We start from the raw sequence: 56,861 nt of genomic DNA, 5'->3' as shown, positions 1-56,861 counted from the left end.
CGCCGGACCGACGTCGAGAATCTTGAGCGCCGCAAGCAGGAACATCCGAAGAAGCGCTTCCTGCTTGCGCGAGAGGTCGCTCAGTTGGCGAAGACGCTGCTCTATTTCCAGTCCGACCACATCACCGGTGTGGTTATCCGCATGCACGGCGGGCTGCGGTAGCCGGAGACGACCAGGATGAAAGTCAGGGTCTGTTCCCTTATGTGGGGAACGGCATGGGAACGCTATGGCCGGCGGTTCGCAGGCTCGTTTGCCGATTTCTGGCCAGCTGGCGTCGAGCTCGTGGTCGTCGCTGACCGTGATCTGCCGCTTCGCCGCGGCCGCACCATCAGACTGCAGTGGTTTCAAGGGTATCAGGAGTTCCTGCTTCGCTGGGGAACGGACTCCGCAGCGAGGGGGATGAAGCCGCCGGAGCGCGCGAAACGCGATGCCAACGGCTATGCGTGGCGCTTCGATGCAGTGAAGTGGATGCCTCAGGCCTTGGCTCCAGTCGCCGCCCTTTCGGGGATGCAGGACGGCGACATCTTCGTCTGGTTCGATGCCGATACCGAGACGAAGAAACCGGTGCCGGCGGGCTGGATCGAGGACCTGCTCGCCGGCACCGATGTGGCGTGCCTGCAGCGGCCCGGCACGCATTCGGAAATCGGTTTCTACGCGATGCGTCTCGGACCTGAGACCCGGGCCGTCCTCCGGATCTTCGCCGATCTCTACATCAACGACTCTGTCTTCAAGCTGAGGGAATGGCATTCCGCCTTCGCCTGGGATCACGCGCTCGCGACCCAACCGCAGTTGAAGGTGCGGAATCTCAACTCGACCGGCGCGAAGGGCCATGTCTGGCCGCTGTCGCCGCTGCTCGCCGATTACACCTTGCACCACAAGGGCAAAAGGAAAGACCAGTGAAGCATTCTGTGTGGATCGGTTTCGATCCTCGCGAGGCGTCGGCGTTTGCCGTCGCCAAGCACTCGATTCTGAGAAGGCTCATCACGCCGATCCCGGTACATGGAATCGTCCTTTCTGAGATGCGCGCGCGCGGACTGTACACTCGCCCAACGAGCGTTAAAGACGGCCGCCTGTGTGACGTCATCTCGGCGGCTCCTATGGCGACCGAGTTCGCCGTGAGCCGCTTCCTTGTGCCCCATCTGGCCGGCAGCGGCTGGGGGCTATTCATGGACTGCGACATGCTGGTCCGCACCAACCTGGAGCGGCTGTTCAAGCTTTGCGATCCGTCCAAGGCGGTAATGGTGGTCAAGCACCATCACAACCCGCCGGAGGGGATCAAGATGGACGGGCAGGTGCAGACCCGCTACGCGCGCAAGAACTGGTCCAGCGTCATGGCCTTCAACATCGACCACCCGGCCAATCGTGCACTGACGTTGGAGTTGATCAACACAGTGCCTGGCCGAGATCTGCACGCGTTCTGCTGGCTCGACGACAGCCTCATCGGCGAACTGGATGCCTCATGGAACTGGCTCGTCGGCCATTCTGATCCCGAGATCGAACCGGACATCGTACACTTCACCGAGGGCACCCCGGCGATGTCTGGATACGAAAACTGCGCCTATGCCGAGGAATGGCGCGCCGAGCTCGAGCGCTGGGCGGCGTAGCCGTGGCGCAAGTCATCTCCCTGGCGGACCGCGCCGCGGCGATGCAGATGCAGCAGCAGGAGCGCATCCGCCAAGCCAGCCACTGCACCTGCCTCGTGTCACCGGCACCGAAGGCGCCGCCGCGGCTGGAGCGGACCGAGGCAGGGTGGAAGTGCTCCGAGTGCGGCGTGATCGTCGCCGGCCCAGAAAGGAATCTATGAGATCGCCACTGAACCTTTCCCGATCGGTCGACTACGAGGCGATCAAGCGCAACGCACTTCATGACCAGAAAGTCCTTGTCGTTTCGGTCGACGACCATCGCTTGAGCTGGCCCGAGAAGGAGCTCCTGCGCCAGATCGGAGAGAAATTGTACGGCCGCCCGCGGTCGGCGGAGAACAGCAATGGGCGGCAAGGGAAGCGGCGGGCATAACCGCCTGACGGATACAGAAAAGAAGCGTCGTGGCACGTTCCGAGCGGCTGAGTCTGAGGCTGTTTTCAATGCCCGCGCCGCCGAAAAGATCATCACCGGCGTCTTCCTGCCAAGGGTGCCGGATCCGAGCCTGCCGCTCAACGAAATTGGAAAGGCGAAGTATGTCGAGTTCGCAACGCTTCTCCTGGAGTCGGGCAAGCTAACGAAGATCGTCGCAGAGGATTGCGAGCGCTATGCGGTCATGCATCAGCAGATGCACGCGAAGCTCGAGGCCGGGAAGATGGTTCCCCAGCAGCTCCTCAATGCGATGGACTCGCTGAGCCGCCGCCTGAAGATTGCCGAAGATGCGCCGCCGATCGCGAACCCCAACGAGAAAAAGCGGTTCAACGGGGTCGGGTTCTCCAATAACCGGGCTTCACCGATCCGACTGCGGCCACATCGGCCAACTGGAACTGGAGAACTCTGAAACCGGCGAGATCGAGCTCGTCCCCGACTATCCAGCCATCGCCAGGCTGTATGCCGAGGTGGTTGCCTCGGGGCGACTGCCGACGAATCGGCTCCTGGTCAAGGCTGCCCAGCGTTATCTCGACATGCTCGAGATGGCCGAGGATCCGAAATGCGAGTTCTACTACTCGCCGGTCCACCTGGTCGACTATTGCCGATTCGGCGAGAAGCTGAAGCATTTCGAATCTGGCAACTGGGAACTGAACCAGATCGACGAGGACGGCAATCCGGATCCCCGGATCATCCTTGAGCCGTTTGAGATCTGGATGGAGTCGGCCATCCATGGTTTCCGGGTCAGGCTGAACGGCACCCGTTTGGTGAAGACTGCCCTGGAGTTGATTCCCAGGAAGAACGCCAAAAGTCTCCGCGCCACGCGCGCGGCGCTGTTCGAGCTGTGCTGCTCCGGGTCGGTAGCGCCGGAAATCCCGATCGCCGCGCACTCATCGCGGCAGGCTGACGATACGCTCTACGGCGACATCGTCAAAATGCTTAACAACGACGAGGAGCTGAAGGAAGAGTTCGGGATCCGCGTCACCCAGGACGAGATCACTCGAGGCGGCGGCCGCATCTTCAAACTGACCCAGCAGGGCGACCGGATCGACGGTCTCAACCCGTCGCTGGCGCTCTTCGAAGAAGGCCACGCCGGCGCCGCGCTGGTCTACAAGGTCGTCGACTCGGCCTTCGGGGCCCGCCCGAACGCACTCCGGAGGATGATCACTACCGCCGGCCACACTGCCGACGGTCCGGCGTTCGATCTGCTCAGCCAAGCGCAGATGATCCTGGAGGGGATGGTCGAGGACTACACGTTCTTCGCCGCGATCTACACCCTCGACAAGGAGGACTACACAAACCCCGAAACCAACGCGATCAACTGGGAAAAACTTCTCACGGACGAGAGTTTGATCGGGCGGGCCAACCCGATGTACGGGGTCGGCCTCGACAAGTCGATTGTGAGGGCCGCGGTCACCGAGGCATATCGGCTTCGGCCGGACAAGCGCGGCGAGGTGGCGCGCACCCGGTTCAATATCTGGACGAATGCCGGTCTGGCATTGATCGAGCCGGCGGCGTGGGCGGCATGCAAGCGGAAGCTCGATCTTTCCGACTTCTTCAGGATGAAGTGCTGGATCGGCGTCGACTTGGCCCAGGTTCTGGACATGTGCGCGGTGGTTCTTCTGTTCGAACTGCCGACCGGACAGCTGGTCGCGTTCGCACAGTTCTATCTGCCGCAAGAGTCGCCGACAGCGCTCAACCCTGAGCTGGTCGACCATCTCTCTGTTTGGGAAGATCAGGGTTTCCTCTTTCTGACCCCGGGCCCGCTGGCCGACCACGATCGAGTCAGGAATGACATCGAAGTGTTCTGCGAGATGTTCGACGTCCAGGTCATCGCCTGCGATCCGGCACAGGCGCACAACACCGTGAAACACCTTTGGGACGGCAACAAGCCGGTCATGGTGTATCCGAACAACGCGAAGACGATGACGGCGCCGACGGACGACATCATCGGCCGCATCGCCGCGCAGACGATCTGGCATGACGGCAACCCGGTGCTGGCCTGGAACGCCCAGAACGTGCACGGCGAGCGCAAGGGCAACGGCTCGATCATGCCGCGCAAGGAAAAGGACGCCTCGCTTCGGAAGATCGACGGGTTTGTCGCTCTCTGCTTCGCGAATGGCTGCCGCATGCAGCCGACCGAAGCCAAGCCCGCAGGCGAAGTCGCCGAGGCGTCAACGGACCCGTATGTCCACCGCGGGATCATCGGTTACGACAAGATAGTGGGTGCAGAAAATGTCGGAACAGGATGACACCCCACAGACTGACATCGTGGTGCGCGATCACAGCGAACCGATGACGATGGCGGAGTTCGCGTCGTGGCTCGACAAGAACATCGCATCGAACGACGTCCAGAACGCGATCAAGCAGGCAGCGTTTCTCCTGTGCTGCGACGTCATTGCCCAGGACATCTCGAAGGCGACGCTCCGGCTTCGTGAACGGCTGCCGAACGGGACTTCCAGGGTGGTCATGCCGGAGAGGCACGAGATCGCGGCGATGCTCGCGATGGAACCAAACCGCCGGCACACCTGGCCCGAATTCTCGGAAATGATGGTGTTGTGGGAGTGCTACACCTCCAACGCATATGCCGGCGTGCTGCGCAACAACTTCGGGGATCCGCTGGAGCTGATTCCTTTCCAGACCGGCCGAGTCCGTGCGTACATCGAAGGCCGTGACGTCTTCTATGAGGTGACCGCCTCGACAATGCAGGAGCAGGCGTTGCTCGGCATGGCGCAGAAGCGCTTTGCTGAAGCCGACATGATCCATGTGCGCGGCCGCATGATCGACGGCATGGACGGTTACTCGACGCTCACGGCCGGCAAGGATGTGCTTGAGACCGGCGAGGCGCTGGACGACTTCCGCAACTCGCTCTTCAGCGAGGAGGGCCAGATACGCGGCGTGTTTCGCAAGAAGGGCGCCGGCGCAGTCGATGAACTCGCTTTCCAGCGCCTGCGGATGCAGCTGAAAGAGCTGATGCGGCGCTTCAAAGCAGGAACCGACCCGATCGTTATCGAAGACGACATGGAGTTCCAGCCGACCTCGTCCAATCCGGAAGAGATGGAACTGTCGAAGCAGTTCGCCGAGCAGATCAACCAGACCTGCCGGCTTCTCCGCGTCCCGCCGCATAAGGTCTTCCATTTCGACGGATCGAAGTACGAGAACCTCGAGACGGCCGAGAAGATGTATGTCGGCGACACGCTGGTGCCGCGCGCCGAGAGGTTCGAGCATCGGTTCGCCAAAGTGCTTCTCAGCCGCAAGGACCGGCTGCGGTATTTCTTCGAGTTCGATCGCGAGGAGATGACGCTACGCGACTCCCAGCGCGAGACCGAGCGCATCAAGGTTCTGTTGGAGCGCGGTGCCATCACCTTTGACGAGGCACGTGCGACACAGGGCTTCAATCCGCTGCCGCACGGCCAGGGCGAACATCGACTGATTCCGGTGAACATGAACGTGGTCGACAGCGACGGAACCGTCGTGATCGGCGGGTCTGCAGCGTCGTCTGGTGAGCCAAAGGCGGACGAGACGGAATCCGACAACACCCCCGCGGACAAGTCGAAGTCAATTCGGCTGGTGTCCAGCAACTGAGGAGAACGAGATGGCGAAGTTCAAAAAAATCTCCGCCGACGAGGCGAGGTCACTTCGCAAAGATCATGTCCGCGACACCGGGCGCGGTTCGGCCGTGGCGAAGGCCTTCAAGGCGCCTCCGTCGTGGGATGGTGAGCGCCGTTCTGCGCGTTTCATCATGACGTCGCAGAGTGTCGATCGCTACGGCGACATCGTCGTGACGTCCGGCCTCGACACGACAGAGTTCGAGCGTAATCCTGTTGGGCTGCTGTTTCACAACTCCCGCACCTGGCCTGTCGCTAAGTGGGACAACCTGGAGAAGATCCTGAAAGGTCGGCCGCCGCGGCTGGAGGGCGACTTCGTCATGCTGCCGCCTGGTGGGCCGGTCAAGGAAATCGACGAGTGCGCCTGGATGATCGAGAACGGCGGCATCCGTGCGAACTCGATCGGTTTCATCCCGGACTGGGATGAGATCGAGATGATCCTCGACGATGAGGGCCAGTGGACCTACGGGCTGAAGTTCAACAAGAGCGAGCTCATCGAATGCTCGGTCTGTGCAGTGCCTGCCAATGCCGATGCATTGGCCCGTTCTGCCGACGGCGATATGCGGCTCGCCAAGGAACTTCTCGAGGACATCCTCGACAACTGGGCGAAGACCCCAGAAGGTCTGCTCATCCCGATGGATGAGTATCGGGCCAAGCATCTCGATCTCGGCGTGAATCGCTCGACTTTCATCGTCGACAAGTCGCTGGCCCCGGCCGCTCCGAAGTTCGTGCCGGTCGCCGAGATGACACTGAAGGCGGCCACGAATGCTGAAGCGGAGAAGTTCGTCGGCGCCAAGGTGACGCCCAATCCCGATCATCCTGAAAACAAGGACTGGCCGTTCGATGTCCTGGCAAAGGCAACTGGTGAGATCATCGCCAGTTGGATTGTCGCCGACGGCGAGTTCAAGGGCGTTCATGCGCTCGCCGTCGAATTCCTGACTGATGAATGGCAGGGCATGTTCCGCGGCATCAAGGCCGAACGCTTTCTCCTGACCACGAAGGCGGAGGACGAGGATGAGCCGGATGACGAATCTGGCGAGGAGTCGGCCGATAGCGAAGGCATGGACGATCCGGAAGACGAGGGTAAGACGGCTGCTCCCGCGTCTGAAAAGAGAGCCGAAGCCGAAAAGACCGTCTCCGCTGGGTCCATCACTGTCGAAGTCAACACCAAAGGCATCGATGAGGCCAAGGAAAAAGTCAGCGCACTCGACGCGCTGATTGACACTGTTTCCACCAAACTGGCGAAGCTGTTCGGTCGAAAATCGATCGAACAGGAACTGCCGGTGCCGCCAACACCGCCCTCGGCGGACGTCATCGCCGCCGCGAAGTCAAAAGCGGAAAGCACCCGTCAGCGACTCATCGAGAAGGGCCTGATCAAGGCCTAACGCCACCACCCATCACGCATTCCCTACCGGGTCTCCGGGGGACAACCAGGCTGCCGAAAAGGCGGCCTTTTTTTATGCCAGCGATAGGAGATTGCTATGAATCTGGCACAACTGCAGGCCCGGTTGAAGGAACTCGCCGGGGAACTCGACGAGCTCCTGAAGAAGGACAATGTTCCGGATGCGGAGCAGGCCGCCCATCTCGAGTCCATCGAAGCGAAGACCGCCGAGATGGAGAAACTCGAGAAGCAGATCGAGGCGCTCAAGAAGGCCGAGGACGTCCGCGCCCGCGCTGCCCAGCCGGCTCATCAGCCGGTCGGCCAGACCACCCCGGCCGCCCCGGAAGTCAAGCTCACCACCTCGGAAAAGGTGGGTCTGATGGTCGCGGCGATGGCCAAGGCCTGGCTCGAGGAGAAGGCCGGCGGCCACAAGAGCGTCATGCGCTATCTCGACGAATCTGGGTACGGCCCGGTAGCGAGGGAATTCGATCTCGCCCGTACCCGCACCCTGAATTCCGGCTCGGCGGCTGCCGGCGGCGTGCTCGTTCCCGAGAACATGGCGAACGAGATCGTCGACGTCCTGCGCCCGATGACCACGTTCATCCAGGGTGGCCCGCGCATGGTCCCGATGATCGGCGGCAACTACAAGCTGCCCGCCGCGGCGTCTTCGTCGACGGCCGGCTGGCGCGGTGAGGGGCAGGCAATTGCGAAGTCGCAGCCGACCTTCAAGGAAATCAACATGTCGTCGAAGTTCGTCGATGCGTTGGTTCCGATCACCAACCAGCTCATCCGCTTCTCGCTGCCGGATGTCCGTGCCTGGGTCGAGATGGACATGGCGAACGTCGTGTCGGTCGAGGTCGATCGTGCGGCCTATGTCGGCGAGGGCACCGTGCACACCCCGCTCGGCATCACCAAGATCAACGGCGTCACGAGCAATGCTGCCACGGGCGGCACCGCGCCGACGGTGGCGCAGGTCGAAGCCGATGCGGCCGCGGCCGAACTGGGCATGATGAATGCCAACCTGCCGATGCTGGGTGCCAAGTGGGTGATGAACCCGCGCGTGTTCATCTTCCTGCAGAACATGCGCGACGGCAACGGCAACCGGTACTATCCGGAGCTGCAGAACGCCAACCCGACCTGGCGCAACAAGCCGGTTCTCGTTACCACGCAGAACCCGGCCAACGGCGGCGCCACGACCGACGAGACCGAGATCTGGCTCGTCGCTTTCGGCCACGTCCTCTTCGGCCAGGGCCTCGGCATCACCTTCAACGTCTCCACCGAGGCGACCGTTGTCACCAATGGCACCGCGGTGTCGGCCTTCCAGAACGACTTGACCTACATCAAGGCGTCCATGGAAGCCGACTTCGACATGCGCTATCTGCAGGCCGTGTCGAAGATCACCGCTTGCCGCTGGGGCGCGTAAGCGTCCCGGTGATCTGAGGAGATCTCCATGAAGGTCGTGAAGAAGACCGGGCTTGTCCCGGTTCTTTCCCTTCAAACCGGCGGCATCTTCGGGGTGCCGCCGGAGAAGGCACGCGAGCTCCTTCGTGCCAAGCAGGCCGAGCTCGTTCCCATCCCCGAGGACATCGAGACATTAGATGTCCCAAATGCGCCGGCGGCGCCAAAGCAGAAACAGGCGGCGCCGGTCGAGCATGACATCGCAATCCCGGACAACTGGGAGGAGATGCACTTCCTGCAGCAGATCAAGTTGGCAAAGACCCTGAGGCCGGAATACGCGCCGGCGGAGGGAATGAAGCCGCTCGAGTACGCTCAGGCGGTCATCCGCGAAGAAGTTCAGCGGCGCGCCGCTGCTGAGACCCCGTCGGAATAATCCGGCGGGGACCGAAACGCACGAGATAAGGAGTTACCCCGATGCGTGCACGCATGCATGACGGCGGCGCATTCAGCCGCAGTGTCTTCCAGGCGATCAACAAGACCGCCACTGCCGGAGGCTCCGGCGACGCGACCGAAGTCAATGGCGACTGGGTCGATCGTGAACTGGCGAGCGTCGGCCGCGCCCTCTCGGCAAAGCTGGTCATCGCCTTCACGGCGGCCCTCGGCCAGGACGAGACCCTGACCTTCGCCATGAATTTCCAGGACGCAACGTCCTTGGCTGGCGCCGGCGCCGCCGATTTCAGCGATGCCGTCACCGCAACGACCGTGGCCACCGGTGATTCCGGTGGCTCGACCGAGACCGGCACCTTCGAGGTCGACATCGATCTTTCCGGCGCCAAGCAGTTCATCCGGACCCAGGTCACGCCGAACCTCTCGGCGAGCGGCACGGATACCTGCGAGTGGTCGGCCATCCTGATGTTCTATGGCGATCATCGCCAGCCGAGCACGCAGGCGGTCGCCAAGCTCGGCGACGCGGACGGCATCTGATGAAGGCGGGGGCGGCCTCGTGCCGCCCCCTCCCAATCCAGCGAGGAATCATGATTCGCGATCAGTATGTGCCCATCGCTCCGGAGAAGAGTGAAAAGGGACTCAAGCCCAAAGTCGTCAAGCGGCCAGCTGGCAAGAAAGACGTCGAGCGTCTGACGCGCGACATGCAGGCCGTCAAGGGCGGCCGCGGCGGCTACAAGACACGGTGAAATCATGCTCGACATCGACGTCATCGTTGAGCCGACTGCCGTCGCCACTGACGTCGTGTCGCGCGCCGATCTCAGGAAGCATCTTCGGATCTCGTCGACCAACACTGCGCTCGACGATGTGATTGACGCTGCGATCGCCGAGGCTGTCGACAAGCTCGACGGGCCCGGCGGCGAATTGAACCGCACGATCCTGCCGCGCACCTACAAGCGGTATATGAAGAATTTCCCAGGCAACGATGAGAACGGCGATCCGAAGCCGATCCTATTGCCTTTCGCGCCGTTGCTGTCGGTGCTCGCCGTCACGATCGAGGACGGCTCGAGCCCTGACAACAATCTTGTCGTCAACACCGACTACATCGTGAAAACCGGCACACTGGTGCCGGAAATCCATCCGGTCACCGCTTGGCCCTCTGTCGAGGACGTGGTGCGCGGCGTCTCGGTCACCTATCAGGCCGGCTACACCACGTTCCCTGACAAGCTGAAGCGCATGGTGAAGATCCTGGCGGCCCATTACGTCGAGAATTCCGAGGCGACGATCAACGAACCGCGTCAGATGATGATCAACAGGCGCGTCGAATTCGGCATGGATGATCTTCGCGCGGCGCTCAAAATCCCGAACTCTTTCGACGACTGGAACGAGTGATGCGCTCGGGGGCACTGCGCAACGTCCTGACCATCCAACGGAAGATCCAGGTCGGCGTCACCGATCTCAATGCGCCGAACTTCCTCTGGCAGGACTGGCGCACGCCCTTCTGTGAAGTCACGGTGCGCCGCGGCCGCGAGCATTTCGATCCGCAGACAAAGCAGCGCTACAGCGAGGACGTCTGGCACTTCCGGGTGCGCTACACCGAAGTGATCGGTGCCGACGCGACGATGCGGATCAGCTTCGAAGGCATGCTGTTCGATATCAAGTCGGTCCGGCCGGATGCGCAATATCGTCAGGACTGCATCGTCGAGTGCACGATCCAGGATTTCTTCCTCGAGAGCCGGGCGCTGTCGATCGCCATCAAGGAAGCGATTCCTGCCGGAACTGTCGGCGTCGCCTACGGCGGGTTCACTGTCACGGCCGTTGGCGGCACGGCGCCATACACCTTCGTCGAGGAGTCGGGAACGCTTCCGCCAGGGCTGTCGATCGATCCGTCAACGGGCGCGGTGTCTGGCACGCCGCTCACGGCAGGGGCGTACTCTGTCGACATCCAGGTCACCGACGCCGACGGCACGATAGCGACGCTGCCGGCCTTCACGATCACCATCAGTTGAGGCGCCCATGTCCTCTTTGGGAATCGTGATCACCAAACTCGGACAGACGGGCGCGGTGACTGCAATCACGGGATCCGCCGGCATCTATCCGGTCGATTTCCCGCAAGGCGCGTCGCCGCCGTGCGTCGTGGCGAACATCGTCTCCGGCGTCGACGAGCCGTTCCTCGAGGGTGCAGCGAAGTTCTGGCGCGGCGTGGTGACGGTCGAGTGCTTGGCGTCAACGGCAGACGTAATGGTGTCACTCGCAGAAGCGGTGATCGAAGCGCTGAACGGGACCAAGAACGCGACGATCGCCGGCCACACGGATGTCTCAATCCTGAAGGGCGGCACGGACTTTACGGACAAAAGCGATGACCGAAGCACCTATCGGCGCACGGTCGATTTCAAGGTGAGGTGGCGATAATGGCTGCGGTTGATCCCTGGGACAAGACTCCCGACGAACAGACATTTGGCCGCGCCGGCGCGACGATCACGCCGAACGACAATGAAGACCTCGAGACCGTGTCGAAGGGACTCTATGTCTTGGCCGAGGGGACCGTTGCCTACATCCCTGCCAACAATGAGGGGAACTCCGGCGCGGCCATCCTCACTACGGGGTCGCTCACGGCCGGAAGCGTGATCCCATACTTTGTGCGCCGCGTGATGTCCACGGGCACCTCCGCGACGGTCGCGTCGATCGACAAGTGATCCACCATGATGCTCGGCCTGGGCTTGCGCCTTCCGGCGACGGCGATGAAGTCGGCCGGCGGCGCTCCTCAGGCAGCCGAGGAAACGATCTTCGATCACTCGACGACGACCTATGCCGGGTCGAATGCGGACTCCGCCGTCTCCTTGGGCATCGAGGTCATGCCGCTTCGACCTGGCGAGTTCACTAAGGTCTATTTCTGGAAGACTGCGGCGGACGTGGCGACAAGTCGCAGCGTCGCGCTCTACAGCACTTCCGGTACGTTATTGGGCTCAGGCGAGACCGTCGACGAGGCGGCGGGGCCCGGTTGGGTGGAATGTGAACTATCGTCTCCGGTATGGCGCGACACCGCGGAGTCGGTAGTCGCAGTCGTTCACTTCCCCGAGGGTGATTATGCGGCGCAGGCTGGCGTATTCAGTTCTGCCGGCATCTATTCAGGAGACTATGGCATATATGCGCAGCCGACAGGTGACGCAGCGAACGGCAACAACGCATTCAACTATGGTCCGACAATAGAGTTCGCCAACAGCACAGGTAATGGAGCGTCGTATGGCATCGACGCAGGCTTCGTCGCCGACGCCCTGCCTGCATATAGCAACCTGTCGGTCTACCCGAACGCAGGGAATACAGGAACGTTGGCCGGGGCGTCTCTCGATGCTTGGACCGGCCCGACGATCATCGGCGTCGATCATTTCGTCATCTACAACAAGACGATCACGACTCCTCTGGAAATAACTGGGGACGATTTCCAGATCATCAATTGCTTGATCGATGTGTCGAGCGGATATGCCGTCAGTGCCGAGAATGCCGGTCCGGTGATCGTTCGCAGCTGCACCATCGTCGGTCCTGGCGCAAGTGGGTTGGGTAGTGCTGGGATTCTGGCATCAGGCACTGTGCTGCGTAACGACATTTCAGGATTTGAGAACGGCATCATTGTTGCCGCCGGCGCGACCTCTGCAACGATCAAGGATAACTATGTCCATGATTTGGACAATGGCGGCGTCGACCCACACTACGACGGCATTTCACTTCATGGCCTGCAGAGCAACGTCACCATCCAGAACAATACGGTAATCGGTCGCGACACTTCCGACATCTTCATCCAGAACAATGTCGGGGCGATCGACAACGTGGACGTCAACGGCAACTTCCTCGGCGGAGATCCCGGCTTCAACATCTATGTCGAAGGCCCGGATGTGACCAACGTCACCATTCGCAACAACCGCATGGTGCAGGGTGGCTCCGGGTATTTTGCAGTGACTGATGCATCGCCGACAGTCGAGGCCAATAACATCGATGACTCGACCGGAAATGTGATCCCGTATCCATAAAAGACTGAAGGTCGATTTCGAGCAATGGCCATCCGTCGTCGAACTCTCGCCGGGGACGTTGCTCTCCGGAACAATCTCAAGAAGTTGGGAAAAATCTACGACGGCAAAACGCTCGACATCGACATCGAGCACGCCCTTGAGCCACTCGCCAAGCAAACCGAGACCAACGCAGTCAAACTGCGTGACTTCGTAGGGAAGTATCCTGGCTTTCCGCAGCCGCAGACGCCGCGCAAGGGCGGTCATCTCGACGAAGGCGTCGTCTCGAAGCGGGTCTACGCCAAGGGGAACACAGTTCGCACCTGGTGGGTCTCTTTCCGCAAGCGGGCACGCAAGCTTGCCCACCTTGTCGAGTTTGGAACGGCACCGCACTTCCAGCCAAACTTCCGCGGCGGCTTTAGCCATCCGGGCGCGCGCCCGCGACCATTTTTCCGATCGGCCTTCAGATCAAAGAAGGACGAAGTGATGGACCGATTTACCCGGCGCGCGGCGACTCGCCTCTCATCTGTCGCCATCCGGATGCGCTCAAGAACTCGCTGAAACTGATTCAGGGATCTCGCTATGCCCCGAGGTGTCTATCCACGCCGCCGGCGGGCGGCGAAACCTGTTGAGGCGGTGCCGCCGCCCGTACCAAAGATCGAAGAGATAGCCGAAGTCGAGGGCGCCCCAGCGGCGCCCTCTTCCATTTCGGCCACCCCTTCCTGCGCCATGGTCGAACGTAAGTGGCGGGGGAAATACCCGGTCTGGCAGTGCGCGACATGCCGGGTCGATACGCTCGATCCCGCGCTGGCGAAGTGCCCGAAGGGCCTACCAAGCAACCCAAAACATCTTTGAGGAGATAACCGATGACCGTTTCTACGGGTAAGGTCGGCCTTGGCACGTTGTTCAAGGTCGGCGACGGGCAGTCGCCCGAAGTCTTCACTGCCGTTGTCAACGTCGTGTCGATCAACCTGTCCGGCCGCTCGGTCGAAGAGGTTGACTTCACGCACCTGGCATCGTCCGGCGGCTTCCGTGAGTTCCGCGCCGGCTTCAAGGATCCGGGCGAGGTCCAGCTCACCTGCCACTACGATCCTTCGAACGCCACGCTCAACGGCACGGCCGGTCTCGAATACCTTCTCAACCAGGGCACCCAGTTCAACTGGGAGATCGACATGTCCGGTACCGGCTTCGCCTACAAGCTCACCGGCAACGGCTACGTCTCGGGCGGCGACTTCACCTTCACCGGTGAGGATCCGATCACCTACGAGGTGACGATCCGCGTCTCCGGCCAGATCTCCGAGTCGGCGGCCTGAGGATAGCCGATGAGCAATCAGCCCCATATGCGTGGCGAGCTCCCCTTCCCGGAAGCCGGGGAGGGGGTTGTTCTGCGTTTCACCAATCCGGACTGCGATCATCTTCACAAGAAGTTTGGTGATCAGTGGTTCGGCGACGCGGTCGCGCGCTGCAACCGGGCCGACATGACCTATCTCAGGGAGTGCGTTGCGGTCGGCGGCAAGAAGGACGGCAAGGGTCATCGGATCGCGTTCGATGAACTGGACTGCCCGGTCTTCGTCATCTGCGAGAAGGTTCTCGACGCTCTCTTCTTGGCCATGCACGGCCGGACGTTCGAGGCCCACCTCAACCATCTCGACTCCGTGGCGATCGCGAACGCCGGAAAGAATGACGACGAGGGAAACGCGTCGAGCCCGGAGAAGTCCTGACCAAGCTTCAGGACGAGGCCTATGCGGCCGGCATGAGGCCGCATGAGTTCTTCGACCTCACTCCGGGCGAGGTCGCGCGATGGCTGGGCCCGAACTGGCGCGGCCATATCGAGAAGGCCTATTGGACCGAGACTATCCGCAGAAGAAAGAGACTGCCGTCGAAGGTGGCGGAGCTCTTCCCGCGGGAGCGTGAGGTTCTCACGGACGATCAGATGCTGGCGAGGATGAAGTCCGTAGTCGCCGAATTCAATCGGCGCCAGGCGGCCACCAGTTCTCCATCGCCATCTCCATCAAAAAAGAAGTCAGGGAAGTAAGGCATGGCCCAGAACATCGGCTCGCTTTATGCCGACCTGACAGTCAATTCCGGGCAATTCGTATCCGGCATGGCGCTTGCCGAACGCGTTGTTGCGCGCACGGCACGCACCATCCGGACCGAGACAGGGATTGCACAAGCTTCAGTCGAGCGGTTCACTCGCTCGACTTCATCTTCGGCCATTCGGCCATACGGTCTCATCGCCGTTTCGCGCGCCTTCGAGCGCGTCAATGACCGCGTATCGCTTCTGCGCGGCACGATGCTGGCGACCACAGCCGTCTTCGGCGGCTTCACGGCTGCTCTCTCCTCCAATCTCATCCTCCGCTACGCCGACACCTACAACAATCTGTCGAACCAGATCCGCGTCGTGTCCGAGGATACGGCCGACCTGGCCGGCCAGATTGCTGCGGTGTCAGCCGTCGCCGATCGGTCGCGCGGCGCGCTGCAAGCGACGGCGACACTCTATTCGCGCCTGGCAAAGGCGGCGCCGAGCCGGTCGACCAGCGAAGTCCTCAATTTCGTCGAGACTATCCAGAAGGCGCTCGCGCTCGGCGGCGCGACGGCGCAGGAAGCCGCGTCGGCCGCGATTCAGTTTTCGCAGGCGATCGCTTCCAACCGTCTCGGCGGCGAAGAACTGCGCGCCGTCCTCGAGACTCCGCTCGGTCTCGCCCTGGCCAAAGGCCTCGGCGTCACGATCGGCAAGCTGCGCGAAATGGGCTACGCCGGCGAGCTCACGGCTGACCGCGTGCTCGGCGCCCTCTCGAACGTCAAGGGCGAGATTGACCAGCAGTTCTCGAAGTCAGTCCGCACAATTGACCAGAGCCTTGTCCAGGCCGACAACCGTCTCACCGAATATGTCGGCACGCTTGACAAGACCTATGGCCTGACCAGGATCGTCTCGGGTGGCATCCTCACCTTCGCCGACAACATCGACACCGTCGCCACGAGCGTCGGCACGCTCGCGCTCGCTCTTGGCTCCGCGTTCGGCGGTCGGCTGCTCGGCCGCGGCTTTGGCCGCACAATCGACGCGACGTTCGGCGAGGTCGGTCGCCGGGCCAAGGACGCCAAGATCGAGGTGCAGCAACTCGAAAGGGCTCAGTCCGATCTTCAGAGGACTCTGGAGCGCAGCACGCGCGCGTTCGGCCATTTGCAGCGGCAGGACGATATCGAATTCGCATCTCGCGGTGACCTGAAGAGGATTCAGCGCGAAGAGGCAAAGCTCAACCAGATCCTTGAGGCGCGCCAGGCGACGCAGAAGCGTCTCGCCGACGCCACCGCGGCGGCCGGCTCCGTGCAGGTCAAGACGACCGCTGCCGTTGCCGCTTCCGCAAACAAGATCGTCGAGACTCAGCAGAAGATCGAAGCGAGTCAGCAGCGACAGGTCACGCTCGCAAACTCCCTCGTCCAGGCGGAAACTCGCCTCACAGCGGCCAAGGGCAAACAGGCGCTCAATACGGCCAACATCAGCGCTGTTCGTGAGGCGGAGAAGGACATCATCCGGCTACGTCAGGGCCAGGTCGACGAGACGGCTAGGGCGGCAAAGCTGGAGGAAAGTCTCTCTTCTCAGCGTGTCGTGCTCGCCGAGCGTGTCGGCTCCGCCGAGGCCAGGGCCGCCGAAGAGAGGGCAAAGTATCAGGCCATTGCCCGGCAGGCGATCGTCGACGATGCGAAGCTTCGCGCCGACGAGATCAAGCAGACGGAAAAGCTCGGCCGCGTGCGCGCGGCAGTGGCCGAAGTCGGCGCGATCGGCAAACTGGGCGAGGTGAGGGCGGCACAAGCCGGACTCGATGGGCTGCGCACCAGTCTGCAAACGACGTCCACTTCTCTTGCGGCGGCGACCCGCGGTACCAGCATTCTGCGCCAGTCATTTGGACTTCTGAAGCAAAGCGGCGCCAGTTTGGTGGGCTTCCTCGGTGGGCCATGGGGCGTCGCGTTCACTGCCGCGATTGCTGGCTTGACCTTTTTCGGCACCCGCGCGGCCGCAACCGCCGCTCAGGTGGAGCGTGCCCAGAAGTCGTTGGACGAGCGCCTCGCCAAGATCGCGGCCTCTGGAAACGAGATCGCCGAAGCTGCCGGTAAGTCGGTGGCCGCCGAGAAGCTGAAGGGCCAGCTCGACGCGACCGAAGCTGAGATCGAGGACTATCGCAGCATCCTAGAATCGAATGCGAACGAGATCACCGGCATCCTGCAGGAGATCTTCGGAGACCAGGTGCGCAATCAGACGATTGCGCCAGAGGAATTCGAGTCGTCGCTGACAAAGATTGCCAGCGCACTCGACGAGATCGCGGCCAAGGCAGCTAAGGGCGAGATTCAGCTCGCAGAGCTTGGTACGGCCGTCAAGGCCATCCCCGAGCTCAGCGCTGCCGATCAGTTTTCATTGGATGCGCTTGTTGAGGCTGTCCGGCAAGCGGCCAGACTGAAAAGCGGTATGGCTGGCGCGTCGCAGGACGCAAAGAAGTTCTCCGATGCGCTCGGCCAGAGCATCGGCAATCTCGAGGTAATCCAGTCGATCAATGCCTCTGCGCAGTCGGCGGCCAGCGCGCTGGAGTCATATGAGATCGCGCTGAAGGCTTCTCGCAAGGCCGCGCAAGGGTTGCTTTCCGAAGTCCAGAAGATCTCGCGAGAGTCTGAGTACGAGGCGACTATCCGCAAGAATATTGCGACGATCGTGAAGGACAACGCCAACGTGATGGCGGGCGAGGCGCGCGAAGTCGCGATTGTCCAGACGGTTCTCGACATCATCAACAACAGCTCTGATGAGTGGCTGAAGTCGACGGAGGCAACCAAGGGCGAGTTCGGCCGGTTGCTCGCGATCGCCAAGCAGGTTGCTCCGAACATCGATTTTTCGAAGGCAGCGCTGAACCAAACGCAGTTGGCTGCCGTCAACGATATGGTCGCCAAGCAGATTGAGCTTCTCTCAAAAGAAGGGCAGCGCCTGGTCGTCGGCGAGCGCGAAGCCAAGGTCCTCGAAAGGCAGGATGAGCTCATCGAGAGCATCCGCAGCAAGTTTGGCACGATAGCAGGGCTCGACATGTCTGAGCTCCGGCTTACCGCCGAGACCCTTGTAGCGATCGAGGACGGCGCAAAGTTCCTTGACGGCATCGTCAAGGCGTCGAAGGGCTTCGGCGAAGCGCTGCGCTCTGCAAGGCAGGATCTCGCCAATTCCGAGAAGATCTATGATCGGCTGCTGGGCACCGCCCAAAAGATGGCAGCCGAGACGGAACTGGAATCGCGCATCCGCGAGGAGACGGCAGCCATCCAGTCGGACAATGCCGGCCTAACAAAGCAGCAGGCGACCGACTACGCCAAGATCAACATCGTCCTCGACATCATCCGGAACAGCTCGGATGAGTGGCTGCGGTCGACCGAGGCGACGTCCGGCGAATTCGCGAAGCTCCTCGCCTATGCGAAGGAGATCGCGCCCAACATCGACTTCTCAAAAAAGGCTCTTGACCAGACGCAGATCGCTGCTGTCAACGACATGCTGGCGAAGCAGACTGAGATATCGCGAACGACTGCAAGCCGGGTTCTCATCGGCGAGCGCGAGCGCGCGATTTTGGAGAAGCAGGCCGAGATCCTCGGCACGATCCGCGACACCTACACGACGATCGAAGGCGCAGATCTCAGCGCTGTCCGCCGCACCGCCGAGGCACTGGTCGATTTCGAGCGCGGCGCTGCTGCGATCGCTCGCGCGGACTCGGTGCTCGAGCAATTCAAGGGTAACACGGCCAGCCTCGGCATTGTCGCCGCCAATGCGGCCAACCAGTATGTCCGCTCTCTCAACGGTGTAGGCTCATTGCTTTACACCTTCCGTGCGCAGCAAGCGGAGATCCTTGGCCAGTTCGTCGAGACGCGTCAACAGACGGCCGATGTGACCAGTGCTTTGGCGGCCTACCGCGGCGAGCTGCAACGACTGGTTTCCACATCACAGCAGAACTTGTTCGGCGATCTCGAGCGCACGCCTTTCATCCAGGCTGAAATCGACAAGACCGGTCAGGCGATCGTCTCGCTGGCGCAGCGATTCGAGCAGGGCAAGCTCAAGAGCGTTGATCTTGTCAAAGGCATGGACGAAATCCGCAAGCGCCTGGCCTCGCTCGGCGCCGACACCGATGCCCTCGATCCGTTCATCAACAACGTGCTGACCGCCATCGAGAAGGTAGCGCAACTGCTCAATGTGCTTGGGCTGTTGAAGCGTCAGCAGTCCTCGCTCGGCTCGGGCGGAGCCGGCACTACCGGCACGCGCACGCAGGTTCCGGTCGGCGGCGGCAAGACCGTCGGCGTGCACAGCTTCAGCTCAACGGCCAACGACAACTCGCAAGAGGTTGTCAGGTCGATCGAAAACAACGTCGGCGTGACCCGCTATGGTCTGGATCAGGCCACCGAGGCAACCAAAGGCGTCAGCCAAAGCGTCGGTACGCTGGACAGCAATATCGGGGACCACTTCGGCAGCCTTGGCTCAACCGTCTCCGGCGGGTTTCGCAATCTCCAGGAGGCCGTCCAGGCCATCAGACAGGCTGGCGGTCGCGTCGGCAGCGTCAACTACCAAGGCGGCGCCGGAATCGGCTTGGGCAGGACCATTCTCGGGAATGATCGCGGCAGTAGCTCAAGTGGTCGGACGTACACGCTCAGCACCAGCCCGACGCTGCCGACGCGTGAGCTCGCGACCGATACTGATTCCTCGATGTCATCGACTACCGAGGAAACGGCGAACATCAGCGTCAATGTGACGGTCAAGCCGGTGATGGAAGGCACGCGATTGTCTGCCCAGAGCCGTGCGGAAATCCGCCAGGCTGCCGCCGACGGCGCCAATGCCGCCCTGAGGGCCTATCATGGTCGATAACGTCATTCTTTCAGAGCAGGTCGCCCTTGGCTTCAAGGGCGGCCCGACCTTTTCGACCGACAAGCTCGCAATGGTCAACGGCCAGGAAAGGCGTCTCCAAAACAGGTCTGTCGCCATCCACCAATTCATGTGGGAGTACCGAAACCAGACCCGCGCTATCGTCGAGGAACTGCGCGAATTCTGGTTCGATCGCCGCGGTGACTTCAAGGCGTGGTTGCTGAAAGACTGGGGCGACTATCAAGCCGCCGGTGAGCCCTTTGGCGTCGGCGACGGAAGCACGAAGACGTTTCCGCTCATCAAGACCTATACCGGCGGGTTCAATCCGTATGAGCGGACCATCAGACACCCAAAGTCCGGGACGCTGCAGGTCTTCGAGGATGGGATCGAGGCATCGTCAACCGACTCGCCATCGGCGTATCATTTCGATAGCGACACGGGCGTGACTTTCGCTGTCGCGCCGGCTAACGGCGTCGTTCTGACCTGGACTGGTCATTTCTATGTGCCGGTCCGCTTCGACGGCGATGTCTTTTTCGCGACGGTCGACTATCCCACGTCCATTGACGCTCTTTCGGTCAGCGATCTTCGGGCAGTCGAGGTGATCCCGTGAGCCGGAACTGGTCGGCGACGCTCATTTCCATGCTGTCGGGTGAGGAGATCACACGCTGCTTTCTGGCCGAGTTGAACAACGGCATCACGCCGGTCGTCAGGATGACGAGTTTCGATGCCGATCTCCCCATTGGAGCTGAGACCTTCTCAAAATCGGCCGGCTTCAACGTCTCCCGCTACGTGGTCAGGACCGGCGGGGAGGCGGCCGCGCTCGACATCGAACTGCCGTTCTCGGATGACGGACCGATCTATGCCGACCACGTCCGCCGTGGAGCATGGCGCGGGGCCACCGCAATCATCTGGATCGCCGACTTCTCGACCAGTCCGCCGGGACGCGAGATCATTGCGCAGGGCTTCGTCGGTCTGACCGAGTTCACCGACCGTCTGCAGGGCCGGATCGAGATCGCGACGCTTGCGGATGCGATGAAGGACATCATCCTTCCGACGATCCAGACCAAGTGCCATTTCCAGTTCGCCGGCCCGCGCTGCGGTGTCAATGCGGCGACCTACACGCGCACGGGCGAGGTGACAGCCGTCACCAACCGGCGGAACTTCACGGCCACGGTCACGAGCCCGGGTTCTCTCAACTTCACCAAGGGCAAGGTGACCTTTACCAGCGGGGCCAATGCCGGCGCCAAGGCATGGGTCAGGTCATGGTCGTCGGGAACCGGCGTGTTCGAGATGGTGACCGACTTCCCGTTCGATATCCAAGTCGGCGACGACTTTTCCGTCCTCTCCGGCTGCGAGCAGGACCGCGCGGCCTGCGTCCTCTACGACAACGTCAATCGCTTTCCTGGCACCGAATTCGTCTTGGAGTGAGCGATGGCATTCGACGTGACGAACATCGGGTCATTCAACCTTCATGACTACTACATGTCCTTTTCCGGGACGTCGGAGACGGCCAAAGCTGTGTCGGCAGAGACGCAGGTCCAGGCACACACGCTCGGCGCGACACTTCCTTTCGTCATCGGCACAGGGCGCGTCGATGGTCACTATTTCATCGGTGGCATTTCGACCATCACGTCGACAACGATCACGTCCGAAATCGTCGATGCGGGCACACCATACGACTATCTGGGCATACGCCGCTTGTCGTCATCGAGTTCTGGAACGGGCGGGCAGACCTATACCAGTTCTCTTCAGGGCACCCCCCACGTCTATAAGACGGTCGAGACCGAGACCGTCACAACCGAGACAGTTGCCCGCGCCGGTTACATCCTTGCCTACGACCCCTTCGAGCGCGGCTACGATCTGATCCGGCTCGAGGTCGATGACAGGATCGTCTATGATGCGGAGACAGGAATCGGCTCCTCGACCGAATTCCGCTTCTATGGCGGGCGCCAGACCGCAGTCGACGACATTCTGTCCGATATCATCGGGGCGAACGCCGGGGCCTACCAGAACTTCGTCTATGTGATCCTCGACGGCTATGACGCCGACACGCCGCCGCGCGTGTCCGCCGTCATATCGAATGCCGCGTCGGCGCAGCCGTCAAATGCCGAGATCGAATGGACGAGTACGGTCCCGAACACGTTCGACGACCAGTCGGACATGGCAGCCTATGACCAGAGCAGTGCGCTCATCTACCAGTTGCTGACGCAGGACGACATTCCCAGCCTGTCAGACGTTTACCTCGCCGTCCTCGATCTCAATACCAAGGAGGAGCGCTACCGCGTCGTTCTCGAGGATTCTGGGGCATTCGTCGGGCAGGAGCAGTACATTCTGGCGCTGCCCGGCTCTGGCCATGTCATGGTCAAGTTCGAGGTGACGGGAACCAGGTCCTATCGCATCTACAATGCGAACACCGGTGCCCTGGTCGCCGACGCCGATGGCGACGACGATGTGAGCATCACCGATGACAACATCCAGTGGATCGGCCAAGGCCGGCTGGATGAACGTTTCGTCTTTCTGGGCCGCAACCTGCAGACGACCGGTGCGCACCCGACTGCCTCCTATCTCGGAATCGTCGATCTCGCGCGTGGCACCTTAGACGTCACGGTCGACACGACACGCGAGTTCATTTCTGTCGTCTGCACCGGCCGCAACCGGACCGGCACAGTATCGTTCTTCGGCCGCGACGGATCGACTGGTCTCGGTGGTCCGACTGATCTCTACGAACTCACCTTCGACGGGTTGACCGTCACATGGGATCTGGTTGCCACGGTCGCCGACAACGTCTATGCGATCCACTATGACAGCCTGACCGGCTATCTGGTCGTGTCGACGACTGACGGGTCTCCCGGCACCACGCACAGCCTCGTCTACTACAATCCGGATTCCGGCCTCAGCATCGACACCTTCACCACGACCTACCTGATGGAATCGCAGGGCGCGGTCACGGCTCCAAGCGTTCATGCCCCGAGCCGGTTCTTCCCCGACCTTGGCTATGCCCTGTTCAAGCGGGTTGGTTCATATGAGGTCTATCTGCTCGATATCAGGCAGAAGACGCTCTCTCTGCTCCTGACGATCCCAACCGTTTACATCGATGACGTGCAAGACGTCTACGCGTCATTCATCGACCATGGCCGTAGGGTCTACTACACCAGTCACGGCGATGACATCTGGACCGAACGCGCGCTACCGAACATCTCTCCAGGATTGGTTGACCTGGATGACGTCATCACCGACGTCGCGAGCCTCGCCGGCTTCGGCCCAAGCGACCTCACCTTCGAGGGCTTCACGGGCACCCAGACCTATGGATTCGTCATCAATTCAGACACCACCGTCCAAAACGTGCTGAAGGGCCTTAGCGACGTCTTCGACTTCACCTTCTGCGACACCGGATCGGGATTCTTCTTCAAGAAGGCGGGCAGGGACGGTTCTCTATCGATTGACGTGGCGCTCACCACGGCAGACCTAGTCGAGCGCGCCGGCGGGGCCGTCCAGAGCCGCGACGAGGCCAATCTGCGGACGCCTGCCGCCGTCGAACTGGAATACGTCTCGAAAAATTCGGGCTACAAGCCACTATCGGCACCGTTCTCAATGCCGACGGGCGTGCTCAACTCGATCCGAACCGAGAAGATGTCGACGCCTGTCGTCTTGACCGACGCGATGGGCCAGCAGTTCGCAACAGAGAAGTTCTTCGAGTTCCAGAAGCGGCGCCGTGAGCACAACGTCATTGTGGCACCCGAGCATATCGACGCCCTGCCGGGCGACATCATCACCTTCCCGTCCGGCCTCATCACCTATACGGCCCGCATCGAACAGATGGCGATCGAGCTCCGCACCATGGCGGTCGAGATCAGCGCACGTGATTTCCAGACCGAGGTGTCGACCACGATCACGGCAGTATCCAACAATGGAGGCGTGGCGCAGATCGTCTCGTTCGCGACGCAATACATCCACCTCGACGTGCCGCTGTTCAAATACTCGGACGATCTCGATGGCACTGCCCTTGTCCAGTACGGCGTGATTGCGCCGCGCGGGCAGAACAATTGGACCGGCGGCGTCCTCTACCGCGGCGACACACCGCTCGGCCTGTCGCCGATCATCGACCAGGCACCGCATAACGGGACCATCGGCATTTGCACAACTGTCCTCGGCAATCCATTGGATCCGTTCGGCACAACTGACACGTCCACGGTCACGGTCCGCCGCACGTCCGGCAGTGGGAGTTTGCTTGCAAGCAAGACTCAGGCGCAGGTTGAGGCGGGTCAGAACAACGCCTTCATCGGACAGGCCGGCAGGTGGGAATGGGTCGGTTTCACGACCGTCACCGATAATGGCGATGACACCTATGCATTGTCCGGCTTTGTCCGGCGCGGCTACCGTGGCACGGAAGTCTTCTGCGACGAGCACGCCGTCAATGATATCTTCGTGCTTATCGACGAGGAATGGCTGCGGAAGATGCCGCATCCGACCTCCGATCTCGACCAGACGCGCTACTACAAGGCACTCGGCACCGGACAGAAAACGCTTGCCGGCACTACGCTTCCGCACGTGGTCAGGGGCGCCGCCGAAACACCCTATGCCACGACCAACCTCTTTGCCGCTCTCGGCGGCAGCCCTGGGGGCATCGATATTGAGTGGGACTACCGCTCGCGGGTTGCGGCCGGTACCAACCCGTCGAACCATGGCGAAGCGTCGCTCTCCTTCGAGATCGACATCATGGACGGCGCGACGGTCAAGCGGACGCTGACGAGCACCACAAACTCGGTCAACTATTCGGACGCGCAGGTAATCGCTGACTGGGGGAGCTACCCCTCTTCCCTCACTTTCCGGGTCTACATGATGAGCGCTGTGGTCGGCCGCGGCTACCGAGCCCAGGCTACGATACCGCTCACCTACGATCTGACCGCCGACACTACGGTCATCCTCGCCGACAGCACCCTCATCACAGCCGACCAGGAATAGTCCATGGCACAGAAGACAATTGGCATCGGTTCCGCCCCAAACGACGGGACCGGAGATCCGCTGCGCACAGCCTTCGGTAAGGTGAACGACAATTTCACCGAGCTTTACGTCTGGCGCATGACCATCGCTGTCTCTGACGAGACAACCGAGCTGACCGTTGGCACTGCGAAGGTGACGTTTCGCATGCCGTGCGCCATTACGCTCACGGAGGTGCGTGCATCGCTTACCGTTGCGTCTGACTCTGGCGGCAGCGTCGTCGTCGATATCAACGAAAGCGGTTCATCGATCCTCTCGACCAAACTGTCGATCGACGCGCTCGAGAAGACGTCGACGACGGCGGCGACACCGGCGGTGATCTCCGATGCGAACCTGGCCGACGATGCCGAGATGACGATCGATCTCGATCAGGTCGGAACCGGCGCCGCGGGGCTCAAGGTCACGCTCATTGGGACGTTGGCATGACCTTCCTGCTGAACCCGTACATCCTGGCAACAGCAGGCGGCGGGGACTTGCCGCCCGGTGCCATCGCGCATCTCGATTTCCTTAACGGCTTCTATTACGCCGGCGGTGCCGAGCAGGCTGTCGGCGACATCCTCGGCGGAGCCTTCGACGCAACTCAGATCAGCGGTGCATCTGGCATGCTGGTCAGGAACACCAACACGAATCGCCCGAACGCGATCGGTGCGCTGAAGACCGACTTGACGACCGCCGTGTTCTCTGGCGGCACCATCGTCGTCGAATTCACCCAGCTGAATACGGCTTCAGGCGGTCTTCTGAACTTCATGGATGGTGCCGACTACGACGCCTCCATCGAATACGTCCTGAGCGACTTCGGTGCGAGCGCCGGCGGCATCAGTATGGAGGACTTCTGGAGTCTTTCATATTCCGGCGGCTCGGCCAACATCGCCTCAAACTCACTCAACAAGGTTGCCTTCACGCTCGCAGAGGACATTGGGGGCGGCAACCGCAAATACGCCCACTCGATCAACGGCGGCACGGTCTATTCCGACACGGTGACATACCTCGTCAGCGCCCACATGCCGACCATCGCGACGATCGCCATGTTCCACAAGGCGCAGGAGTTCGGCGAGATGCAGGCCTACATCCGCACCTGCACCCTCTATGCCGCAGTCGACAGCACCGAACTTCCCACCCTCTCGACCCCATGATGGGAGCAACCTATGTCGAACAACCTGGAGCTCGGCGATCTGAAGATCACCCTGACGACCATCGAGGACGAGCCGATCTCGGCAAAGTTCGAACTGCCGGACGGCTCGGTCGTCACCCGCCCATTCCCGGAAACCGGAGAACTGACCATGAAACTGGGTCTCGGCCTCGGCCTTTCGCATGTGCAGTCCGGCGGCGGGTCTTCCGCTTCGGCGCCGACCAACACCGGCCTGCCGGTTATTTCCGGCACGCCGACTGTCGGCCAGACCCTGTCGACCACGAACGGCACATGGGATGACGGCGGCGCGGCGATCTCCGGCTATGCCTATCAGTGGAAAGCTGGCGGCGTGGATATCTCCGGCGCGACCGCCTCGACCTATGAACTGACCAGCGATGAGGTCGGGGACAGCATCACGGTGACGGTGACGGCGACGAATTCGGCCGGATCGACGCCAGCGACTAGCGATGCGGTCGGGCCTGTGGAGGACGCTGATCCGAATTTCTCGAGCGTCGTGCTGCTCGCCGGCTTCAACGGGGTGGATGGCTCTACGACCTTCGATGACGAGTCGAACTCCAACCACACAATGACCGCAGCCGGCAATGCGCAGGTCGACACGGCGGTCGTCAAGTTCGGCACTGGATCGCTGCTTTGCGACGGCACTGGCGACTGGATCAACATAGCCGACAGCGACGATTGGTATCTCCCTGGCGAGTTCACGATGGAAGCGTGGGTCAGGCCTGATGCAAGCACGGTCACAACGCGAGCGATCTGCGGGCAATGGACCAACCTCAATCCGAACAACAGCTTCTACTTCTATTACGTCTGGTCGAGCTCGACCGCAAAATCGTTCCGCTTCCTGATGTCGCCTGATGGGACGGCGGCTAGTGCCGTTGGTCTCACTCAGGCCAACACCAACATCGATCAGTCGGTGTTCCACCACGTCGCTGTCGATCGCGATGCAAGCAACGTGGCCCGTCTCTATGTCGATGGCGTTATGGTCGCGTCGGCCACGATCACGGGCGGGGCGAACGTTACCGGCAATCTCCGAGTGGGAGACCGCGGCAGCGGCACCGCGCCATGGCTCGGCTGGATCGACGAACTGCGCATCACTAAGGGCGTGGCGCGATATGCCTCTGATGGTGGCTTCACGCCGCCGACCGCAGCGTTCCCGCGGCAGTAATCCACCTAAGCATCTCAGGGCCATACCGACCTCCCCGACAGCGCGCCGGGGATGCGGACGGGGGAGCGCGCATGACGTGCATACGCAGTGCATCTCACCCATTTCCCCAATCGAGGAATCCAACCTATGAACCCTCCTGATTTTCAGGCGGTGCTCGCCGCCGCTTTCACAACTGCGCTCAATGAAGCTCTCGCCGCCGATGCCGCTGCTGACGCGGCCGAGATCGAGCGCATCAAGGCCGAGTGTGCCGCCAAGATTGCCGCGGCGCTGGCAGCCGATGCCGAGCAGGACGCGGCTGCCTTCGCGGCGAAGGACGAAGAAATCAAGATCCTCAATGACGGCGTCGACGAGCGGGATGCGGAGATCCTGCGGCTGAAGGCGCGTATCGCCGAGCTCGAGGCCGGCCAGCCCGCACCGAATCCGGTGCCCGAGCCGGAGCCTGAAGAGCCGACAGAGCCGGGCGCCTTTTGGCGGGGCCTTGCGACTGTCTGGCCGACTGCTGCGACGACTGGCCCGCGCATTCCTGTCGTGGCTGCACCGTCGGGCAACGTAAGCGGGCTTGTGAAGGGCAAGCGCTTCACCGGCACTGTCAAACCGGCAAACGGCACCGTCTTCGAGGACTGCGAATTTGTCGGAAACGGCGGCTGGGGCATCGACGGCGACGGGCGGACGTTCACCGTTGATCATTGCAAATTCTTATCCACGCGCGGCGGTCCGGCCGCCATCCTCGGCAACGCCACGGTGATCTCCTGCGATATTTCCGGCTGGGAAGACGCAATCAAGACGCAAGGCTCTGGCTGGGTTATCCGGGGCAACTACATCCACGGCCCGCACATCACGTCGACGTCGCACAATGACGGCATTCAGGTGCAGTGGTCGAACAGCAATGGCCTGATCGAGCAGAATTACATCTCCTGGCGGGACACGTCTGAGGTCTTCCTGCAGACGCTTTCCGGGAAGATCGACAGCATCACGATCCGCCACAACTGGCTCGGGGGCAGTGACCTGCCGCTGCGCATTGAAGGCGGGTGCACGAACTGCACCGCGACGGAAAACGTCATCAAGCAGGGCAACCCGACGTACCCGAATCACGGTTACTACGACCTCAACCCGCAGGTTCGTGCGTCGGGCAACATCGACGCAGTGACCGGCAAGCCGATCTGACAACCTCAACGGTAGAGCTGCACGTTGTCCTTGGCAAAGTTGGTCATTGTGCCGCGGCCACGGGCGCCGTCTATGTCGACCACCTCGGCATAGAGGATGTCGTCGTCGCCGACGGGTTCCGTCAGGAAGAAGCTTGCAAAGCCCATTGCTGGCGGAGCGCCGCTCTGGCCGTTGAGTTCTGAAATCACATTGGGATCGCTGCAGTCGAGAATCGCGGCATAGATCAGGCGGCGGTTCGGATTGCTTGACGGGCTGGCATGACAGCCTGGCACACCAGTCTCGCCGCCGAGTGAAGCATTATCCACCAGGTTGTTGTTGATCTCATATTTGTAGAGATCATAGCGCGACGGCGGGTTGGCATTGGTGTACGGGTAGCCATCACTGTCCACGAAGCCCGCAAGGTCTGTGGTGGTGTACCCGTTCGCCGCGACATAGCCTTCGTAATCCCAATCTCCCGTGCCGATCTGACCGTTGCCCGTATAGGTCTGGTCGGCGGTCAACTGCCGAAAATTGGCTGGGTCCTCAGCCGGGCTCATGTCGCATGGGTCGGTGCCTGGATTTTTGCCCTTCGGGTTGAATTTGTAGCCCTTCCGGACGTTCGGCGCCGCGGGCCATGCGGGGCCGTTCTTCCCGAAGTGCGGGCCGTAGAGGTCGAAACGGGTGTTGAAGGCTGCCTTGGCCTTTTCCGTAAAGTTGCCGGTTTGCGTGTAGACCTGTCGCACGCTGACACATTCGGGCACCGTTCCACGCGCGAGGTCGAGAGCCAAATCGCCTTCACCGTAGCCGTGGGCATCCTTCGGTCGTAGGAAGCCGAAATTGCCGGGCCCCCACGATGTGTTGCCCATGATGAGCTTGATGCCCTTGTTGTAGAACTCGCCAGAGTTGGCGACCTCGTACAGATCCTGACCTGGAAACGGGTTGCAGATGAAGACGGGCACCATATTGCAGACGACAGGCCCGGAATTTCCGGCCACCGCCTCGGCGGCGACCTCTAAATTATTGTCGCCGGCGCTTCCGGTAAGGAACGAGGCGGGGAAGATTGCCGAGAAGTCGGTTGGCACGATGCGGACCTGGAGGAATTCTGTCTCATCGGTTGTCGCTGCATAGTTCGCAACGGAAATCGGCGTTGCGTCGCTCGCCGGGATCGACTTCAGGAAGCACCACTGGAGGTCGCCTCGGGCCCGGCATGCCGCATTGTCAGGATCGGTTGTGACCGAACCGGCTGTTGCGAGAGTAGTCGGCCCGGCCGTCGAGAATGTGGTGGTATTGTCGACCAGGTTTGCCATCGCCCGCTCCGCGCGGACCCATGAATCGGCGCGGCCGTCGAGTTCTGCCGCCCCGGCAATCGCGAAGGCATCGGCCCCCTTCTGAAGATCGTTGTGCAGGCTGTTCACCCGGCTCATGTCGATCGCGAGAAGCGCGAAGCCGATGATCACCGGCAGCATGATCGAGACGAGTACGATCGCCATGCCGCGCTCGTCATTGCGGAAGTCATGAAACATCGCTGGGCCCCACCCCTGTAGATCGCGACTTTTAAGTGAAGCACTACTTGCCGTTGCTGGCAAGGTCGGAACTTACCAAGGGGTTAACGCCTAAACCGAAGTAGGTAGGCGCACCCGCTCCAACAACCTAGAGGAAGTTGTGTCATGATCCCATCCGATTGGATGCCGGATGCTGCCATCGCGCGCATCATTCTTCACTGGACAGCCGGCAGCCACAAAGCGACTGACTTCGATCGCAAGCACTATCACGTGCTGATCGAGGGCGACGGCAAGCCGGTCAAGGGGTTCCCGTCGATTGCGGCGAACTCGCTGCCGCGGGCGAAGAGCGGCTATGCCGCCCACACGCTGAACTGCAACACTGGCTCGATCGGTCTCTCGATGTGCGCCATGGCCGGCTCGAACGAGCGGCCGTTCAAGCCAGGGTCGTACCCGCTCACCAAGTCGCAGTGGGATGCAGCGTCGACGGCCGCCGCCGATCTCTGCAAGCGCTACAAGATCTCGGTCTCGCCCAAGACCGTGCTCAGCCACGCCGAGGTCCAGGCGAACCTTGGCATACGGCAGCGCGGCAAATGGGATATTGCCATCCTGCCGTTCGACACCGCTTTCGATACGGCGCGGGAATGCGGCGATCGGTTCCGCGCCGAGGTCGCCGCCAAGCTGGCGCGCCTGTAAATGAGTTTTCTGGCGCTTGCGCGGGCCGCGTGGGGGATCCTGCGGCCCATTCTCACCTTCGGCATCACACTGCCTCTCTGGGTTTTCATAGCCGCCGGCGGCTGGCTCTGGTGGGACCGCACGTCGGCAGTCCGCGAAGCGGTGGAAAAAGCCGTTACCGAGCTCGTGGCCGGGGCTCAGCTTGATGCGCTTGAGTCTCAGCTTGTCGAGGAGCGGCGGCTGCGCGCCTTCGTCGAGGGCAAGGCGCGGGCACTGGAAATCGCGAACAAGGCTTTCGAGGAAAAGTATCTTCTCGCCGAGCTCGAAAAGGAGGGGCTTGCCGATGAACTGGACGAGATCAGGGCTGCTCCTGCGCCTGACGGGTGCGTTGTCGATCGCGCTCTGCTTGAGCGGATGCGCAAGTAATAGAGCGCTGCTCGGCAACGCCATGGCGGGGAAAGCCGGCGCGACCATCGCCGCCGAGGCGATCGAGGAGGGCAGGGAAGTACCGGACATCCCTGCCGACTGCCGGCGGACCGAGGCTGGCGGGGTTTCGCTCGGCGACCGGCTCGACGTTGCGCTCGTCAAAACAGATCGGGCGCTCGGCCGCGCCAACGCGCGCGTGCTGCGCTGCGCGGCCTGGCACGACGATTATCGCAAAGGGAGGAAGGGGTGAGGATCTGGCTGATCACGCTTTGGGCCCTCGCGGTCATATCGGCAGTGATGTGTGTCGTTCTGCTGTCCAAGCCGGCCGACGCTCAGACGGCGTGCGTGCCGCTGGCCGATCTCCTCGCCGCGCTGCGCGACAAGTATGGCGAATACGTCGTCGCCACGGCTGAAACGCCAGGTGGCCAAATGTTCATCACCGCCGCCAAGCACGGCGCCTTCACCGTCGTCATCGCAAACCGCGGCATCGGCTGCATCGTAATCACCGGCGAGTCCTTTCAATCCGACAGGGGCATATAGGGGGCAAAATGAACATCTTCGGGCAAGATCCTTCGTTCTGGCTGGCTGTTGCCGGCGCCACGCTGTTGAAGCTGGCGACATCGGCACGAAAGTCACTTTGGCAATCGGCGATCGCCGTTTTTTCGGCAGTGTTCGCCGCCTACTTCTTCACCGACGCCGCCCTGGGGTGGTTCAGCCTCGATCCTGCGACCTACAAGAATCCGATGGCGGCCCTGATCGCTCTATCGGGAGAGGGGATGATGCGGCTGGTCCTCAATGTCGTGAACGACCCGAAGCAGGGGATCAACCTCTACAGGCACTGGCGGGGTGATGCGCCGGCCGACATTCCCGAAGATCCGTCAAACCGGGAGGAATGACCAATGCGCCGGGCGATCCTTTGGCTGATCCTGATCCTGGCATGCTGGAGCGCGCTGATCGCGATTTCGCATTCAGCAGATCCTGATCATCGAACCTCGCAGGGGGAAGATCCGCGCCCGGCGGTACCGGGCAATGTGAAAGGAGAAGACCGATGACGGTCCGTGCAATGTTCTACGTCAAGGAAATCAACCACCGCGTCACTGGCGACGCCTCGTCGGTGAACGTCGAGGTGAAGATGGGCGCCGCCTTCGGTGGCTATCTGAAAGGCCTTCCGGAAGGAAATGGCGACTGGTCGAAATGGACGCCGTCCGGCGACCTGTCCATCACCATCACGAACCCCGGAGCCATCGAGCAATTCGAGATCGGCGAGGTCTATTCCTTGACTTTCGAGAGGGCGGCCAAGGCCGACTGACCACGAACCCCGCGCCCGGCGGGTAATCCGGGCGACATCCTCCAGGCAAAAACTGCCCCCCGCCGGCTCACAAGCTGGCGGGGGCCTTTTTGCGTTTCAGGCCGCCCTCGGTCGGCGTGCCGGCGGCTCATCGCTTTTTCTTCGGCTTCGCTACTGGAATCTCATCGATCCAAGTGGCTTCGTGAAGCTCTTTGAGCGCATTGGCATCCTCTTTGGTGTCAGCCGTAGCGAGCGGCCTGCGCAGCGTTTTGCCGTCAGGAGCCTTTTCGAGCACGCCAACCTCATAACGCATCTTCGGAGCTGGCTCCTTGGGCTGGCCCTTCCCACGCTGCACGTCCGCCTCATCGATCTCGTTCGAGTTGATCGTGATAGGCACGGAATACAGGGGATGCGTCATGGCCACATCGCCGTCGTCCAGCACCCTCCTGACTGTCCAGTGCAGAGTGATCCTGTCGCCGACTTTCAGATCCTTGGCCATGGCACAAATCTATCGCGCGCCGGGAATGCGTCGAGTCCGCCGCTCATCGATCCGTTCGAAAGCCGCGCGCCGCGCATCCTTCGATCGTCCAGCGGTGCGCGCGCGAATCAAGATCGGTCTGACCCCTAAGAACCTTGGCGGCGTTCAGCCGCGCCCGTTCGCATGTGGCCAGGTCGAAAACATCCGGCGGCACTGACTGGTCCTGGAGACTCTTCAGGAACAGCATGCCGTAATAGAAGGCCGCCCATGAGCCGATCACGAGCCCGATTTTGGCAAGGGTGAGGCGAGAAACCATGGAGTGTGAGGTTGCCACAGCCAAAACCATTCGGGAACGCTTATTCAGAATGAGGTAGGGGATTTGATTCAGAATGGGGTTCGTGCAGTTGACACCAAAATCGGCGCAACCTATTGAAGCCGCGTAGAACGCCGGCAGCGGCGAGGCCTCGTGGCGGAGTGGTTACGCAGAGGACTGCAAATCCTTGCACCCCGGTTCGATTCCGGGCGAGGCCTCCAATCTCTTCAGCTCGCAGCATGTTCTACCCGGAATGATACGCACGGAAGCGCGTTGAAAGGCGGGGCGATTGGACATGAACGCCGATTTTTCCGAACAGCGCGCGAAGATGGTCGACGGCCAGTTGCGTACGACCGACGTGACCAATGCGGCTCTGCTTGATGCTATGGGCTCCGTGCCCAGGGAAGCTTTCGTCGACCAGAAGCATCAGGTGCTCGCCTATATCGACGAGGATCTGGAGGTCGCGCCGGCCACGGACGAGCGCGGGCCACGCTATCTCATGGAACCGTCGCCCTTTGCGAAGCTCGTACAGCTCGCCGACGTCCGCCCGGGCGACGTGGTGCTCGATATCGGATGCGGCACCGGCTATTCGGCGGCCGTCCTGTCGCGGCTGGCGAGTTCGGTGATCGCGCTCGAAAGCGATTCCGCGCTTGCCGAGCGTGCCGGTTCGACCCTCGCCGCCCTCGGCTTCGACAATGTGGCGGTGGTTCAGGGGCCGCTCGCCGAGGGTTTTGCTGGTGAGGCTCCGTACGATGTCATTATCGTCGAGGGGGCCGTGGGCGAGATCCCGTCGGTGCTGTTCGGGCAGTTGAAGGAGGGCGGCAGGCTGGTCGCAGTGGAAGGAACCGGCAATGCCGGGGTGGCCAGGATCTATCCCAAGGATAACGGAATCGTCACTGGCCGCAGGGGGTTCAATGCGGCAGTAAAGCCACTACCGGGGTTCGAAAAGGCCCCGGCGTTCGAATTTTGAGCGCGATTCGCTTGCGGTCGGCTCGTAACCGTGATGCGCTGCGTTCCGGCGATCAGTGCTGATTCACCGTCGGGGGACCTTGACGGAAATTGGCGGCGTGAGATCGGCGTGTCTGCGTTGAAGGCTGTGGCCGGGCCGGCTACCGTCAATTGGATGAGGGGTTTATCGTGAGAATATTGCGCAAAGGTTTATTTGCGGCAGCCATTCTGGCAACGACGGCCCTGTCTCCGGCATCCGCCGAAACGCTGACCGGTGCGATGGCCAAGGCGTATCAGAACAATGCGGAGATGAACGCGGCGCGCGCCGGCGTGCGCGTAACCGACGAAGGCGTGGCCATCGCCAAGTCCGGTTATCGTCCGATCATCGCAGGGACGTCGTCGGTCACGCACACTTCGGAGAGCGGTGTTCTAAACTCGCAGCGGCTCACTGTCGGCAGCTTCGGCATCGAGATCCAGCAGAGGCTTTTCGACGGTTTCCAGACAAGGAACAATGTGCGGGCCGCTGAGGCCCAGGTGCGCGCTTCCGACGAGAGCTTGCGCAACACCGAACAGACAGTGCTCTTCAACGCAGCGGCGGCGTTCATGGATGTCATCCGCGACCGTCAGGTCGCGGTACTGCGCCAACAGAACCTCCAGTTCCTCGAGGAGCAGGTTCGTGCGGCCAAGTCGCGCTTCGAGGTGGGTGAGGGAACGCGTACCGACGTCGCCCAGGCGGAGGCCAGCCGCTCTTCGGCCGTTGCCCAGCTCGCCTCGGCACGTGCGAATGTGCTCTCCGTGGAGGCCGTCTATCGGCGGGTGATCGGCGAGTCGCCGGGCAAGCTGGCGTCGCCGGCCGCCGCCAAGGGACTGCCCAAGAACGTTGACGAGGCGATCTCGATTGCAGCAGTGCAGCATCCGGCGATCCTTGCGACCGAACATCTCGTCGATGCCCAGAATTTCGTCGTGAAGTCGACCGAGGGGCAACTGCTGCCGCAGCTGTCGGCGTCGGCCGGGCTTTCGCGTACGAACCGCTCGACTTCGCCGGCTGCGGTCTCGATCTTCGGCTCGTCGGACGGACAAAGCGATTCGGCGACGATCGGCGCAACGCTGTCCATTCCGCTCTATCAGGGCGGACGCGTGGCGGCACAGGTTCGGCAGTCGAAGGAGCGCCTCGGCGAGGCGCGCATCGAGGTCGACGTGACGCGCGACCAGGTGCGTGCAGCGGTCGCTTCGGCCTGGGCCCAGTTCATCGCTGCCCAGGAGGCGGTGGCCGCCAATCGCGATGAGGTCTCCGCGGCCAAGCTCGCCTTGAACGGCGTCATCGAGGAGCGCAATGTGGGGCAGCGCACGACGCTCGACGTGCTCAACGCGCAGGCCGATGTGATCACCGCGCAGATAAACCTCGTGTCGTCCGAACGCGATGTGGTGGTGGCGAGCTATGCCATCCTGTCCGCCGTCGGGCGGCTCTCGGCCGGCCGCGTCGGCCTGAATGTCGTCGAGTACAAGCCTGACGAGCACTACAACGCCGTCAAGGACAAATGGTTCGGCCTGAGAACTCCCGACGGCCGTTAAGGCATGTCTCCCGAAAGTGGGAACCGGTTTCGGGACGAAGACATGCGTAAGAGCAAATAAAGCACGTCTCCCAAGAGTGGGAACCGCTTCGGGGCCAGGGACATGCATGAACACCTCAAGCGCGCAAAGCGAATCCGATAGATCGCGACGCGCCTTGAGAGCGCCGGGCGGTCACATAGTTGTGTGAAACGCCTGCACGATCCCTTGAGGGATTCTATCGCGGCCCGTGCTCCGCTACGCTACCAGTTGATTCGGAACCGTTTTTTCCAGCATGCGGCGGCTGCGGCAGGCCGCCAGGGTGGCGAATGTGACGATGGCACAGGCAAGCAGCGCGCAACGCGAACCTTCGATGGAAGAGATCCTCGCATCGATCCGGCGGATCATCGAGGACAGCGATCAGGGCCGTAAGCCCGTCGAGGCGGACCTGCAGGGGCGCTTCGATGTGGCGAATGAGCGCAACGAGGCCGCTGTCATCGAGGTCGACGCCTTTCGCGCCGAATTGCGGGGCAGGATCGATCGCGACCATGATCTGCGGCAGTCCGAAGTGAAGGACGAGGCGCAGCTCGCCGTGGCATCGGCGCCGGAAGCCGCGCCGGACCTCGAACCTCTCTATGCCGCCGGCGAAAGCGCGCGACCGGCTGCTCTCACGGAGGCGAGGCCCTCCCTTGAGCCGTTTGAGGACGAGATTCAGGCCGCTGTCGAAGACACTCTTCCGGAGGCCGTTCCGCTTCCGGAGGCGGTGAAGCCCGCGGCTGCCACGCCGCAGCCGGAGGCCGCCGAACCTCCGGCTCCGCCGGTGGCGCGACCGGCGATCATCTCGGAGCAGGCCGGCCGACAGGTGGCCGCTGCTTTCGGCGAATTGTCCGAGGCCTTTGCCGCCAGCCGCCGCAAGAGCTTCGACGAGATGGCGGAGGAGATGCTGCGGCCGATGCTGCAGGATTGGCTGGACAACAACCTGCCGACGCTCGTGGAGCGCCTCGTACGCGAAGAAATCGAGCGCGTCGCCCGCGGCGGATAATCAGCGATTTCCGTTTCTCTGGCTTCGACCGGTCAGCCCCCCCCGAGCGGGTTTTGGCAATCGCGCGTCGGTGAATTCCGGCTCCGCAGGCTGTCGGAGTGCGGCGCTTGTTGACTTGGCGCCACCCATCCGGTTTACAGCCGGGCAACGGACCCCTCAAAGCTGCGGAATTACCCATGCTTGACAAGACCTACGACGCAAGCGCCGTCGAGCCGAGGATCGCCAGGACCTGGGAGGCGGCGGACGCATTCCGCGCCGGCGCGGGCGCCGAACCGGGCGCCGAGCCCTTCGCCATCGTGATTCCGCCGCCCAACGTCACGGGCTCCCTGCATATGGGCCATGCGCTCAACAATACGCTGCAGGACATCATGGTCCGCTTCGAGCGCATGCGCGGCAAGAACGTGCTCTGGCAGCCAGGCATGGACCATGCGGGCATCGCGACCCAGATGGTCGTCGAACGCCGCCTGATGGAAAAGCAGATCCATCGACGCGACATCGGGCGCGACGAGTTCGTCCAGAAGGTCTGGGAGTGGAAGGCCGAATCCGGCGGCATGATCTTCAACCAGCTGAAGCGGCTGGGGGCGTCTGCCGACTGGTCGCGCGAGCGGTTCACCATGGACGAGGGCCTGTCGAAGGCCGTCATCGAGGTCTTCGTCACCCTCTACAAGCAGGGCCTCGTCTACAAGGACAAGCGCCTTGTGAACTGGGATCCCAAGCTGCTCACGGCCATCTCGGATCTCGAGGTCGAGCAGCAGGAGGTCAACGGCAATCTTTGGCACTTCCGCTACCCGCTCGAAGGCGCCGTGTTCGATCCCGAGAATCCGACCACCTATGTCACAGTGGCCACGACCCGGCCCGAAACCATGCTGGGCGATACCGGCGTCGCGGTGAATCCCGGCGACGAGCGGTTCTTGCATCTGATCGGCAGGAACATCGTTCTGCCCTTGGTCGGCCGTCGGATTCCGCTGGTCGGCGACGACTATTCCGATCCGGAGAAGGGAACGGGCGCGGTCAAGATCACGCCCGCGCATGACTTCAACGACTTCGACGTGGGCAAGCGCCATCGCCTGCCCGCGATCAACATCATGACCATCGAGGCGAACATAAACCTAAGGGAAAACGAGGAGTTCCTTGAAGGTCTTGAAGCAGGGCGCGAGCTCGATGCGGTGATCGATGCCCTGCATGGGCTGGGCCGTTTCGAGGCGCGCAGGAAAATCGTCGAGATGATGGAGACGGGCGGCTTCCTCGCCAAGGTCGAGCCGCACCGCCACGTCGTTCCCCATGGCGACCGCAGCGGTGTACCGATCGAGCCGTTCCTTACGGACCAGTGGTACGTCAACGCGGCCGAACTGGCCAAGCCGGCGGTTGCGTCGGTTCGTGAAGGCCGCACGAAGTTCGTCCCGAAGAGCTGGGAGAAGACCTATTTCGAGTGGATGGAGAACATCCAGCCGTGGTGCATCTCGCGCCAGCTCTGGTGGGGCCACCAGATACCGGCCTGGTACGGGCCCGACGGCCGGGTCTTCGTCGAGAAGACCGAGCAGCAAGCGCTCGACGCCGCGGTCGAGTATTATCTGGCGCTGGACGGACCGTGGAAGGCCTGGGTCGAGGACCAGCTCGAGAACTTCGAGCCGGGCAATATCCTGACCCGCGACGAGGACGTGCTCGACACCTGGTTCTCTTCGGCGCTGTGGCCGTTCTCCACGCTCGGCTGGCCCGATCAGACTCCGGAGCTGAAGACCTACTACCAGACCGATGTGCTGGTGACCGGGTTCGACATCATCTTCTTCTGGGTTGCCCGGATGATGATGATGGGGCTGCACTTCATGGACAAGGAACCGTTCCACACGGTCTATGTCCATGCGCTGGTCCGCGACAAGAACGGCGCCAAGATGTCGAAGTCCAAGGGCAACGTCATCGACCCGCTCGAACTGATCGACGAATACGGCGCCGATGCGCTGCGCTTCACCCTCGCCATCATGGCCGCCCAGGGGCGGGACGTTAAGCTCGACCCCGCCCGGGTCGCCGGGTATCGGAACTTCGGCACCAAGCTGTGGAACGCGACACGCTTCGCCGAAATGAACGGCGTCGCCCGCAACGACGAGTTCCCGCTGGTCGAGGCGAAGCTGACGATCAATCGCTGGATCCTGACCGAGCTGACGCGGGCGGCGAAGGAGATCACCGACGCGATCACCTCCTACCGCTTCAACGATGCTGCCGGCGCGGCATATCGATTCGTCTGGAACCTGTTCTGCGACTGGTACCTGGAGCTGCTGAAGCCGGTCTTGTCCGGCGAGGACGAGGCTGCAAAGGCCGAAAGCCAGGCCGTTGCTGCATTCGTGCTCGATGAGGTCTACAAGCTGCTGCACCCCTTCATGCCGTTCATGACCGAGGAGCTTTGGGCCCATACGGCAGGCGAGGGCAGGGAGCGAACCACGCTGCTTTGCCATGCCGCCTGGCCGGCGCCGAAGTTCGTGGATGCCGAGGCCGCGGCCGAGATCAACTGGCTTGTCGACCTCGTGTCGGGCATCCGCTCGGTGCGCTCCGAAATGAACGTGCCGCCCTCGGCGATCGCGCCGCTGGTGATGGTCGGGGCCAACGAGACGACGCGCAGCCGGCTGGAGCGCCACGAAACGGCCATCCAGCGCCTGGCCCGCATCGGCGGGATCGACCATGCCGCGGAAGCACCGAAGGGCTCGGCGCAGATCGTAGTCGGCGAGGCGACGGCCTGCCTGCCGCTCGGCAGCCTGATCGACCTCAAGGCCGAGGCGGCACGCCTGAAGAAGGAGCTCTCCAAGGCCGCCGACGAAATCGGACGGGTCGACAAGAAGCTCGCCAATCCGCAATTCGTGGCCAAGGCGGCGGAAGAGGTCGTGGCGGCCGAGCGCGAGAAGCTTGCGGAGCTCCAGGAGGCGCAGCAGCGGTTGAAGGTCGCCCTGTCGAGGGTCGAGGACGCCGACTGAGGCGACCGGCTTCGAACCGGGCGCGGGTGCTCGCCGCGGCCGGGCATCCTTTCGACTTGTCGAGGGCCTGCCTCATTGACCGGGCGGGCCCGTTTTCTTTCTTGCAACTGGCATCCCTCGGACCGAGTGTGCCGCTGCCGATCATTTCGCCGCCTTTGCCAAGAGCGCGGGAAACTCGCGATGGCGGCCCTTGCCGCCACCGCGCATAGAGCGCGATCCGGCTTTGTGACGATTAAGCAACACTCTCTCAAGAAGGATTGCGCTATAGGAGGTGCGGGAGGACTTGCCTACTTCCCGCCATAAACCCGGCGCACCCCGGATGCTGTCTTCGAGCGGGTGCCGGACTGGGTGACCGACAAGGCAAACCGCGCCGCCCCCGGCAAGGAAAGAGATGGACGCCAAAGCGATCTCCAAGGCCAAGTTGCCGAGCCGGCACGTGACGGAAGGTCCGACACGCGCACCGCATCGCTCCTTCCTCTACGCCATGGGTCTTTCGACCCGGGAAATCGCCCAGCCGCTGGTCGGCGTGGCGAGCTGCTGGAACGAGGCGGCTCCCTGCAACATATCGCTGATGCGCCAGGCCCAGGTGGTCAAGAAGGGCGTCGCCGCCGCCAACGGCACGCCGCGCGAGTTCTGTACCATCACCGTCACAGACGGTATTGCCATGGGTCACCAGGGCATGAAATCGTCGCTGGCGTCGCGCGATCTGATCGCCGACTCCGTCGAGTTGACCATGCGCGGTCATTGCTACGACGCGCTGGTGGGGCTGGCCGGCTGCGACAAGTCTTTGCCAGGCATGATGATGGCCATGGTCCGGCTCAACGTACCGTCCATCTTCATCTATGGCGGTTCGATCCTGCCCGGCGCCTATCGCGGCCGCCAGATCACCATCCAGGATGTGTTCGAGGCCGTCGGCCAGCATTCGGTCGGCACCATCACCGATAGCGATCTCCTCGAGGTCGAGCAGGCCGCCTGTCCATCGGCAGGCTCCTGCGGTGCTCAGTTCACCGCCAACACCATGGCGACGGTTGCCGAGGCGATCGGCCTGGCCTTGCCTTATTCCTGTGGCGCGCCAGCGCCCTACGAGATGCGCGACCGCTTCAACTTCGCTTCGGGCGAGAAGGTGATGGAGCTGCTGGCCAGGAATATCCGGCCCCGCGACATCGTCACGCGCAAGGCGCTGGAAAATGCGGCCGCGGTGGTCTCGGCGACCGGGGGGTCGACCAATGCCGCCCTTCATTTGCCGGCGATCGCGCATGAATGCGGCATCGCCTTCGATCTCTTCGACGTGGCCGAGATCTTCGAGAAGACGCCCTATATCGCCGACCTGAAGCCTGGCGGCAAATATGTCGCCAAGGACATGTTCGAGGCCGGCGGCATTCCCCTGCTCATGAAGACCTTGCTCGAGCATGGCTATCTTCATGGCGACTGCCTCACCGTCACCGGCCGTACTTTGGCCGAAAACATGGAGCACGTTGCCTGGAACGATCATCAGGACGTTGTGCGACCGGCCGACAAGCCGATCACGACGACCGGTGGCGTGGTCGGCCTGAAGGGCAATCTGGCTCCGGACGGCGCGATCGTGAAGGTTGCGGGTATGTCGGTGCTTCAGTTCACTGGGCCGGCGCGCTGCTTCGATAGCGAAGAGGAGTGCTTCGAGGCGGTGACGAGCCGCAACTACAGGGAAGGCGAGGTTCTCGTCATCCGCTACGAGGGTCCCCGGGGCGGGCCTGGCATGCGCGAGATGCTGTCGACGACGGCCGCGCTCTATGGCCAGGGCATGGGGAGCAAGGTGGCCCTCATCACCGATGGACGTTTTTCGGGGGCGACGCGAGGCTTCTGCATCGGCCATGTCGGGCCGGAGGCGGCGGTCGGCGGCCCCATCGGATTGTTGAAGGACGGCGACATCATCACCATCGATGCCGTCAACGGAATACTGGATGTGAAGCTGCCGGACACCGAACTGGCGGCGAGAGCGAAGAAATGGAAGCCTCGGTCGACGGACTATCAGTCGGGCGCGCTGTGGAAATACGCACAAACGGTCGGGTCGGCCCGGGAAGGGGCCGTCACGCATCCGGGCGGAGCGAAAGAAACACACTGCTATGCGGATATTTGACGTAGTACGAGTTGCCGCGTTTTCGACCGTTTTCGCCTCGGCGACGTTGGCGGCGGGCGGTGCCTTGGCTTTTGACGAAAAGGTATTCGACAGCAAGACCGGCGTGAAGGCGCAGGCGAGCCCATGGGCGGTTTTCCGCTTCGGCTTTTCCGCCTATCAGAATGGCCACAAGGACCAGGCGGTCGAGGCCTACAAATACGCCGCTGAGAACGGTCAGCTTGGCGCGACATGGAAGCTCGCGCGGATGTATGCGGAAGGCGACGGCGTCAAGCGCGACGACTATGAGGCGTTCAAGTTCTTCGCCGAGATCGCGCAGCAGGATGTCGAGCCTGGCAGCCCCGAAGAGAGCTACGTATCGGATGCGCTGGTGGCGCTGGGCACCTATCTGAAGAAGGGCATTCCCGGAAGCCCTGTCTCCGCCGACCCCGTCGCGGCGCAGGAATACTACATGCGCGCGGCCGCCAATTACCGCAACCCCAGCGCCCAGTTCGAGATGGGCAAGATGTTCCTCAAGGGTGAGGGCGGGGTGAAGGCGAACATCAAGCAGGCCGGCCGCTGGCTGCAGCTCGCCGCAGAGAAGGGGCATGCCGGAGCGCAGGCGACCCTCGGCCATCTGCTCTTCCAGGGCGGCAAGGTGGTGAAGGGGCTGGCCATGATGACGGCCGCGCTCGAACGCGCCAGCCCGTCCGACCGGGTCTGGATCCGCGGCATGCAGGAAGAGGCCTTTGCCGTGGCTCCCGAGGCTGACCGCCGGACAGCGATCGCTCTGGCCGAAGACATTCTGGCCAAGGGTAACGACGGCCGCTAGATCCGAGCCTTGCCGGGCACGCTGCCAACCAACCGGGTCGGGCGCGGCTCGCTATTCGTAACCGCGGGTGCCGGGCGGCTTGTCACCGGGGACAAAGGTTGCGCGCCGGCCGTGGGGCAACCGTCCCTGATCTTCTTCCAGGACGAATTGTTGAGCACCTTGTCGCATCGGGCGAGTTGGCTGCCGTTGGGCAGCGTCAGACAGGCGATCTCGCCATGATCGTACGTACGGCCGTTTGCGAGGCACTGGCACTCGGCATAGACCACATGAGGCGATGTAGCGAGCATCGCGGCTGCAAGCAGGCAGGTGGCGTCCTTCCGCATGCCGGAAGTTTAGCACATCCTGAAATGTCCGCCATACGCCGCGGCAGACGAAGAAGCCGGAGGTTCCCGGCCGGCGGACGGTCTAAGCCGCCTCGAGAGCGAGATCGACGGCTACAGGCACGTGGTCGGACGGTTTCTCCCAGGCGCGCACATGTTTCTCGATCGACGCGGACGACAGCCGATTGGCCGCCTCGGGAGAGAGCAGCAGATGGTCGATCCGGATGCCGTTGTTCTTCTGCCAGGCGCCTGCCTGATAATCCCAGAAGGTGTAGATCCCGGGTGAGTCGGTCACGGCCCGGACAGCCTCGGTGAAGCCGAGATGGCTCAGTCGCCGGAACGCCTGCCTCGTTTCGGGCTGGAACAGAGCATCGTTCACCCACTCCTCAGGCCGCCGCGCATCGGCCGGCTCGGGGATCACGTTATAGTCTCCGGCGAGCACCAGCGGTTCCTCGAAGGCGAGGCGCCCCGCCGCCCAGCGTTCCAGCCGCTGCATCCAGGAGAGCTTGTAGGAGAATTTCTCCGTGCCGATAGGGTTGCCATTCGGCAGATAGAGCGACACGACGCGCAGGGCGCCTATCGGCGTGGAGAAGACGCCCTCGATGAAACGCGCCTGTTCGTCGCCGTCGTCGCCGGGCAGGCCGCGATTGACCTCGTCGAAAGGCAGCTTGGACAGCAGCGCCACCCCGTTGAAGCCCTTCTGGCCATGCGTCTCCACGTGATAGCCGAGCGCCTCGACCTCGGCGCGTGGGAACTGCTCGTCGACCGTCTTGATCTCCTGCAGGCAGGCGATGTCGGGCGCGCTTTCCTGCAGCCAGTGCAGCAGGTTGCCGATGCGGGCGCGCACGCCGTTGATGTTCCAGGTGACGATTTTCATGAATACCGCGCGAGAATTTCAAATATTTCTTGATGGTAGAATCCGCTGACGCGGCCAATCCTGCACCATCCCGTACCGGAAGGGAACCGGCCTGGGGGTAACAAAGGGGAACCCAATGTCTTCAACCACGCATCCCGTGGACGAGGTGCTGCCTGCGCCCCGTCTTGCCGCGCTGGGCATCCAGCACGTGCTCGTCATGTATGCCGGCGCGATCGCCGTGCCTCTGATCATCGGTCGGGCACTGAAGCTCGAGCCGGAGCAGGTCGCTTTCCTGATCTCGGCCGATCTCTTCGTCTGCGGCCTCGTCACGATCATCCAGTCCTTCGGAGCCACCCAGTGGTTCGGTATCAAGCTGCCGGTGATGATGGGCGTCACCTTCGCCGCGGTCGGACCGATGGTCGCCATGGCCAACGCCAATCCCGGCGTCGACGGCGCCCGTCTCATCTTCGGCGCCATTATCGGGGCGGGCATCGTCGGCCTGATCATCGCGCCGCTGGTCAGTCGCATGCTGCGCTTCTTTCCGCCCGTCGTCACCGGCACCATCATCGTGGTCATCGGCGCGTCGCTGATGCGAATCGGCATCAACTGGATCTTCGGCAATCCGGTGGGCCCGACAGCGCCGAAGCTGGTGGCGCCGGAACATGCCGAATGGCTGAAGGCTGTGGGCGAACTCGCGGCTGCACCGGGTGCGACCATCCCGGCGATCCCCGAAAAGCTCGCTTTGGCCGCGACGGTGCAGAACGCGGCCTATGCGCCCGTCTCCAACATCGTCATATCGGCGGTCGTGCTGGGCTCGATCCTGCTCATCGCCCGCTTCGGCAAGGGTTTTGTCGCCAACATCGCGGTGCTGCTCGGTATTCTCGTCGGCGGCGTGCTGACCGCGTCGCTCGGCATGATGCATTTCGACAAGGTGGCGACGGCCGGCTGGTTCGCGCTGGTGACGCCGTTCCGGTTCGGCATGCCGATCTTCGATCCGGTGCTGATCATCACCATGACGCTGGTCATGATCGTCGTCATGATCGAATCGACCGGCATGTTCCTGGCGCTCGGCGACATGACCGGAAGGAAGGTCACGCAGCCCATGCTGTCGGCGGGCTTGCGAACCGATGGTCTCGGGACGCTGATCGGCGGGATCTTCAACACATTCCCCTATACGAGCTTCTCGCAGAATGTGGGGCTGGTCGGCGTCACCGGCGTGCGCAGCCGTTTCGTCTGCGTAGCCGGCGGCGTCATCCTCATCATACTCGGGCTCGTGCCGAAAATGGGCGCGCTGGTCGAGGCGCTGCCGACCGTGGTGCTCGGAGGAGCCGGACTGGTCATGTTCGGCATGGTGGCCGCGACCGGCATCCGCATCCTGTCGAATGTCGACTTCAAGACCAACCGCAACAATCTCTTCATCGTCGCGGTCTCGGTCGGTTTCGGCATGATCCCGCTGGTCGCGCCCGACTTCAAGATGTGGCTGCCGCACGGCATCCACCCGCTGATCGAGTCGGGCATCCTGCTGGCTTCCGTCTCGGCTGTGTTGCTCAACGTGTTCTTCAACGGCACGCAGGGCGACGAGGCCGGCGCGCGCGAAGCGGCTATGGCCGCAGAGGCCTGATCGTCGGACGCCGCGTCTCCGGAAGGAGGTGCGGCGCTTCGAGTTGCGGGGCCGCCGAGGGGCGGCCCTTTCGATTCTCCCCAGGTTTCCAGGCAGGAACGCCGGTCATGTTCCCGGCCGGGTCGTTCGGAAAGGCCTTTCCAAAGACCAAGTCGGCATCCGGCGCGCCGGAAGCTGGCTCGACTTGCCGCGATGTTGTCGGGCCGATTTCCGGCCGGCCGACGTCAGATCGAGAAGCTGGTCCCGCAGCCGCAGGAGGCGACGGCGTTGGGGTTCTTGATCTGGAAGGACTGGCCCATCAGGTCGTCGACGAAGTCGATGACGGAGCCGCCCATGTAGACGAGCGACAGATCGTCGATCAGCACCGTCGCGCCGTTCTTCTCTATGGCAATGTCGTCGTCGTTGCGGCCGTCGACCAGATCGAACTTGTATGAGAAACCGGAACAGCCGCCGCCCTCGACGGCCACGCGCAAAGCCGTCTTGCCGGGCTCGGCCGACAGGATCTTGGTGATCCTTTTCGCCGCAGCGTCAGTCAGCTCGACTTTCATGCCGGTCTTTGCATCGCCCATCGACGTCACCTTGCTTTCGCCTTCACATCATAGGTATGAAGCGCCAACAGGCAAGTCAACCGGCGGCGAACCATGACGAGAGCGAGGCAACTCGGCGACATCGGCTTCGGTTACAGGCCGCGGGCGCCCTACGCCAGCGATCCCGCCCGATCGCGGGGCCGCTTCTACGACGAGGTCGAGAGCCCGACCCGCACGCCCTTCCAGCGGGACCGCGACCGCATCATCCATTCGACCGCCTTTCGCCGGCTGAAGCACAAGACCCAGGTCTTCGTGGCGCATGAGGGCGACCATTTCCGCACCCGCCTCACCCATACGATCGAGGTGGCCCAGATCGCCCGCGCCCTGGCACGGGCCCTGCGTTGCGACGAGGACCTCGCCGAGGCCGTGGCGCTGGTCCACGACTTTGGCCACACGCCGTTCGGCCATACCGGCGAGGACGCCCTCAACGACAAGATGGCGGCCTGGGGCGGCTTCGATCACAATGCGCAGTCGTTGCGCGTTGTGACGAAGCTGGAGCGTCGCTATGCCGAATTCGATGGGCTCAATCTGAGCTGGGAAACACTCGAAGGGCTGGTCAAGCACAATGGCCCGCTGACTGACGGCCAGGGCAACGGCCTCGAGGGGCCGCTGCCCCAGCCGATCCGGGACTTCAACGAACTCTTCGATCTCGAGCTCGATCGTTTCGCGAGCCTCGAGGCGCAATGCGCCGCGATAGCCGACGATATCGCCTACGACACGCATGACATAGACGACGGCCTGCGTGCCGGACTGCTGACGCTCGACATGCTGGAGGAGGTGCCGCTCTCGGCGCAGATCCTGGCCGGTGTGCGGGCGCGCTATCCGGCGCTGGACGCCGTGCGCACCGGCCATGAGTTGATGCGGCGGCAGATCACGATCATGGTCGAGGACGTCATCGCCACGGCCGCCGCCAAGATTGCTGCGATGCGGCCCCAAGGCGTCGCCGACATCCATGGCGCGGGTCATGCGATCGTGACCTTCTCGGCGGAAATGGCGGCGGCGGAGAAGACGCTCAAGGCCTTCCTCTACAAGAACCTCTACCGCCATCCCGACGTGATGCGGGTGCGCGCCGATGCCGAGCGCATCGTTCGCGACCTGTACGATGCCTATTTCGCGGATCCTCGGGCGATGCCGGAAGGATGGCGCGAAGGCCTGGACCGCGCCGAAGACAAGGTCAAGGCTCGTTCCGTGGCCGATTTCCTGGCGGGGATGACCGACACCTACGCCGTCAAGGAACATCGGCGGCTGTTTGACCATACGCCGGATTTGAGCTAGAGCCCGCGCGAATGCCCGGGTTCCGCGGCGATTGCCGTCGAGGTCGGGCGCCGCTCGGCGTTGCGGGCCACGATGTCTCGCCGCCGTCCCACTATCCAGAGATCGACCAATGAACATCTTCGCCGAATTCAACGAGCGGATCAAAAAGATCGTCCAAGACATTGACTTGAAAGACAAGGATGGAGGTGTTCTCGATCTGGGCCGCATCGCCGTCGAGCCGCCGCGAGATGCTTCGCATGGCGATCTCGCGACCAATGCCGCCATGGTGCTGGCCAAGCCGGCCGGGCAGAACCCGCGCGCGCTGGCCGAGAGCATAGCCGCCGCGCTGCGTTCCGACGGCGATGTTTCCGCGGCGGAGGTGGCGGGCCCGGGTTTCGTTAATCTGAGGCTCAGCGAGCGCTTCTGGCAGGCCGAGCTTGCCGGCATACTCGATGCTTCGACGGATTACGGCCGCTCCGATATCGGTGGCGCCCGCAAGGTGAATGTCGAATATGTCTCGGCCAACCCGACGGGGCCGATGCATGTCGGTCATTGCCGCGGCGCGGTGGTCGGCGACACGCTGGCGAATCTGCTGGATTTTGCCGGTTACGACGTGACCAAGGAATATTATATCAACGATGCCGGCGCACAGATCGACGTGCTCGCCCGTTCCGTGATGCTGCGCTACCGTGAGGCGCTGGGCGAGGGGATCGGCGAGATCCCACCCGGCCTTTACCCCGGCGACTATCTGGTGCCGGTCGGTCAGGCTTTGGCCGGCGAATTCGGCAGCAAGCTTCTGGAGATGCCGGAGACCGAGGCCCTGGCGATCGTCAAGGACCGGACCATCGAGGCCATGATGGCCATGATCCGCGACGATCTCGCTCTGCTCAATGTACATCACGAAGTGTTCTTCTCCGAGCGCACGCTGCATGCCGACAACGCCAAGGCAATCCGGGCCGCGATCAGCGACCTGACGCTCAGGGGCCATATCTACAAGGGCAAGCTGCCGCCGCCCAAGGGCGAGAAGCCGGAGGATTGGGAGGATCGGGAGCAGACGCTGTTCCGCTCGACGGAGGTCGGCGACGATATCGACCGGCCGCTGGTCAAGTCGGATGGCACCTTCACCTATTTTGCCGCCGACGTCGCCTATCTGAAGGACAAGCTGTCGCGCGGCTTCGAAGAGACGATCTTCGTTCTCGGCGCCGACCATGGCGGCTATGTCAAGCGCATGGAGGCCCTCGCCAGGGCCCTGTCGGGCGGCAGCCTGAAGCTCACCGTTCTGCTGTGCCAGCTCGTGAAGCTGTTCAGGGCCGGCGAGCCCGTGCGCATGTCCAAGCGGTCCGGCGACTTCATTACGCTGCGCGAGGTGGTGGAAGAGGTCGGGCGGGACCCGATCCGCTTCATGATGCTCTACCGCAAGAACGATGCACCGCTGGATTTCGACTTTGCCAAGGTCACCGAGCAGTCGAAGGACAATCCCGTCTTCTATGTGCAATATGCCTCGGCGCGGACGCATTCGGTCTTCCGTCAGGCGAGGGAACAACTCGGCACCGGCGACTTCAGCCGCGCCGCGCTGAAGGCTGCTGTGCACCGCCTGGCAGACGAGGGCGAAATCGGCCTGGTCAAGAAGCTCGCCGAATATCCCAGGATGATCGAGCAGGCCGCCCAGTCGCATGAGCCGCATCGTCTGGCGTTTTACCTTTATGATCTTGCCAGTGCCTTCCATGCCCACTGGAACCGCGGCACGGAGAATATGGACTTACGTTTTGTTAAGGTTAACGACCCAGAATTGACCCATGCCAGACTCGGGCTGGTGCAGGCTGTTTCGGACGTTCTAACGTCGGGCCTGGCGCTGATCGGGGCCGATGCGCCCACGGAGATGCGCTAGGTTTAGCGGAAAACCTGTCACCTTTTGCCCACATTGCGCTGGTAACGGCCAACCCGAAGATGCGTGCCCTGTGCGCATTTGGAGTGCGAGTATGGGAAAAGTAATGGCAGACAGCAGCCAGCTGAAACGCGTCGATCCCGCCGAGCTCGGCGATGACGATCCCTTCGCGGAACTGACCAGGATCATGGGCTTCGATCCGCGGGTCCCGGTCAGGCCCGGCGCGTCGGCGCCAACAAGGCCGCAGGCCGAGGAGCCCGCTTTCGCGGCGCAATCCGAGCCGGATCTGGAGCTTTCGGCCGAGGATTTCAGCATCGATCTCGAGAAGGAGCTGCTTGGCGACTTCGCGATCGACGACGAGCCGTTAGCCGCCACCACGCCGTCTGTGAATGTGCAGGAGCAGGCGCTCGGGGCTGCCGCCTCATCCCATGCCGACGACCTGGGGCACGATATGGATGCGGCCTTCGCCGCGGATCTCGAAGGAGAGTTGCTTCGCGGTGACGGACTGAGGACCGTCGATACGGCAATCGACCGCCGCGCCGAGGAGCCCGAGGGGGCACCGGAGATCGACGAAGGCGACTTCGCGATCGACGACGAGCCGTTCGCCGCCGCGGCGCCGTCTCCGAATGTGCAGGAACAGGCGCTCGGGGCTGCCGCCTCCTCCCATGCCGACGGCCTGGGACACGATATGGATGCGGCCTTCGCTGCGGATCTCGAAGGAGAGTTGCTTCGCGGTGACGGACCGATGGCCGTCGATACGGCGATCGACCGCCGCGCCGCGGAACCCGAGGCGGCGGCACCGGAGATCGACGAAGGCGACTTCGCGATGGACGACGAGCCGGCCGCCGCCGCCACGCCGTCTCCCAATGTGCACGAACAGGCGCTCGAGGCAGCCGCCCCATCCCATGCCGGCGACCTGGGTCATGATATGGATGCGGCCTTTGCCGCGGATCTCGAAGGGGAGTTGCTGCGCAATGACGGGCCGGGGGCAGTCGATGTCGCGATCGACCGCGCCGCGGAGCCCGAGGCGGCGCCGGAGGTCGACGAAGACGACTTCGACCTGGCATTCGCAACCGATCTCGAGGGCGAACTGCTGCGGGAACACGCCGAGCCTGCCTTCGACGGGAGCATGGCCCCGCAGGTGGAGTCGCGCGGCCTCGAAAGCGACCCTTTGCGGGAGCGCGCCGAGCCGGCTCCAGGCGAAACGAATGCCTATCCACGCCAGGAACAGGCGGACGACGCGTTCGACGAGGCTGACTTCGATGCCGCTTTTGCCGTCGACGACGAGCGCATGGCCGACAACGCCGAGCCGGTCTCGTTCCTGCATGGCGAGGAGGAGCCTGACGCCGTCGCTTCAGCAGATGCCGACGATCTCGACGCCGTCTTCGGGCGGAATTTCGTCGGCGAAGAACAGTCGGAAGAGTTCGACGAGCCTGTCCGTTTCGAGGATCGCCGGCACGGCGAAGTTGAAGCAAGCGAAGAGCACGAGCTTTCCGCCGAGGACGTCGAACTCCTCGCCGCGCTGGAGCCCGACGTCATGGAGCAGCGTTTCGACGATGCGGCGCCTCCTCGGGGCGAGGCGCCGCGGGCGGCCGAAGTTGACGATCTCGACCTCGACGTGGCCATGGCCGATGTCGACATGGATTTCGGCGCTGACGCCGAGACCCCGCGCCAGGAAGGCTACGGCGTCCATGACGGCGAGCCGCTCCAGGCCGGCGATATCGATTTCGACGACGAGGATGGTGCCGTCTTCGACGGCGGTGTCGAAGAGGCGCAGGCCGAAGAATCGCCGATGGTCTATGTGCCTGCGGCGCGCGCCGACATCGCGGCGCCGGTCGAGGCTTCCGCCGACATTGCCGTTTCGGATGTGCATGATCAGGAAGAGCTCAGCCTTGAGGAAGAGCTCAATGCCCTTCTCGGCAACAGCGTGCCGCGGGCCGAATTGACCCGCGGTTACGACGCACCGCCGCTTTCGGCGTCGTCGGCGTCGGTTGTCGAGCACGCGCCGCTGCCCAGCGCACCCGCCCCCGACGATAAGGCTTACATTGACTACGCGGCCTACGCCAATGACGAGGAGGATTTCGCCGGACCATCCTATCAGCTTGCCGAGGTCGAACACGACGAAGGCGATGCGGCCCTCGCCGAAGATGAGCTTGAGTTCGACGACCACGCGTTCGACGCAGCATTCGAGAACAGCCTTGCCGCTGACGAGTATCAGGAGCAGAAAGTGAATCACGATCCTTATGCCTCGTTGCGGCAGGCGGCATCGCAGACGGCCTCGCATCTGCATGCGGCCGCGTCGAACTGGCGTCCCGCGGCGGCGCATGAGGACATTCCCGATATCGAAACGATCGATGTGCCGGAGTCTGCGACGGCGCTGGCCGACGACCTCGATATCCCGGAACTGGCCTATCAGGACGAGGTGCGCGCAACTCCGGCATTCGACGAGTTCGAATCCGAATTCGCCGCCGTCTTCGCCGATCAGCCCCAGACGGAGGAGGCGAAGCGGCGCGTCGTCGAAACGAGCGGCTACTCCGACGCCAATGGCGGCTATGGCCAGCATTACCGGCAGGCGGCGCCGGCCGAAGCCGACAACAGCCATCTCTACGCTGCCGGCGTCGGCGCGGCAGCGGCCGGAGCGGCCGCCTATGCCTCAGCCAGGCCGGCCGAGCGTCGCGATGCCGACCTGCTCGAAGGTTTCGACGAGGCGGCACCGGCTGGAAGCCGCGGGCCCGAGACCCATGCCGACGTCGATGAGCTCGACTATGACGGCCTCGACGAGGAGATCGCGTTGCCGGCCTATGCCGAAGAGCGTGCCGCGGGTCGGCGTCGCGGCATGATGGTCGCCGCGATCGTCGGCGGTGTCGCGGTGCTGGGCGGCGTCGGTGCTTTCGCCCTGTCCTTCGGCGGCGACGGCTCGGACGTCCCCGCGATCGTCCGCGCCGACGACACGCCGATAAAGGTGCGGCCCGAGAATCCGGGCGGCACGTCTGTTCCGAACCAGGACAGCAAGGTCTACGAAACGGTCGCGGGTTCCAATTCCGGCGCTCAGACGGCCGTGGCGCAGCCGAGGCTGATCAGCAGTGCCGAGGAGCCGGTCGATATGGCTGCCAAGGTCCCGGCTCAGGCGCCGGCCCGCGAAGCGGAAACGCCGACCATGCCGATGGTCGCTGACGAGGTCGCCGACCTGCCCTCAGGCGACGACGAGATCGCGGAAATCGCTTCCAAGGCAGAGGATCGCGTCGACCCGTCCGCCGATGCCTCCCGGACGGCGACCGACAACACGGAAGTCGCCGCCGTCGCGCCGCGCCGCGTCCGTACCATGGTCGTACGGCCCGACGGATCGCTGGTTCCGCGTGAGGATCCGGCTCCCGCCGCCGCTGCCGAGCCGCGGGGCGCCGCCGAGGCCATGATGGAGACGGCGCCGGCGAAACCCGCCGCCGAACCGCAGGCGACCAATACGACATCTGCCTCTGCGCAGGTGCCGGCCGCTGCGAAGCTGCCCTCCAGGTCCGTGACCTCCGCTACGCCGGACACCGTGCCGGTCGCACCTCCGCGCCCCGCCGACCAGCCGATCGACGTCGTCGGCGAAGTCAAGCCCGAGCAGGTCGCCGCGGTCAGCCAGGGTGCTTCAGCCGGCGGATGGTCGATGCAGATCGCTTCCCAGCCGAGCGAGGACGCAGCCAAGTCGTCCTATCAGGATCTCTCCCGGCGCTATGCCAGCGTGATCGGTGGCCGCGACGCCACGATCGTGAAGGCCGAGATTGCAGGCAAGGGCACTTACTGGCGGGTTCGCATTCCGGCCGGAAGCCGCAACGAGGCGGTCAGCCTCTGCGAAAGCTACAAGTCGGCCGGCGGCAACTGCTTCGTCTCGAAGTAGCCTAAGGCAGGCTTCTCGATCAGGCGGCGCGGCCATCCTGGTCGCGCCGTTCGCCTTTGGAAGCTCCCGTCGCGCAGAAGTGCGGGAGATTCCATAGCGGAGCGTCTGGGAGTAGGCTCGCGCCATGACCGAATCAAAAGCGATGATTCTCGGCTGCGCCGGGAAGGCGATCACGCCGGACGAGATCCGCTTCTACCGGGAAGAGCGGCCTTGGGGGTTTATCCTGTTCGCGCGCAACATCGGCGAGCCCGAGCAGGTCCGTGATCTGGTCGCTTCGCTGCGTGACAGCATAGGCAGGCCGGAAGCCCCCGTCTTTATCGACCAGGAAGGCGGCCGGGTGCAAAGGTTGCGCCCGCCGATCGCGCCGAACTATCCGGCGGGAGCGGCCCTCGGCGCGCTCTATCGGCAGGACAGGGAGGCCGGCTTGCGCTCGACCTGGCTGTTGGCGCGACTCCATGCCTTCGACCTCCAGCGCCTCGGCATCACAGTGGACTGCCTGCCCGTTCTCGACGTTCCGATCGAGGGCGCAAGCGATGTGATCGGCACGCGTGCCTATGGCAAGGACCCTGAGACGGTGGCGGACCTCGGTCGCGCCGCAGCGAAGGGCCTGATGGCGGGCGGTGTCCTGCCCGTGATGAAGCATGTTCCCGGGCACGGCCGGGCTTTCTCGGATTCGCATCTTGCTCTGCCCGTCGTCGACACGCCGCTGGCCGAGTTGCGCACGCACGACTTCGCCCCCTTCAAGGCGCTGAGCCATCTGCCGGCGGCTATGACCGCCCATGTCGTCTATACGGCCGTCGATCCGGATCGGCCGGCCACCACGTCGGCCAAGGTCATCCAGGACGTCGTTCGCGGCGAGATCGGGTTCGACGGTCTGCTGATCAGCGACGACACCTCGATGAAGGCACTTTCTGGGGATTTCCCCGAGAAGGCGGCCGCGATCCTTGCAGCCGGCTGCGATCTGGTCCTTCACTGCAACGGCGTGATGGAAGAGATGACGGGCATCGCCTCGCGCACGACGGCGCTGGCCGGGAAGTCGCTGGAGCGCGCCCGGCGCGCGCTCGGCTACATCCGCGGCGGCGACGGACTGCAGGAAGCGGCGATCCGCGCTGAGTTCGCAAACTACTTCGAGGCGGTCGCCTAGTCCCGCCCGCAACAGGAGAGACCGGCAAGCGTGGCCGATACGAGAGAAGCCAGGAGGGCCAAAGCCGCGCCGATGGAGCCGCTCTGGACGGAGGGCGACGCTTCGCGCACAAGCAGCGAGCCGTCTCTGGTCGTCGACGTCGCCGGCTTCGAAGGCCCGCTCGATCTTCTGCTGCATCTGGCGCGAAACCAGAAGGTCGATCTGTCGCGCATCTCGATCCTGGCGCTGGCCGAGCAATATCTCACCTTCATCGAGCGTGTCCGCGCTCTGCGCCTCGAACTGGCCGCCGACTACCTGGTCATGGCGGCCTGGCTCGCCTTCCTGAAGTCGAAGCTGCTGATCCCCAAGCAGCCGGGCGAAGCCGGCGAGAGCGGCGAGGAACTGGCCGCCGTGCTGCAGTTTCGTCTCAAGCGGCTCGAGGCGATGCGCGATGCCGCCGCGCGCCTCGTCAATCGCAACCGGCTCGGCCGCGACGTGTTCGCCCGCGGCATGCCGGAGATGGTGATCGTCGAGCGCAAGAACGAATATTCCGCCACGCTCTACGACCTTTTGACCGCTTATGCCGGTCAGCGCCAGCGCCAGGCCGTCACCAATGTCCGCATAGCCAAGCGTGGCGTATGGTCGCTCAAGGAAGCGCGCGAGATATTGACCAGGCTCGTCGGCACCTTCTCGGATTGGACGGCGCTCGACCGGTTCCTCGTCGACTATCTGTCGACCCCGGAGGAGAGGTCGACGGCGATCGCCAGTTCCTTCGCCGCCAGCCTTGAGCTGGTGCGGGAAGGGCGGATCGAGATTCGCCAGGACGAGGCGTTCTCGCCGATCTATCTGCGCAACAGGCAGCCGGGCCCGAGGGCGATCGAGGTGGTGCCATGACCGATAGTGCCAACGCGACCGTGATCCCGTTCGTCATCGACGACGAAGAAGGCGAGAGCAACGGCAACCGGGCCGAACGCCTTTTCCTGTCGGAGGCGATCCGCATGGCAGAGGCAATCATCTTCGCCAGCGCCGAGCCGGTCACCGAAAGGGCGCTCGCGGCGCGATTGCCCGACGGCGTCGATCTGCGGCTGGCGCTGGGCGAGTTGCAGGCGGCCTACGACAAGCGCGGCGTCAATCTGGTCAAGGTCGGCGACGCCTGGGCGTTCCGTACCGCGAGCGATCTCGCCTTCCTGATGAGTCGGGACACGGTGCATCAGAAGAAGCTGTCGCGGGCGGCGCTCGAAGTGCTCGCCATCATCGCCTATCACCAGCCCGTCACGCGCGCCGAGATCGAGGATATTCGCGGCGTCGAAACATCGAAGGGTACGCTCGACACGCTGCTGGAGACCGAATGGGTCCGTATGCGCGGCAGGCGCAAAACCCCGGGCCGGCCGGTCACCTACGGCACCACCGAAAAGTTCCTCGACCACTTCCAGCTCGAGGAGATACGCGACCTGCCTGGCATGGAGGAACTGAAGGGCGCCGGGCTGCTGTCGACGCGCATGCCGTCCAACTTCTCCATACCGCAGCCGCCCGCCGACCCCGACGCGCTGACCGAGGACGAGGATCCTCTGACCGACATCGATCTGGAGGAACTCGGCCTGTTGACACCCCGCATCGAGAGTGATTGACCGGGGTAATCTTGGCTCCGGAGTTCAGCTTTTGACAGTCCAGGAAGGCTCGCGGGTATCGGCCGGCGTCACTTTCGCCGCCCGGCTGTACTTCGACAACATCACCCACACCTTCGGCAACGGCTCCGCGACGTTGCGCGGTATCTCGCTTGCGGCCGAGCCGGGCGAGGTGCTTTGCCTGCTCGGGCCGTCCGGCTCGGGCAAGACGACGTTGCTCAGGATCGCCGCCGGCATCGAGGCGCAGACCACCGGCCGCGTCCTGCTGAACGACAAGGAGATCGCCGGACCGTCGGTCTTCCTGCCGCCCGAGCAGCGGTCTATCGGCCTCGTCTTCCAGGATTTCGCGCTGTTTCCGCATCTGACGATCCTCGACAATGTGCGCTTCGGGCTGACCGCGCTGTCGCGCGAGGAGGCGAAGCGGGAGGCCATGATCGCGCTGTCGCGGGTCGGGCTCGATACCTATGCCGGCGCCTACCCGCATATCCTGTCGGGCGGCGAGCAGCAGCGCGTGGCGCTTGCCCGCGCCATAGCACCGCGTCCGGCGGTGCTGTTGATGGACGAGCCGTTCTCGGGCCTGGATTCGCGGCTCAAGGACGCCGTGCGGGCCGAAACGCTCGACATATTGCGTCGCAGCCGGGCGACCGCGATCGTCGTGACCCACGATGCGGAGGAGGCGATGCGCATGGGCGACCGTATCGCGCTGCTCAAGGATGGCCGGCTCAAGCAGGTCGGCCGCGCCGAGGAACTCTACCAGAAGCCGGCCGATCTCTTCGTCGCGGGGTTCTTCTCGGAGCTCAACGTCTTCGAGACGCGGGTTCAGGCGGGGAGCGCGGAGACCCCGGTGGGTCGTGTGGCGGCGCCGGGTTTCGCTGACGGCCAGAAGGTCACCGTAGCGGTGCGCATGTCGGGTTTCGACGTTGGCGAGGCGGAGGGCGAAATGCAGGCGAGGGTGCTGTCCCGGCGTTATCTCGGGGTGGTGGAATTGCTCGACCTTGCCGTGCCCGGCGCGGATACGCCGGTGCGCGCCAGGGTGAGGTGCGGCGCTTTGTCCTCCCAGGCGCGCGATATTTTCCTTTCCCTGAGGCGGTCGGACGTTCTTGTGTTTGAAACACGCGCCGAAAACGCATAGATCATTACCGGGAAGATCCTTCGAAAGAGAGTGACAATGGGTTCGTTTTCGATTTGGCACTGGCTTATCGTGCTGGTGGTCGTGCTGCTGCTGTTCGGGCGCGGCAAGATCCCGGAACTGATGGGCGATATGGCCAAGGGCATCAAGAGCTTCAAGAAGGGCATGTCCGACGAGGATGCTGCCGACGATACCAAGACTGTCGAGCATCGCGCCGACGAGACGGTGACCTCCGCGAAGGAAAAGGCCAGCAAGGG

At 63.1% G+C, this 56,861-nt stretch carries 58 protein-coding genes and 1 tRNA gene (2 of these 59 cut by a window edge); 52 read left to right on the top strand and 7 right to left on the bottom strand.

From position 1 onward, the window contains the following. The 21 genes from JN280_RS25325 to JN280_RS25230 form a co-directional block, all read left to right on the top strand. A protein-coding gene (locus JN280_RS25325; protein ID WP_202306426.1) for an SDR family NAD(P)-dependent oxidoreductase crosses the window boundary here: on the top strand, nt 1-162 show its 3' end. 435 nt of this gene lie to the left of the window's left edge; 162 of the gene's 597 nt are visible here — the last part of the coding sequence; its start codon lies off the left edge, out of view; the stop codon is at nt 160-162. A gap of 15 nt (nt 163-177) precedes the next feature. Continuing rightward, nucleotides 178-900 (top strand): hypothetical protein, encoded by a 723-nt coding sequence (locus JN280_RS25320; RefSeq protein ID WP_202306425.1) that lies wholly within the window; start codon nt 178-180, stop codon nt 898-900. Next, complete coding sequence (locus JN280_RS25315) at nt 897-1,604, top strand: hypothetical protein (protein WP_202306423.1); 708 nt, start codon at nt 897-899, stop codon at nt 1,602-1,604. The genes JN280_RS25320 and JN280_RS25315 overlap by 4 nt, the downstream gene beginning before the upstream one ends. Before the next feature lie 2 nt (nt 1,605-1,606). Continuing rightward, nucleotides 1,607-1,804: a hypothetical protein gene (locus JN280_RS25310; RefSeq protein ID WP_202306421.1), complete on the top strand. Its 198-nt coding sequence runs from the start codon at nt 1,607-1,609 to the stop codon at nt 1,802-1,804. Next, entirely contained in the window at nt 1,801-2,013 is a 213-nt protein-coding gene (locus tag JN280_RS25305; RefSeq protein WP_202306420.1) for a hypothetical protein, read from the top strand. The genes JN280_RS25310 and JN280_RS25305 overlap by 4 nt, the downstream gene beginning before the upstream one ends. After that, nucleotides 1,985-2,479 carry a hypothetical protein gene (locus tag JN280_RS39580; RefSeq protein ID WP_244742042.1) on the top strand — a complete coding sequence of 165 codons (495 nt, stop codon included), beginning with the start codon at nt 1,985-1,987 and terminating at the stop codon, nt 2,477-2,479. The genes JN280_RS25305 and JN280_RS39580 overlap by 29 nt, the downstream gene beginning before the upstream one ends. A 124-nt stretch (nt 2,480-2,603) precedes the next feature. Beyond that, nucleotides 2,604-4,319 carry a terminase TerL endonuclease subunit gene (locus JN280_RS25300; protein ID WP_342216201.1) on the top strand — a complete coding sequence of 572 codons (1,716 nt, stop codon included), beginning with the start codon at nt 2,604-2,606 and terminating at the stop codon, nt 4,317-4,319. Further along, nucleotides 4,303-5,652, top strand: a complete 1,350-nt coding sequence (locus JN280_RS25295; protein ID WP_202306418.1) for a phage portal protein — start codon at nt 4,303-4,305, stop codon at nt 5,650-5,652. Before JN280_RS25300 ends, JN280_RS25295 begins: the two co-directional genes overlap by 17 nt. 10 nt (nt 5,653-5,662) lie before the next feature. Next, nucleotides 5,663-7,060, top strand: coding sequence for a hypothetical protein (locus tag JN280_RS25290; protein ID WP_202306417.1), 1,398 nt, complete (start codon nt 5,663-5,665; stop codon nt 7,058-7,060). Nucleotides 7,061-7,156: 96 nt separating this feature from the next. Beyond that, the gene (locus JN280_RS25285) at nt 7,157-8,479 is read left to right on the top strand and encodes a phage major capsid protein (protein ID WP_202306416.1); all 1,323 of its coding nucleotides are present in this window, start codon (nt 7,157-7,159) and stop codon (nt 8,477-8,479) included. 27 nt (nt 8,480-8,506) lie between these two features. Further along, complete coding sequence (locus JN280_RS25280; protein ID WP_202306415.1) at nt 8,507-8,887, top strand: hypothetical protein; 381 nt, start codon at nt 8,507-8,509, stop codon at nt 8,885-8,887. A gap of 41 nt (nt 8,888-8,928) precedes the next feature. Continuing rightward, a complete protein-coding gene (locus JN280_RS25275; protein WP_202306414.1) occupies nt 8,929-9,438 on the top strand; it encodes a hypothetical protein in 510 nt (169 codons plus the stop codon). Between the two features lie 50 nt (nt 9,439-9,488). After that, entirely contained in the window at nt 9,489-9,647 is a 159-nt protein-coding gene (locus tag JN280_RS25270) for a hypothetical protein (protein ID WP_202306413.1), read from the top strand. Between the two features lie 4 nt (nt 9,648-9,651). Then, nucleotides 9,652-10,290: a head-tail connector protein gene (locus JN280_RS25265; RefSeq protein ID WP_202306412.1), complete on the top strand. Its 639-nt coding sequence runs from the start codon at nt 9,652-9,654 to the stop codon at nt 10,288-10,290. Then, nucleotides 10,290-10,907 carry a phage head completion protein gene (locus JN280_RS25260; protein WP_202306410.1) on the top strand — a complete coding sequence of 206 codons (618 nt, stop codon included), beginning with the start codon at nt 10,290-10,292 and terminating at the stop codon, nt 10,905-10,907. Before JN280_RS25265 ends, JN280_RS25260 begins: the two co-directional genes overlap by 1 nt. A gap of 7 nt (nt 10,908-10,914) precedes the next feature. Continuing rightward, nucleotides 10,915-11,310, top strand: coding sequence for a tail completion protein gp17 (gene gp17, locus JN280_RS25255; RefSeq protein WP_202306408.1), 396 nt, complete (start codon nt 10,915-10,917; stop codon nt 11,308-11,310). Beyond that, nucleotides 11,310-11,594, top strand: coding sequence for a spike base protein, RCAP_Rcc01079 family (locus JN280_RS25250; RefSeq protein WP_202306406.1), 285 nt, complete (start codon nt 11,310-11,312; stop codon nt 11,592-11,594). The genes gp17 and JN280_RS25250 overlap by 1 nt, the downstream gene beginning before the upstream one ends. Before the next feature lie 6 nt (nt 11,595-11,600). Continuing rightward, nucleotides 11,601-12,923 carry a DUF4082 domain-containing protein gene (locus JN280_RS25245; protein WP_202306403.1) on the top strand — a complete coding sequence of 441 codons (1,323 nt, stop codon included), beginning with the start codon at nt 11,601-11,603 and terminating at the stop codon, nt 12,921-12,923. A 24-nt stretch (nt 12,924-12,947) separates the two neighbouring features. Then, entirely contained in the window at nt 12,948-13,460 is a 513-nt protein-coding gene (locus JN280_RS25240; protein ID WP_202306400.1) for a hypothetical protein, read from the top strand. Between the two features lie 305 nt (nt 13,461-13,765). Then, the gene (locus JN280_RS25235; RefSeq protein ID WP_202306397.1) at nt 13,766-14,212 is read left to right on the top strand and encodes a phage tail tube protein; all 447 of its coding nucleotides are present in this window, start codon (nt 13,766-13,768) and stop codon (nt 14,210-14,212) included. A gap of 9 nt (nt 14,213-14,221) precedes the next feature. Beyond that, nucleotides 14,222-14,620, top strand: a complete 399-nt coding sequence (locus tag JN280_RS25230; RefSeq protein WP_202306394.1) for a hypothetical protein — start codon at nt 14,222-14,224, stop codon at nt 14,618-14,620. Nucleotides 14,621-14,828: 208 nt separating this feature from the next. Here JN280_RS25230 and JN280_RS40030 read toward each other — a convergent pair whose 3' ends face one another. Further along, nucleotides 14,829-14,951 carry a hypothetical protein gene (locus tag JN280_RS40030; protein ID WP_274609112.1) on the bottom strand — a complete coding sequence of 41 codons (123 nt, stop codon included), beginning with the start codon at nt 14,949-14,951 and terminating at the stop codon, nt 14,829-14,831. On the opposite strand from JN280_RS40030, the gene JN280_RS25225 reads away from it, so the two are divergent. From JN280_RS25225 to JN280_RS25190, 8 genes are all read left to right on the top strand, one after another. Next, nucleotides 14,938-19,773 (top strand): tape measure protein, encoded by a 4,836-nt coding sequence (locus tag JN280_RS25225; protein WP_342216123.1) that lies wholly within the window; start codon nt 14,938-14,940, stop codon nt 19,771-19,773. The two genes, JN280_RS40030 and JN280_RS25225, sit on opposite strands and share 14 nt — an antisense overlap. Next, nucleotides 19,763-20,380 (top strand): DUF2460 domain-containing protein, encoded by a 618-nt coding sequence (locus tag JN280_RS25220; protein WP_202306388.1) that lies wholly within the window; start codon nt 19,763-19,765, stop codon nt 20,378-20,380. The genes JN280_RS25225 and JN280_RS25220 overlap by 11 nt, the downstream gene beginning before the upstream one ends. After that, nucleotides 20,377-21,198, top strand: a complete 822-nt coding sequence (locus tag JN280_RS25215) for a DUF2163 domain-containing protein (protein ID WP_202306385.1) — start codon at nt 20,377-20,379, stop codon at nt 21,196-21,198. Before JN280_RS25220 ends, JN280_RS25215 begins: the two co-directional genes overlap by 4 nt. A gap of 3 nt (nt 21,199-21,201) precedes the next feature. Continuing rightward, the gene (locus tag JN280_RS25210) at nt 21,202-24,732 is read left to right on the top strand and encodes a phage tail protein (protein WP_202306382.1); all 3,531 of its coding nucleotides are present in this window, start codon (nt 21,202-21,204) and stop codon (nt 24,730-24,732) included. A gap of 3 nt (nt 24,733-24,735) precedes the next feature. Continuing rightward, a complete protein-coding gene (locus tag JN280_RS25205; protein ID WP_210387819.1) occupies nt 24,736-25,194 on the top strand; it encodes a hypothetical protein in 459 nt (152 codons plus the stop codon). Continuing rightward, on the top strand, nt 25,191-25,901 hold the full coding sequence (locus JN280_RS25200; protein ID WP_202306377.1) for a hypothetical protein: 711 nt from the start codon (nt 25,191-25,193) through the stop codon (nt 25,899-25,901). The genes JN280_RS25205 and JN280_RS25200 overlap by 4 nt, the downstream gene beginning before the upstream one ends. 12 nt (nt 25,902-25,913) lie before the next feature. Beyond that, nucleotides 25,914-27,080 (top strand): LamG-like jellyroll fold domain-containing protein, encoded by a 1,167-nt coding sequence (locus JN280_RS25195; RefSeq protein ID WP_202306373.1) that lies wholly within the window; start codon nt 25,914-25,916, stop codon nt 27,078-27,080. Nucleotides 27,081-27,206: 126 nt separating this feature from the next. Further along, entirely contained in the window at nt 27,207-28,244 is a 1,038-nt protein-coding gene (locus JN280_RS25190; protein WP_202306370.1) for a right-handed parallel beta-helix repeat-containing protein, read from the top strand. 5 nt (nt 28,245-28,249) lie between these two features. On the opposite strand, the gene JN280_RS25185 is transcribed toward JN280_RS25190, so the two are convergent. Next, on the bottom strand, nt 28,250-29,746 hold the full coding sequence (locus JN280_RS25185) for a TadE/TadG family type IV pilus assembly protein (RefSeq protein ID WP_202306367.1): 1,497 nt from the start codon (nt 29,744-29,746) through the stop codon (nt 28,250-28,252). Between the two features lie 144 nt (nt 29,747-29,890). Here JN280_RS25185 and JN280_RS25180 point away from each other — a divergent pair, with 144 nt between their 5' ends. Genes JN280_RS25180 through JN280_RS25150 form a run of 7 tightly spaced genes read left to right on the top strand, consistent with a single transcriptional unit; the run spans nt 29,891 to nt 32,132 of the window. Then, nucleotides 29,891-30,418: a peptidoglycan recognition protein family protein gene (locus tag JN280_RS25180; protein WP_202306365.1), complete on the top strand. Its 528-nt coding sequence runs from the start codon at nt 29,891-29,893 to the stop codon at nt 30,416-30,418. Then, entirely contained in the window at nt 30,419-30,823 is a 405-nt protein-coding gene (locus tag JN280_RS25175) for a hypothetical protein (protein WP_202306363.1), read from the top strand. After that, nucleotides 30,786-31,073, top strand: coding sequence for a hypothetical protein (locus tag JN280_RS25170; RefSeq protein ID WP_202306361.1), 288 nt, complete (start codon nt 30,786-30,788; stop codon nt 31,071-31,073). Before JN280_RS25175 ends, JN280_RS25170 begins: the two co-directional genes overlap by 38 nt. Beyond that, a complete protein-coding gene (locus JN280_RS25165) occupies nt 31,070-31,363 on the top strand; it encodes a hypothetical protein (protein WP_202306359.1) in 294 nt (97 codons plus the stop codon). The genes JN280_RS25170 and JN280_RS25165 overlap by 4 nt, the downstream gene beginning before the upstream one ends. Before the next feature lie 8 nt (nt 31,364-31,371). Then, nucleotides 31,372-31,719, top strand: coding sequence for a hypothetical protein (locus JN280_RS25160; RefSeq protein WP_202306357.1), 348 nt, complete (start codon nt 31,372-31,374; stop codon nt 31,717-31,719). Between the two features lie 3 nt (nt 31,720-31,722). After that, complete coding sequence (locus JN280_RS25155) at nt 31,723-31,875, top strand: hypothetical protein (RefSeq protein ID WP_202306355.1); 153 nt, start codon at nt 31,723-31,725, stop codon at nt 31,873-31,875. Next, on the top strand, nt 31,872-32,132 hold the full coding sequence (locus JN280_RS25150; protein ID WP_202306353.1) for a hypothetical protein: 261 nt from the start codon (nt 31,872-31,874) through the stop codon (nt 32,130-32,132). Before JN280_RS25155 ends, JN280_RS25150 begins: the two co-directional genes overlap by 4 nt. A 127-nt stretch (nt 32,133-32,259) precedes the next feature. Here the strand turns inward: JN280_RS25150 and JN280_RS25145 are convergent, their stop codons facing one another. Together JN280_RS25145 and JN280_RS25140 are read right to left on the bottom strand one after the other, a co-directional pair. After that, nucleotides 32,260-32,610, bottom strand: a complete 351-nt coding sequence (locus tag JN280_RS25145) for a hypothetical protein (RefSeq protein WP_202306352.1) — start codon at nt 32,608-32,610, stop codon at nt 32,260-32,262. Between the two features lie 43 nt (nt 32,611-32,653). Further along, nucleotides 32,654-32,935, bottom strand: coding sequence for a hypothetical protein (locus tag JN280_RS25140; protein ID WP_202306349.1), 282 nt, complete (start codon nt 32,933-32,935; stop codon nt 32,654-32,656). Between the two features lie 114 nt (nt 32,936-33,049). On the opposite strand from JN280_RS25140, the gene JN280_RS25135 reads away from it, so the two are divergent. From JN280_RS25135 to JN280_RS25105, 7 genes are all read left to right on the top strand, one after another. Further along, a tRNA-Cys gene (locus tag JN280_RS25135) sits at nt 33,050-33,123 on the top strand. Between the two features lie 74 nt (nt 33,124-33,197). Then, on the top strand, nt 33,198-33,872 hold the full coding sequence (locus tag JN280_RS25130) for a protein-L-isoaspartate O-methyltransferase family protein (RefSeq protein ID WP_202306347.1): 675 nt from the start codon (nt 33,198-33,200) through the stop codon (nt 33,870-33,872). Nucleotides 33,873-34,039: 167 nt separating this feature from the next. Continuing rightward, nucleotides 34,040-35,422 (top strand): TolC family outer membrane protein, encoded by a 1,383-nt coding sequence (locus JN280_RS25125; protein ID WP_202306344.1) that lies wholly within the window; start codon nt 34,040-34,042, stop codon nt 35,420-35,422. Nucleotides 35,423-35,735: 313 nt separating this feature from the next. Next, entirely contained in the window at nt 35,736-36,440 is a 705-nt protein-coding gene (locus tag JN280_RS25120; RefSeq protein WP_202306341.1) for a PopZ family protein, read from the top strand. A 176-nt stretch (nt 36,441-36,616) separates the two neighbouring features. Beyond that, nucleotides 36,617-39,400 (top strand): valine--tRNA ligase, encoded by a 2,784-nt coding sequence (locus JN280_RS25115; protein WP_202306339.1) that lies wholly within the window; start codon nt 36,617-36,619, stop codon nt 39,398-39,400. Nucleotides 39,401-39,791: 391 nt separating this feature from the next. Continuing rightward, nucleotides 39,792-41,516, top strand: coding sequence for a dihydroxy-acid dehydratase (gene ilvD / locus JN280_RS25110; protein ID WP_202306329.1), 1,725 nt, complete (start codon nt 39,792-39,794; stop codon nt 41,514-41,516). Beyond that, nucleotides 41,503-42,324, top strand: coding sequence for a tetratricopeptide repeat protein (locus JN280_RS25105; protein WP_202306327.1), 822 nt, complete (start codon nt 41,503-41,505; stop codon nt 42,322-42,324). Before ilvD ends, JN280_RS25105 begins: the two co-directional genes overlap by 14 nt. On the opposite strand, the gene JN280_RS39175 is transcribed toward JN280_RS25105, so the two are convergent. Together JN280_RS39175 and xth are read right to left on the bottom strand one after the other, a co-directional pair. Then, nucleotides 42,321-42,647 (bottom strand): hypothetical protein, encoded by a 327-nt coding sequence (locus JN280_RS39175; RefSeq protein WP_210387818.1) that lies wholly within the window; start codon nt 42,645-42,647, stop codon nt 42,321-42,323. The two genes, JN280_RS25105 and JN280_RS39175, sit on opposite strands and share 4 nt — an antisense overlap. Nucleotides 42,648-42,729: 82 nt before the next feature. Continuing rightward, a complete protein-coding gene (gene xth / locus JN280_RS25100) occupies nt 42,730-43,521 on the bottom strand; it encodes an exodeoxyribonuclease III (RefSeq protein WP_202306325.1) in 792 nt (263 codons plus the stop codon). Between the two features lie 115 nt (nt 43,522-43,636). Here xth and JN280_RS25095 point away from each other — a divergent pair, with 115 nt between their 5' ends. Beyond that, on the top strand, nt 43,637-45,121 hold the full coding sequence (locus JN280_RS25095) for a nucleobase:cation symporter-2 family protein (RefSeq protein ID WP_202306322.1): 1,485 nt from the start codon (nt 43,637-43,639) through the stop codon (nt 45,119-45,121). A gap of 224 nt (nt 45,122-45,345) precedes the next feature. Here the strand turns inward: JN280_RS25095 and erpA are convergent, their stop codons facing one another. Beyond that, nucleotides 45,346-45,690 (bottom strand): iron-sulfur cluster insertion protein ErpA, encoded by a 345-nt coding sequence (erpA, locus tag JN280_RS25090; protein WP_202306319.1) that lies wholly within the window; start codon nt 45,688-45,690, stop codon nt 45,346-45,348. A gap of 72 nt (nt 45,691-45,762) precedes the next feature. Between erpA and JN280_RS25085 the strand changes: the two genes are divergently transcribed. The 8 genes from JN280_RS25085 to JN280_RS25050 all read left to right on the top strand — a co-directional run. Continuing rightward, nucleotides 45,763-46,983 carry a deoxyguanosinetriphosphate triphosphohydrolase gene (locus JN280_RS25085; RefSeq protein ID WP_202306315.1) on the top strand — a complete coding sequence of 407 codons (1,221 nt, stop codon included), beginning with the start codon at nt 45,763-45,765 and terminating at the stop codon, nt 46,981-46,983. A gap of 109 nt (nt 46,984-47,092) precedes the next feature. After that, nucleotides 47,093-48,850, top strand: a complete 1,758-nt coding sequence (gene argS, locus JN280_RS25080) for an arginine--tRNA ligase (RefSeq protein WP_202306311.1) — start codon at nt 47,093-47,095, stop codon at nt 48,848-48,850. A 103-nt stretch (nt 48,851-48,953) separates the two neighbouring features. Continuing rightward, nucleotides 48,954-52,727, top strand: a complete 3,774-nt coding sequence (locus JN280_RS25075) for an SPOR domain-containing protein (RefSeq protein ID WP_202306308.1) — start codon at nt 48,954-48,956, stop codon at nt 52,725-52,727. 124 nt (nt 52,728-52,851) lie between these two features. Further along, nucleotides 52,852-53,871, top strand: coding sequence for a beta-N-acetylhexosaminidase (gene nagZ / locus JN280_RS25070; protein ID WP_202306305.1), 1,020 nt, complete (start codon nt 52,852-52,854; stop codon nt 53,869-53,871). Between the two features lie 72 nt (nt 53,872-53,943). After that, nucleotides 53,944-54,744: a segregation and condensation protein A gene (locus JN280_RS25065; protein WP_202315034.1), complete on the top strand. Its 801-nt coding sequence runs from the start codon at nt 53,944-53,946 to the stop codon at nt 54,742-54,744. After that, nucleotides 54,741-55,478 (top strand): SMC-Scp complex subunit ScpB, encoded by a 738-nt coding sequence (gene scpB, locus JN280_RS25060; protein WP_202306302.1) that lies wholly within the window; start codon nt 54,741-54,743, stop codon nt 55,476-55,478. Before JN280_RS25065 ends, scpB begins: the two co-directional genes overlap by 4 nt. Before the next feature lie 31 nt (nt 55,479-55,509). Then, complete coding sequence (locus JN280_RS25055; RefSeq protein WP_202306300.1) at nt 55,510-56,607, top strand: ABC transporter ATP-binding protein; 1,098 nt, start codon at nt 55,510-55,512, stop codon at nt 56,605-56,607. A gap of 36 nt (nt 56,608-56,643) precedes the next feature. Continuing rightward, nucleotides 56,644-56,861: the 5' portion of a twin-arginine translocase TatA/TatE family subunit gene (locus JN280_RS25050; protein WP_202306297.1), read on the top strand. It continues 4 nt past the right edge of the window; only the first 218 of its 222 coding nucleotides appear in the window; it begins with the start codon at nt 56,644-56,646; its stop codon lies beyond the right edge, outside the window.

The organism is Mesorhizobium sp. L-8-10 (assembly GCF_016756635.1).
In the GTDB taxonomy this organism is placed as follows: Bacteria; Pseudomonadota; Alphaproteobacteria; order Rhizobiales; family Rhizobiaceae.
Note: the sequence above shows the minus strand (reverse complement) of the source record. Positions and strands in the feature narration are given on the sequence as shown.

Coding starts and splice junctions, on each gene's coding strand:
- JN280_RS25320 (WP_202306425.1), top strand. CDS start 178: ATGAAAGTCAGGGTCTGTTCCCTTATGTGGGGAACGGCATGGGAACGC.
- JN280_RS25305 (WP_202306420.1), top strand. CDS start 1,801: ATGAGATCGCCACTGAACCTTTCCCGATCGGTCGACTACGAGGCGATC.
- JN280_RS39580 (WP_244742042.1), top strand. CDS start 1,985: ATGGGCGGCAAGGGAAGCGGCGGGCATAACCGCCTGACGGATACAGAA.
- JN280_RS25300 (WP_342216201.1), top strand. CDS start 2,604: ATGCTCGAGATGGCCGAGGATCCGAAATGCGAGTTCTACTACTCGCCG.
- JN280_RS25295 (WP_202306418.1), top strand. CDS start 4,303: ATGTCGGAACAGGATGACACCCCACAGACTGACATCGTGGTGCGCGAT.
- JN280_RS25290 (WP_202306417.1), top strand. CDS start 5,663: ATGGCGAAGTTCAAAAAAATCTCCGCCGACGAGGCGAGGTCACTTCGC.
- JN280_RS25285 (WP_202306416.1), top strand. CDS start 7,157: ATGAATCTGGCACAACTGCAGGCCCGGTTGAAGGAACTCGCCGGGGAA.
- JN280_RS25280 (WP_202306415.1), top strand. CDS start 8,507: ATGAAGGTCGTGAAGAAGACCGGGCTTGTCCCGGTTCTTTCCCTTCAA.
- JN280_RS25275 (WP_202306414.1), top strand. CDS start 8,929: ATGCGTGCACGCATGCATGACGGCGGCGCATTCAGCCGCAGTGTCTTC.
- JN280_RS25270 (WP_202306413.1), top strand. CDS start 9,489: ATGATTCGCGATCAGTATGTGCCCATCGCTCCGGAGAAGAGTGAAAAG.
- JN280_RS25265 (WP_202306412.1), top strand. CDS start 9,652: ATGCTCGACATCGACGTCATCGTTGAGCCGACTGCCGTCGCCACTGAC.
- JN280_RS25260 (WP_202306410.1), top strand. CDS start 10,290: ATGCGCTCGGGGGCACTGCGCAACGTCCTGACCATCCAACGGAAGATC.
- gp17 (WP_202306408.1), top strand. CDS start 10,915: ATGTCCTCTTTGGGAATCGTGATCACCAAACTCGGACAGACGGGCGCG.
- JN280_RS25250 (WP_202306406.1), top strand. CDS start 11,310: ATGGCTGCGGTTGATCCCTGGGACAAGACTCCCGACGAACAGACATTT.
- JN280_RS25245 (WP_202306403.1), top strand. CDS start 11,601: ATGATGCTCGGCCTGGGCTTGCGCCTTCCGGCGACGGCGATGAAGTCG.
- JN280_RS25240 (WP_202306400.1), top strand. CDS start 12,948: ATGGCCATCCGTCGTCGAACTCTCGCCGGGGACGTTGCTCTCCGGAAC.
- JN280_RS25235 (WP_202306397.1), top strand. CDS start 13,766: ATGACCGTTTCTACGGGTAAGGTCGGCCTTGGCACGTTGTTCAAGGTC.
- JN280_RS25230 (WP_202306394.1), top strand. CDS start 14,222: ATGAGCAATCAGCCCCATATGCGTGGCGAGCTCCCCTTCCCGGAAGCC.
- JN280_RS25225 (WP_342216123.1), top strand. CDS start 14,938: ATGGCCCAGAACATCGGCTCGCTTTATGCCGACCTGACAGTCAATTCC.
- JN280_RS40030 (WP_274609112.1), bottom strand. CDS start 14,951: ATGTTCTGGGCCATGCCTTACTTCCCTGACTTCTTTTTTGATGGAGAT.
- JN280_RS25220 (WP_202306388.1), top strand. CDS start 19,763: ATGGTCGATAACGTCATTCTTTCAGAGCAGGTCGCCCTTGGCTTCAAG.
- JN280_RS25210 (WP_202306382.1), top strand. CDS start 21,202: ATGGCATTCGACGTGACGAACATCGGGTCATTCAACCTTCATGACTAC.
- JN280_RS25205 (WP_210387819.1), top strand. CDS start 24,736: ATGGCACAGAAGACAATTGGCATCGGTTCCGCCCCAAACGACGGGACC.
- JN280_RS25200 (WP_202306377.1), top strand. CDS start 25,191: ATGACCTTCCTGCTGAACCCGTACATCCTGGCAACAGCAGGCGGCGGG.
- JN280_RS25195 (WP_202306373.1), top strand. CDS start 25,914: ATGTCGAACAACCTGGAGCTCGGCGATCTGAAGATCACCCTGACGACC.
- JN280_RS25190 (WP_202306370.1), top strand. CDS start 27,207: ATGAACCCTCCTGATTTTCAGGCGGTGCTCGCCGCCGCTTTCACAACT.
- JN280_RS25185 (WP_202306367.1), bottom strand. CDS start 29,746: ATGTTTCATGACTTCCGCAATGACGAGCGCGGCATGGCGATCGTACTC.
- JN280_RS25180 (WP_202306365.1), top strand. CDS start 29,891: ATGATCCCATCCGATTGGATGCCGGATGCTGCCATCGCGCGCATCATT.
- JN280_RS25175 (WP_202306363.1), top strand. CDS start 30,419: ATGAGTTTTCTGGCGCTTGCGCGGGCCGCGTGGGGGATCCTGCGGCCC.
- JN280_RS25160 (WP_202306357.1), top strand. CDS start 31,372: ATGAACATCTTCGGGCAAGATCCTTCGTTCTGGCTGGCTGTTGCCGGC.
- JN280_RS25155 (WP_202306355.1), top strand. CDS start 31,723: ATGCGCCGGGCGATCCTTTGGCTGATCCTGATCCTGGCATGCTGGAGC.
- JN280_RS25150 (WP_202306353.1), top strand. CDS start 31,872: ATGACGGTCCGTGCAATGTTCTACGTCAAGGAAATCAACCACCGCGTC.
- JN280_RS25145 (WP_202306352.1), bottom strand. CDS start 32,610: ATGGCCAAGGATCTGAAAGTCGGCGACAGGATCACTCTGCACTGGACA.
- JN280_RS25140 (WP_202306349.1), bottom strand. CDS start 32,935: ATGGTTTTGGCTGTGGCAACCTCACACTCCATGGTTTCTCGCCTCACC.
- JN280_RS25130 (WP_202306347.1), top strand. CDS start 33,198: ATGAACGCCGATTTTTCCGAACAGCGCGCGAAGATGGTCGACGGCCAG.
- JN280_RS25120 (WP_202306341.1), top strand. CDS start 35,736: ATGGCACAGGCAAGCAGCGCGCAACGCGAACCTTCGATGGAAGAGATC.
- JN280_RS25115 (WP_202306339.1), top strand. CDS start 36,617: ATGCTTGACAAGACCTACGACGCAAGCGCCGTCGAGCCGAGGATCGCC.
- ilvD (WP_202306329.1), top strand. CDS start 39,792: ATGGACGCCAAAGCGATCTCCAAGGCCAAGTTGCCGAGCCGGCACGTG.
- JN280_RS25105 (WP_202306327.1), top strand. CDS start 41,503: ATGCGGATATTTGACGTAGTACGAGTTGCCGCGTTTTCGACCGTTTTC.
- JN280_RS39175 (WP_210387818.1), bottom strand. CDS start 42,647: ATGCGGAAGGACGCCACCTGCCTGCTTGCAGCCGCGATGCTCGCTACA.
- xth (WP_202306325.1), bottom strand. CDS start 43,521: ATGAAAATCGTCACCTGGAACATCAACGGCGTGCGCGCCCGCATCGGC.
- JN280_RS25095 (WP_202306322.1), top strand. CDS start 43,637: ATGTCTTCAACCACGCATCCCGTGGACGAGGTGCTGCCTGCGCCCCGT.
- erpA (WP_202306319.1), bottom strand. CDS start 45,690: ATGGGCGATGCAAAGACCGGCATGAAAGTCGAGCTGACTGACGCTGCG.
- JN280_RS25085 (WP_202306315.1), top strand. CDS start 45,763: ATGACGAGAGCGAGGCAACTCGGCGACATCGGCTTCGGTTACAGGCCG.
- argS (WP_202306311.1), top strand. CDS start 47,093: ATGAACATCTTCGCCGAATTCAACGAGCGGATCAAAAAGATCGTCCAA.
- JN280_RS25075 (WP_202306308.1), top strand. CDS start 48,954: ATGGCAGACAGCAGCCAGCTGAAACGCGTCGATCCCGCCGAGCTCGGC.
- nagZ (WP_202306305.1), top strand. CDS start 52,852: ATGACCGAATCAAAAGCGATGATTCTCGGCTGCGCCGGGAAGGCGATC.
- JN280_RS25065 (WP_202315034.1), top strand. CDS start 53,944: ATGGAGCCGCTCTGGACGGAGGGCGACGCTTCGCGCACAAGCAGCGAG.
- scpB (WP_202306302.1), top strand. CDS start 54,741: ATGACCGATAGTGCCAACGCGACCGTGATCCCGTTCGTCATCGACGAC.